Raw genomic sequence first — 57,671 nt, 5'->3', positions numbered from 1 at the left:
TTGAGGAAAAGCAAGGTCGCGTTCGCAAAAAACGCTGGGGTCCAAGAATAATTGATATTGATATTCTTTATTATGAAAAGCGAGTTATTCAATCAAAAAAGCTTATTATTCCTCATCCATACATCCAACTTAGAGATTTTGTGTTAATCCCCTTAAAAGAAATTAATCCCAAGCTTATATAAAGCTCTAACTTACATGAGTTTTCGATAAGGATTATATAAGGCATTAATTCTTTTCATGCCAATTTTTTCAATTTATGAAATAAATTAAGTAATTATAGTGTAGAATCAACTACAATTTACAATAACAGTTCATTTGTGAGGCTATCATGTATAAAAATATTTTATTTGCTACGGATTTGCTTAAAGAACATAATCATCTCACAGCAAAAGCAATCACTATTGCACAACAATTTAATGCCAAGCTCTTTTTATTACATGTCATTGAGTTACCCGCTAGCTTTCAACTTGCTCAAAGTCTTGGATTTACCGAACTGGCAAATCCTGCTAAAGATGATGCACAGACTGTTTTAGCTTTAATAGGTGAAAATTTTAATATCCCCAGTGAACAACAATTTGTTGAAGTAGGTTCAGTTAAAGAACATATTTTTAATAAAGTAAAAGAACTAAACTGTCAACTCATTATTCTAGGTAGTCATTCTTCTACACTCCACACTTTTTTAGGGAGTACAGCACATGCTACTGTAAATCATGCCCCATGTGATGTACTCACTTTACGGCTATAACGTTAAAGCATAAAGAAATGAGATTGTTATAAAAGAAATTTTTTCTTAGTAATCCTTTAATACACTCCAAAATACAACACTTATTTACTATCGCTTGTGCCTTTTCTAACTTAGAAACGCAATGAAGCGATAGGCTTAATCTAAAAATTTGATCCATTTGTATTAGCACACCAGGTGAACTAAACTTAATTTGATATGATTAAAAAACAAGCAGTTATTGTCTGCTAAGAAGAGCATAAAGTATTTCTCTTCTATTCAGAGAAGCCAAGAAGGCTACTCTATTAAGAGCATTATAGGTAGGACGTGGAACTAAAGTGGTGAAGCATCTTGAATATTCTTGATGCAAGAGATTAGAGGTATTTAAAGATAAAACGAGAACACATTATTGAATCATTGCTGAATCAATTTGCTGAAAACATAAAGAATTTACCTGATGCAACATTACAGGATGTTGAGTCTGGTAAACTGGTAATCAGCTTAACTCCTGCTGTGGGTAATGAAGCAGGTGGTGCTACTACATCAGCAGCAGCAGCAAAAAAAGCAGCAGAGCTTAAGCAAATTTCTGGAGTATCACAAGCTGTTTCTACTTACGTTAAGCAGACAAAACCAATATGATCACTTCTCCTTATTGTGTATTTTCCTTCATTGAACCAGATATGTGAGTATCCACCTGGTTCTTTTTGCAATTTAGTAAATGACTAACATATTGTTTTGTAGAATTCTTTTCGAAATAATATTAGGCAATTGCCCCCTTAGAACAACTCTGTAACTCAACCCGAAATAGCGTGGAAATTTTTTAAGAAATTCAAAGGAATTAATAAATCCTTAATAAATATGATCAATAATTAACTACAATTGACTAAATATTGATACTCTATGACTATTAGTAAACATGAAATCGAGCAATTAGCTCAAATTATTAACGAATCTGTTAATGAAAAAGCAAGACACAACAATAGGATGTCTGAAGAATTAATGAGAGATCTTGGTGACGATCCTGGTTATGAAATACCTGAAGTTGATAAGAAAAAAACTGAAATTTACAGGCATGGATTGTGTTGCGAAGCTTGTGATGCCGTGAAGGATTCTTTAAAAAAGAATGGAGTATCAATTGAATCGGTACATAAAATACGGCCAAATCCTGAGCATTTTTATTTAGCAGATGAAAATTCTGATTTGATTATAGACCCAACATATAAACAATTTTTTTATAGATTGTTGATAGATACGAATACTGGTGAACTCAAAGAAAACGTAACGCAAGAACAGGTGTTGATTATTGATAAAATGTTCTCCGTATTTATCGGTTCTCTCGTAGAGTTGAAATTAAAAATTTCTGAAACTCTAACCAAAATAGAAAAAAACTCAGAAGAAAATGATATTTTAAAAATATGGAATATTCCTGTTGAAAAGAAATTAACGACGGAAGAAAAAAAATTGCGATATGAACAAAATATTCAAGACATCATAGAACATAAAGATTCAATTTTTGAAGAAGTATCCTCAGATATTTTATCTGGTGATAAAAAATTGGCTACACAACTTCGCGCAGAAGAATTAGAAAATGAAGGTTATAGACCAAAATAATTATGGAGCTTATTTTTTATTATTGGATTTAAATTTTATATCTTACACACGTTGACGATAGCCAACATATAAGCGCGCACTTTAATCGCGAGTGCGGCGCCTTATTTTAAAAACTCAAATTAATTTTCTTTTATTGCAATATTATTTTTTCCTTCATTTTAACTAATGTTTTAATCATCACTTTGGTGCAAGAAAGAGGTACACCTAGAGATTGATTCGTTTGTATTAATTAGCTTGGTGAACTAAACTTAATTTGAATAAAGGTCATAAAATGATCAAAATGGATTTTTTTATTATATTGAGATTTGACTCTTAATAGAGAAAGGATTATGGAGGTTTTTTCTCTCTCTATTCGAAGAAACCAGAAGGAATTAACATGTTTTATGATCATTAGATTGATTAGAATTTACTAAAGTTGTTGGTATCTTGAAATTGTATTCTTGATGCAAAGAATTAGAGGTGTCTAAAGATGAAACGAGAACAGATTATTAAATCATTAGTGAATCAATTTGCTGAAAATATAAAAAATTTACCCGATGAAACGTTACAGGACGTTGAGTCTGGTAAATTGGTGATAAGTTTGACTCCCGCTGTTGGTAATGAAGCAGGCGGTGCAATTAAAGCATCAGTTTCAGCTCCAGTAAAGAGCGCAGTTGGGCACGCTACTGGTATACGCGAACCAAGAAAAGTCGCACCTGTAATAGAAAGAACAAAATATAAGTAGATCATAAAATTGTCTCTGAACCCGACGTGTGGGTACTCCACACGGGGTTTTGATATTACCCGAAAAACTCACGCAGTTTATAAAATATAAGAGCCATTGCACCTCGACTAGCCTGGGTTTCTGCGAGAGCATCCAGCATGAGAAAAGCATGGACAGTGGCTTCAAATCGTACTGACAAAACAGGAACTCCTGCTTCAATGAGCTTGTGGGCATAGGCTTCACATTCATCACGAGTTACATCACACTCAGTACTAATAATAAGTGTGGGAGGTAACCCTGATAGTTGTTCAAGAGTAGCCCGAAGTGGCGATGCAGTAGGCTGGTTTCGTACAACAATATCAGGACAATAGAAATTCCAAAGACATTGAATTGCCTCTAAAGAAAGAAAGTAACCATCTGCAAATTCCTGATAAGAGGGCTGATCGAATGATGCACTTGTAACAGGATAGAGAAGAAGCTGAAAACCAATTTTTGGACCCTTGCGCTCTTTTGCTAGAAGAGTTACAGCTGCAGCAATATTCCCTCCTGCACTTTCTCCGGCAATAGCTAGGCGTGAAGCATCAAGGTTAAGTTGACTCCCATTTTCCGCAATCCATTTGATCACCGCATAGACTTCTTCGATCGGAATCGGGTATTGTCCTTCTGGTGCTCTTTGAAATTCTACAAAAATAAGAGCTGCGCCGGTACCATTCGTCAACGCGCTGAGCAAACGTTCATACATTTTATAATCGCCTCGTACCCAACCACCTCCATGTACATAAACCAAAACTGGCAAAACTCCGAGAGTGCCGGGTGGGCGAAGAATACGTATACTCACCTTACCATTTGGACCCACAGGAAGCTCACGTTTTTCAGTATCAACCGGTTCTTTTTTAACAGAAACCAGTGTTTGTAGATGCTCAAAAGCATCCCGAGCCTGTTGGGGTGTAAGTTCATGAAATCTAGGCCCAGGTTGGCTGTTCACCTGGTCTAAGAACTTCTGAACGATAGGATCTATTATAGATTTGGATTTCATCTAATGAACTCAGGTATTGTCCTCCGGATAAACCGGAGGATCGCATTATGAACTTTATTTATTATGTTCATTAACAAATTTCATCAATTCGTCATTGCATTTTTCCCATTCATCATAAAATAAACCATGCCCACTATTTTCAAAACGGATAAGTTTGGAGCCCTTAATACCCTTATGCATTGCTTCACCCAAGCCAAAAGGACAAACTCTATCGGCAGGAGCGTGGAAAATAGCAGTTGGTACTTTAACTTTTTCTAGATTTTTACGTTGATCGGTATCCCTAAGGGCAATGATGCATTCCGCAGTTGCGTAGGGAGATGCTTCCATACCCATATTATGCATCCAACCCGCAAATTTAGGGCTGACAGAATCTTCTTTATGGAAAAAGAGTTTTCCAAAATTTTCCAATAGTTGAGGTCTATCAGAATAACATAAATTAAGTAACTCATTGCATTGATCAATAGTTAAACCATGAGGGTAATCTGAACGCTGAGTCCAAATAGGCGCTGCTGCACCTAAGAGTACCAATCCAGAAACTCGTTCGTTATGATGGCGTACACAATAGTTAATACATATCGCACCGCCCATTGAATGACCTACTAGTGTGACATTGTATAAATTAAGATGACGTAAAACTTTTAAAATATCATCTGCAAAAACATCATAATTGTACTCACCCCAAGGTTTATCCGATTTTCCATAGCCTCTCATATCGATGCCAATACAACGAAAACCATGTTTCGGTATCTGAGTAAATTGATATTCATAGCAGCGATGGTCAAAAGGCCAACCAGAAATAAAGACGATTGGTTTACCCGCACCCCAATCCTGTACAAAAACGCGAGTGCAAGCATCAACTTGTACATATCCCATATGCATCTCCTTGTTTAGCAAAATATTTAATTTTAAATCTTAAATAAACTAACTATTGTTAACTATAGATGTATTTTTTTGAAAATGGGAAAATCTAAGAGTCGATACCTCATTTTTTAGCAGAAAAACTGTTTCAATTTTCAGTTATTTGCAATTATGTTTTTAAATAATCCACTAAAGATTTGCTATCTTTAGATAATTTGTCATACACGTCGCCCCATCGAGCAGGTATCCGTGATACATAAAAGTGCTCCTCATCATCCAGATATTTAGTAGCATCAAAACCGATTTTGTCATTTAAACCGCGCTTGTCGCCAGATGGATCCAGTTTAGAACCTAAACCATGTTTAATAATTACTAGATCGCGAGTGGCTTGGAATCGAGTTGCTATCGCCCATTCTATTTGATTGCTGTCATTAATATTGATGTCTTCATCGACGATGGTTACCATTTTAATATCGTAGTGGCAACCAAAAGCACAAGCAATAACATTTTTTGCTTCACCATATTGTTTTTTAATCATTTTTACAACTAAATGATAACGCCCAAGACCTCCTGCAGTTAAGCGGACATCCAGTATATTAGGAAAATTAAGTTGCATGCGTTCCAAAATAGATGATTCTCGAGGTATTCCACCAATAATTACATTCTCAACACCTGATGGATGATTTACTCGATAAATAGGATTACGCCGATGAGTAATACACGTAATTTGAACATATGGAAGTAAATCTTGTCCTGTATAATATTTGGGAAACTCACCGAATGGACCTTCTAAAACTCGCTTATGAGGAATAATAAAGCCTTCAATAGCTATTTCAGCACCTGCAGGAATATGAACATCATTAGTATAAGATTTTACTACTTCAATAGGCTGTTGTTTAAGCGCACCAGCAAGCGTTAATTCACATATATCGCGGGGTGCGATCGCTTGCGAAGCTAATTCAATAACAGGATCATGACCAATAGTAATGGTAATTGGTAAAGGTTTATCCATTTTCTCGGCAATTTGATAATAAGCAAATAAATCTCGCGGCAGCAATAAAATACTCATTTTATCCGGCCCTTGCACCTGAAGACGATGTATAGAGAGATTTTGCTTACCTGTTTCTAAATTTAAACCATGCACAAGGCCACTAGTGATATAAGGCCCTCCATCGAGTTCATGACAAGTAATGATAGGTAGTAAGGCCTTTAAATCAATCTCTTTTTCATGGATAACTTCATGAACAGGCGCTTTATCTTGTTTAATGACTTGCCAATCTAAAGGTGATTTCAGCGCTCGCTGAAAGGTAGATAATATACTGTCTTCTGGTATATTGAGTAATTCAGCTACCCATTGACGCTGTCCTATTAATCCTCCAACAACAGGTATTTTATGCCCGCCAGGCTTGGGAAAAAAACAGGCATAATTTCCTTCAAAATGTTCAATATAGCGAAGGACTTCATACTCCAATGGAATATTGTCCTGCAAGCAAATGAGTCGATTATTATTATCTAAAAACTCTAACCAGTCACGAAGGTTATTTATTTTTATCATCCTGAATTTTTCCATGCAATTGTTGATGAATTAATAATGCAAGCAATCACTAAAATGATCGGCATTGATATCCTTATCTTTTTGTGTCATGGGATTTTGTGAAACTTCCGTAGTAAAACGAGTATCAATTCCCAAAAAAAGTCCATAGCCAGGTGTGTAGGAGATATCTACGTAAGAAGGATCCGGTACATTAACGTCTTTTGCTTTTAAAAAAGTGACAGGATCTTGAAGTAATTGATTGCGAACAGCTTCGTTTCGATTGGCTTCACTGATAATTGCTGCAATTTTTTCCGTCAATCCTTGCATGGAATCTTGTCCTCAAAAGTCCTAAATAATAGAAAAAGCTTACACAGGAATAAATGTCTTTACAAGTAATAACGCGGAATGAAGATTTTTAGTTTGATGCAATTGCTTGCAATCTCTTGTTACAAGCAATTTATATGAGTTATATTGACTGATAAAGAATTTTGATTTTTTGATATCTTTCGGTAGTCGGATTATTGTTTACAATCCGGTTGTTATCCAATCTAACAGATGGTTTGGGGTATGAGAAAAAAACGCATTATTATCGGAATAACCGGAGCATCTGGACTAATTTATGGTATACGCCTTCTCGAGTTATTGCGATATACAGACTATGAAACACACCTAATTGTCTCTAAAGCTGCTCAACAAACCCGAGTTTATGAATCGGAGCTTTCTGCCACTGATCTCAATAATCTTGCAGATAAACATTATTCAATCAATGATGTTGCAGCATGCATTTCAAGTGGATCTTATTCAACAGCAGGCATGATCGTTGCTCCTTGCTCAATGCGCACTTTGGCTGATATTGCTTGTGGCACTACATCCAATTTATTGACACGAGCAGCTGACGTCATTTTGAAAGAACGCAGGAGATTAATTTTAATGGTTCGTGAAACGCCCCTGCATTTGGGACATATTGAAAACATGAAACGGGTTACAGAAATCGGAGCAATCATTGCTCCTCCCATACCTGCTTTTTACAATAATCCAAAAACAATTGATGATATTGTTAATCATAGTGTAGGGCGCGTTCTTGATTTATTTGATATTGATATCAATATCGTCAAACGTTGGCAGCAAGAAACACAAGAAACATTAATCAATTGATTGCAGGAATTAGGTTTTGTCGTTATTCCACAGAAAAATAGAGCAATTTCCGTTTAGGATTGCTTACGGGTATTTACTGGTTAACCACAATAGAAGTTGAATGCACTGACTCATTTCAATGATTAGTATCTTATAGTAAGTTTATATACTGGCTTTGAAATTGAATATAGGTTAGCTTAATCTTAATAAAAATTTAGTTTAGGAAAAATTATGTATCTCAAACACTTAAAGGATTTAAGGGAGTATATTGACGCTTTAAAAGCTATTAATGAAATACAGGAAATTGATAAAGAAGTTGACTGGAATTTAGAAATAGGTGGAATTATCCGGCGCTCTTATGATTTAAGAGCTCCTGCGCCTTTATTTAATGCAATTAAAGGAATTAAAAAAGGTTTTCGCGTATTTGGAGCCCCTGCTGGCGCAAGTAGACAGGCCAACTTATTTCTAGCCCGAGTAGCCGTTTCATTAGGCCTCCCTCCTACAGCTAATGTTAATGAAATACTTAATGTACTTATTAGTGCTCGTACAGTTAAGCCTGTTAAGCCTACAACTATTAATACAGGCCCTTGTAAAGAAAATATTTTAATAGGTGACGATATTAATTTAGAGCGTTTTCCTGTGCCCTATATTCATGATGGTGATGGTGGTAGATATTTTAATACTTGGGGAACTATTGTCGTTAAATCACCCGATGGGAGCTGGGTGAATTGGGGTATATCGCGTTTTATGTTACTTAACGACAAATGCTTAATCTCAGGCGTGGTACCCGGCCAACACACTGATATGATTTATTCGATGTGGAAGAAAGATAAACAGCCTATGCCATTTGCCCTTTTTCAAGGTGGAGCACCTATTATTCCCTTTATATCCGGCTTAGCAATACCTAAAGGCATCAATGAAGAGGACATTATAGGGGGAATTCTTGGTCGACCATTAGAGCTTGTCAAATGTGAAACTGTAGATTTATATGTTCCCGCTAATGCTGAAATTGTAGTGGAAGGAACAATGTCTTTAGATGAACTAGTACATGAAGGTCCTATGGGAGAATTTTCAGGCAGTTTATGTACTGCGAGTGAAAATATAAAACCGGTCATGCACGTTAGCGCCATTACTTATCGCAATGATCCTATTCTGCCAGTTGTTGCTGCTGGTTATCCAATTGAAGAAAATCATACCTGTTGGTCACTTGGTATGTCGGCCAAAATTTTAGACGATTTACGATCTGCTAATTTTCCTGTAACGAGCTGCTTTATCCCATTTGAAACTGCTGTTCATTGGCTTGTTGTTACGGTAGACAGAAACTATATTTGGGATAAAAAAAATGCCGGTAATTATTCAGTTAATGAATTAATTACCAGATTGAAAGAGGTTTGTTTTAATATTAAACCAGCTATTTTTATTACTAAAATAATCCTGGTTGCAGATGATATTGACCCAAGTGATATTAATCAAGTTTGTTGGGCCTTTGCTACTCGTTGCCGCCCTAAGGATCATCTAATTTCTGAAAATGAATCTTTACCTATGCCGCTAGTTGGCTTCTTAACCGCACAAGAGAAAGCAAGTTTAAGATCAGACAAAATTATCTATAATTGCTTACGCCCTGAAGAGTGGACGCGTCAAGAAATACCCATACCTGCAACTTTCGAAGGAGTTTGGCCCAAAGAGGTGAAAGATAAAATTCTTAGTAATTGGGAAAGTTATGGGTATAAAGTTTAAATTTATTTTCTATATGTTTTGCTACCTATTTAAAAATTTTGTGTAGCAAAACAAGGCTTCGTTGCTTAACTAAAATTGCTAATCCAAAGCAAAAATTGGGGCTTCATCATCAAGTCTTTTGAGTTTTATTCTCAAAATCAGGAAATTGAAATTTGGCAAGCTCTGCAAAATATCCCTCAGTTTGAATTAATTGCTCAAAATTTCCTTCTTGTATAATCCGTCCTTCATGGATCACCAAAATTCGAGATGCACTTTTTAAAGTAGAGAGGCGATGAGCGATAACGATCTGTGTGATTTTTAATTTTGCCAAATACTCTTGAATTTTTGTTTGATTTTGATTATCAAGAGCACTAGTTGCTTCATCAAGAAATAAAACTTTTGGCTTTTTTATCAACGCACGTGCAAGAACAATTCGTTGTTGTTCTCCTCCTGACAAGGATTGCATCCCTTCATTAATAAAAGTATCCATTTCCATAGGTAACGCAGAGATCATTTGTTCCAGACCTAAGTGATAAACAATATTCCACGCATCATTTCTAGTGAGATGTTTGTCATTACCAATAATATTTTCAAGTATTGTTCCCGGTGTAAGCACTGACTTTTGAGTAACAACACCGATTTGTTGGCGTAGATTTGCTAAATTAATCATATCCATATTGATATCGTCATAAAAAATTTGGCCATCTAAAGGCTTTTCCAAGCCTAATAAAATTCGGAACAAAGTTGATTTACCACATCCAGAATTTCCTGTAATCCCAATAACTTCACCAGGATTAATTAATAAATTAATGTTTTTATAAATTAATGGCTGATTGTCCTCATAGCGAAAAGATAAATTCTTGATTTGAATTCTTCCCTCCAGCTTTATATGACTCCCCCCCATTTGCAGTGGTTCGACTTTTGCTTCAAAAATAATCAGTGATTGTTCAAAAAGAGGTACAATAATCAAAATTGAAGAAATAAACGTAGTAAGCGTAAGCAAAGCTGAAAAAAATTGCGAAAACGCTGCATTAAAAGCAATAAAAGTACCAATTTGCATCTGTTTATTAAAATAAAAATAAATACAGAAGAGAATAAGCGTCATAAACAGGAGTAAAGAGCCATGAATAATATGTATGCTAATCCTGATCTTATCTGCTTTGTATCTCGCGATTAAAAGATTTGAGAAATAATCCGACCAAATATTAAATGCTCGGTACTCACTCGCTGAAGCTTTGAATTTCATAATGCCACTAATTACTTGAAACACAAAACCAGATAGCTTGGTCAAATATTCGTAGACTTTACGCTGATGAATAAGCAAGCGATGGCTAATAAAAAGAATTATAGAACTAATTACAAAAACACATAATAAAGCCAAAACTGCAAGCATCAGATTGTAATAACACATTAAAATAAAAGATAAAATAGCAACGATCACACTAAAGAGAGATAAAATTGTTGATTGGGTAAGCATTTCTTGAATGGTTGATACAACCCCTGCACGATAAGCAATATCGCCAGCATTCAGTTGGCGAAAAAAGATTGGTGTCAATTTAAGAAGCCTATCCCAAATCGCTGGTTCAAGCCGCCTTTGTATTTTAAAACGAAGATTTAACATTAGAACCGTTTGATTGATTGATAGTAGGAGGAAAATTAATGTGTTAATAATTAATAAAATTGCTAAAAGTGTTATCTGTCCAGACTCTATAAATTGACTAAAATTGTTAAAAAAATAACTCATTAATATAGGTAAGCTCATCAAAATAAGACTTAATCCTAATTGTAAATACAAAATTGATTGCAATTCGTTTTTTAGAGTACTGAATGAAAATTTAAGAATATCGAAGAGTTTGGTTGCTGTTTTAGGAAGTGGTTTAATCAACGAAAAACCATAGGTGTTTATTTTATTTAATTGATTTGGAGATAAGTTAACAACCTCAGTTGGAGTAGAACATTGATAGCCGCCATTTTTTTTAGGTACTAAGACACATGGAGAATTGTCCATAAATCCAAGAAAAATACCAAGATCGTAAGTCCACCATTTGTCCTCAAGTGTCATTTTGTGTATTCGAATACCTGAGTGAATTGAAATTTTTTCCATTAAATCATCGAGATCATCACCAAGATCTCCACTAGGTATTTTAAGGCTAACATCTATCAACTCAGCTAAATGTAATAAAGCATCAATTAATAATTTTTTATTATCTGAGATAGGATGTGTTTTGGTGTCTTTATGACCCAATACTTGTTGGATTTTCAATAATCCCGGAGCAATATCTTCAAGTTCTGAATCATTCATAATAAGTAATCCCTTTCGATAAACCCCTTATATCGTCCATTGAGCTTCATTAATTGCTCATGATCTCCCCTTTCAATAACTCCTCCATCTTCAATAACAATAATTTCATCACAATATTTTATAGCGCTCAAACGATGAGTAACAATAAGAAAACTGCAATTCATTTTACGCAAATTTTCATAGATTTTTGCTTCACTTAGAGAATCGAGAGCTGAGGTTGCTTCATCAAGAAGAATCAATTCGGGTTTCTTTAACAAAGCCCGTGCTAATTCAATCCTTTGTGCCTGTCCAAGACTTATATTGCTTCCCCCTTCCTGAATGGGATAGTCAAGACCTCCTTTCAATTTAACTAAATCATAAATACAGGCGGCTTCTAGAGCCTCAATGATGGTTTCCTCATCAATACTTCTATCCCACATAGTAAGGTTATCTCGAATAGTCCCTTCAAATAGAAAAACATGTTGGTCAACATAAGAAATAATCTTAAACAATTCTTTGGGAGTATAATTTTTTATGCTTTTTCCTTTGAGATAAATTTGACCTGACCAAGGCTCAAAAAGTCCGCAAATCAAATTGAGGAGCGAAGATTTTCCACCGCCTGAAAGCCCTGTAATCGCAACTGTACCTCCCTTTTTCAAATGGATATTAATTTCTGACAAGATAGGTGCTTCTAGTTTTGAATAACCAAAATATAGATCTTTTATATCAACCAAGTTCTTCGATTTTATATCACTCACCTCCATTGTCCCATCATTTTTTTGTGCCAATAAAACATCATTAACTCGAATTAAATCTGCTTTAAGCTCATTAATTTTCAAAAAATTATCAACAATTTCTATGACTGGGCCAGAAAAAAGAAGCAATAAGGTATAAATTGCAATTAAACCTCCTACAGTCATTGTTCCTTGTATAATAAAATGAAGGCCGAAGATAACCAGAAAAACCAGATTAAAGAAATAAAGAGCGCTAGGGAGTAATGAAATAAGTGCCGTATAAAAATCAATTTTTTGTTCTGAGTCAATTAGTTTAGATTTATAACTTAACCAACGAGAAAAAAAACGATTTTCTCCATTCATAAATTTTAATGTCTCAATCATTTGTACACCACTATATTCAATACCATATATCTTTGCATGATCCTGTGAGTAACGACGCCCAAGATCAATTATTTTTCTCTTAGTAAGAATAATTGCTAAAAAATTTAATATGGTAATGAAAATCGTAATCAGTCCAATGGTTTGATTAATTAATAGAATAAGAGCTGAATAAATTAATATGCTTAAAACGCCAATGATTGACTCAGATAAAAAATCAGTGGTGCTCGCTGCTATTTCATCAAAAATATGCACCCTATTTGCAATATCACCAGTGGCTCTTTGCAGGTAATAGTTCATAGGTAAGTGCAGAAGTTTATTGAAAAATTCGGGGATTCTTTTGATTGAAAATTTTAATTTGTATCGTACTACATAATATTGCTGAATCCCCAGAAGTATTATCGTAATAATTAAGGTAATCGTCATGCCTATAATAAAACCAGGCATCCATTGCTTCTGATGTTTAATAATAATATTATCAACAAAAAATTCGATGAATAAAGCCAAAGAAGCTTGCGGAATTGATAGAAGTGCTGAGACCAGAATGATATAAATAATTTCTGTTGAGTCTCCCTTTAAATGCTCACGCAATAAATCAAGAACCGTTTTTTCTTTTTTGCCCCCAGCTTTAAACTCTTTACTTGGTGTAATACGCAAAATAACACCGGTAAAACCTTTATCAAACTCTTCAATAGAGATAATCCTAGGCCCTGTAGCAGGATCATTAATATATACTTTATTCTTTACAATCCCTTCGATTACCATAAAGTGCTCAAATTTCCAGAAAATGATGAATGGAGTTTGCATATAACGAAGGGTATCTATTTCCTGAATACGTTTACCTTCTGCATTCATGCCTAAATTTCTAGCAGCTTTGATAATATTAATTGCTTTTGAACCATCTCGGGTCACCCCACAAGCTTCTCGCATTTCCTCAGCAGAAATATAAAGACCATAGTAGGAAAGAATGATTGCAAGACAAACGGCCCCACATTCCATGGCATCCATTTGGAGAATAGTAGGTGTTTTAACTCGCTTATGTGGTGTATTTAATAAACCAGGATCAAGATCAAATTTAATCATTTTTATTCATTACCCAGTTTTTTGCCGATTTTAAAATTGGCAAAATTATAGAAAGAGGATGCTCTTTTTTAACGACAATCTCCACCTTCGTAACAGTACCAATTGAGAGCTTTTCTTTGGGGCCAGATGAGGTAGTCCAGCGATAGCCTGTTGGAGTATCCGGCGCATGGTTTAGCTCTATTTTTACTTTAAAAACAGGGCCATTTTGTTCAAATACATCGGCCATTTTTTGGTTTTCTAAAATACTTTCAAGACCTTCGGGACTTATAGGTAACTCGCTCACAAAAGTTACTTTACCAACTATCCCGCCATACTCAAGTACGTTGACATGTTTAGGAAAAACTTTAGATTGCATGCCAATAACAATTTTTTTGCCAACATCCGCATTGAAAAAGGCAATAACCTCCAAATCTTTATTGTGAGTAATGATATTAATGAGCGTTTGCTTTTCAGTTAAGAAATCACCGGGTTTTACATACTCATTCGAAACAATGCCATCTTCTGGGCTCAAAACAGTTTCAGTTAACCTAATGTTTTCCATAAGTTTTTTTAAATTAAACTGTGATTGTGCTAATTTTTCCTGTAAATCACGAATTTTTGTATTCCAAGACTCAATATAGTCATTTTTGTCTTGATTCAATTCGATAAGCGTATTTTCATTTTTAGTAATTTGTTCTTTCGAATCATAGTAAGCAACTTGTATATCCGTTAACTCCAAACGTGATAAAATTCCCTTTTTAAAAGCAGCTTCCTGAATTTTTAATAAAGTTTCAAGACGATTCTTTTTTTCTTGTAAACTGTCATTAATTGTTTGCGCGTGATTAATAGAATCTTGAATTTGTTTTAAACGAATATCGATTTCGGATTTTGCAGTTTTTGTCAACTCAGCCAATTTAATTTTCTGCTGTTCTATATAATTGCTTAACTCTTTAGCTTCGCTATTCATATTAGGATTCACTAGAGTAGCTAATAATTGCCCCTTTTTTACTTTAACTCCTGGGTCAACCCATAGTTGTTTTACATAGCCACCAGAAATAGGTGACATTACATTAATAATTTCCGCATTTTTTGCAAAAATTATCCCCTGTCCCTCAACTAAAGTAGAGATTTGACCAAAAATCAACCATAGCACACCCGCTATGATCAACATAAAAAAAATGATTAAATAAATCCATGACTTTGGTGTAATAATTCGAATGCTTTGCTGGAAATCTTCGCGCTCATAAAATGATTCTACTGCCTGTTTACGATAGAGATCTGACTCTTTCATTTTATTTTCTCATACATAATGCGGATTCTATGAGTCAGAACAGGGAGAAGTTGGAGGCCAATATCTGGATAGGCATGTATTTGAGTGGTAAAATCCCATTCTGAAATAAAAATACACTCTACCTTTTCTAATGCTTTCACAGAGGCAGTAGTCTTTAATTTATCAATTACAGAAATTTCTCCAATAATTTGTCCAGGTTCTAATTGAGTAATTACGAACTCACTCCCATCCTGTAACGTTTTGAAAACTTGAACTGTGCCTTTATAAACGACAAAGATACCAGTCGGATCACTATTTTCAGAGATAATTAATTCATTCGGTTCGAAATGACGAAGTATTGCCAAGTTCACAAGAGGCCATAAGGCGTTTTTACTTAGCATTTTAAATAAATCTAACTCTTTCATGAAATTATATAATTCCAAGTTTTCAGAGATTGGATTATCCATAAGCTTCTCCTTCCGAAGGCATGAAACTAAGTTCATTTACGGCTATCTAAAAAACATATGCCCTACTTTATTTAAGCTCTATAGATTTAATAAATAATAAATTTGTTATCTAATTCAAAGATTAGACTGGTTTAAGTTATTGAGCAAGGCTACTGAATGACCCAGTCTAACTAAATCGATATTGAACTGAAACAGATAGCTCTTTTCCAAGCAACCTATTTCTTTTTTTTGACGTTCTTTTTCACATGACTCATTAATCTTCTTTTTTTATTAACTTGTCGTTGTGATAGCTTATTTTTCTTATCAGCGAAGGGATTCATTCCCCCCTTAAACTCAAGTTTCAAAGGGGTTCCAACTAATCCAAGATGCCTAATAAACTCATTATTAAGATAACGTTTATAGCTATCAGGCAAGTCAGCCAATTGGTTTCCATGAATGACAATAACTGGTGGATTATGACCACCAAGATGGGCATAACGCAACTTAATCCTGCGCCCATTCACACATGGAGGAGTATGTTTTATACTGAGGTCTTGAAGTAAGCGGGTTAATTTTGGTGTAGAAAAAGATTGGATTGCAGAAGTATAAGCTTCATTAATATCTTTAAACAGATTCCCTACCCCACTACCATGTAAGGCTGAAATAAATCTGATTTTTGCAAAATTCGCAAAGTGTAATCTTCTCGATAAATCGCTTTTTATTTTTTCCTTATGCTCTTCGTCCAATCCATCCCATTTGTTCACAGCAATCACTAAAGCTTTGCCTGATTCAATAATAAAACCAAGCAAGTTCATGTCTTGATCGGTAATTCCTTCATTAGCATCCAATAGTTGTAAACATACATTTGACTCTTCAATTGCCTTTAGTGTTTTAATCACTGAAAATTTCTCTATTTTTTCATCTATTCGAGATTTTCTTCGTACTCCGGCAGTGTCAATTAAAACATACTTTTGATTATCTCTGGCAAAAGGAATGGCAATACTATCTCTGGTAGTTCCTGGCATATCATAAACAACGACTCGTTCCTCACCTAAAATTCGATTAATCAAAGTTGATTTTCCAACATTAGGGCGACCAGCAAAGGCAATTTTAATCGCATGCTCCTCTTCAACCTCATCACATTGTGAGATAAACGGCGATAAAATATCATCCAATAATGATCGTATACCACTACCATGAGATGAAGAAATGGAGTGTACGCTCGTAATACCTAAAGATTGAAAATCGGCACACGCAATGTCATCATCCAAACCTTCTGTTTTATTAACAACAAGATAGAGCTTTTTATTTAATTTTCGTAAATTGCTTGCGATTTTTTCATCAATACCTGTTAAACCAGCCCGTCCATCAACTAAAAACAATACAATATCAGCTTCATTCAATGCTATTTCAGATTGTTTTGACATTAAACCATCAACAGCAATATCATCGACACCGATACCGCCAGTGTCAACAACGATATAATGCTTATCATCATGTTGCGCTTGGCCATATTGTCTGTCCCGAGTTAAGCCAGGATAATCAGCGACAAGAGCATCTTGTGTTTTTGTCAATTTATTAAATAAAGTAGACTTACCAACATTAGGACGTCCAACAAGTGCAATCACAGGGATCATGTTTAACTCACAGATAATTGATTAAGCATTCCATTGTCCGTTAATACGTATAACTTACTTCCTATTACAGTTGGAGAAATACTTATTCCTCCCGAAATTTTTGCGCGAGCCAGTACTTCACCTGTTTGTGAGTCTAGAAAATGAAGATATCCCGTTTTATCACCTACAACAATATCATTATTAATTAAAGTGGGCTCAGTCAATATCCTTGCTTTTAAAGCAGTTTGCTTCCAATTTACTCGACCGCTATGTTTATCAAGTGACCATATTACATCATGGCTATCAGTAACATATAAAGTATTTCCACTTAAAACCATGTTTTTGTAAACAGAACCCGGTTTTTTCCAAATAAATTGTCCATCAGAAAGTGACAACGCACCAATAAAACCTTGATAAGTTGCTAAATAAACTACATTATTTTCAACTATTGGATCCGCATCTATATCTACCAAACGCTCAACATCGCTTGATCCAGCAGCATAAACGATACTTCGTTGCCAGATGACACGACCCGTATCTATATCAAGCGCATCTAATTTCCCATCAGAAAAACCAATTAACAGCAAATTTCCCATCACTATTGGAGATGAGCTTGCCTTTAGAATTAAACTGGGTGAACCATGTTCTGCTGTCCATAATTGTTTACCATCTGCAGCATTGAATGAATATATCTTGCCATCAATTGTTTTAACGATTACTTTCCGGTGCACAATAGTAGGTGGAGATAAAATTTCACCGGAAACCTTAGCCTGCCATAATTTTTTACCATTCTGATCTAATACAACAACTGAAGAGTTACTTGTACCTACAGCAATATATCCATTTGCAATTGTGGGACCACTCACTAAACCATGTTTAAGGGGTGTAGTCCATTTTATTTTACCGTTATTTTTGTTCACGGCCTGAACAATTCCACCAGCATCCGCAATGTATATAGTACGGCCTTGAACTACTGGCTTAAGTCTTAAGTATTCTTTATTTTTGGACACTTTCCCCACAGAAACAGTCCATGTCTTGCTTACTTTAACTTTATCTTGAATTTCTTTAAGCTCTTTAGGTTTTGGGGTGTTGTCTTTACCTAACATATAATCATCAAGCTTGGAGCACCCTTGTGCCAAAATAAGGATAAATAAAATAAAAAATTTAATTTTCATGAAAATAAAACCTCAATTTGTACTGCTCGAATTTATTAAATTCAATCGCTTAATTATGCCTAAATCTTTAATAATTCACCAAAAAGCCATATTAGTATATTTGGATGAAAATATCTTTTTAATATTATTTTCATCCAACCTGCTCTCAAACTCTCAAATCTGATTTTCTCCAAGTTTTTAATCTTGTAACCAGGACGAAGTTAAGTCAGGGAATCAAAGAAATTTTAGGATACCTCTTCCCATCAAATTACGAATTAGCAAAATAATACAGAATTTCTGATATTCCATTTTCAATGGCTCAACTATGCAGACTGTACTTTTTTATCTCCTGAAATCATTGAATGCGACTTACTTGCTATCTGATTTGTTTTCATTTCCAAAAACAGATTACCCATTCCATTTGTTTTTACTTCATCTAAAGCGAGTTTATAAGAGTTCATGGCTTCTTGATATTGACCTGTTGCCCCATAAATATCACCCTTCAATTCATTAATTACTGGTAAATAGGTATTATCATCAATGCTGCTAAGTTCTTTTAATGCATTGGTATAAGATTTTTCTGCTGCATAGATACGTGCTATACGAATTTTTGCTATTTGTTTTAATGCAAGCATTTGACTAGTAGAAGCAACGCTTTGTAATTCCTCTGTAGCCTTGTCTAATTTATTTTTGGATACATAAATCTTGGCGAGAGTCATATGAGCGACATCTGCGTAAACCGAGCCACTATGTTCATGGATTAATTCATTAGCATAAGATCTTACCGCTTTAATATTATGATTTGAAAGAGCTACCATCATATGCTCATATGCAACTGAAGCTTGTTGGATCAATTTATCTTGATGCCAATGCAAATACCGATATCCAGCAACACCAAAGAGTATTAGCGATACTACAATAGTAATCAGATTACCATATCGCTTCCACCATTTTTTTATTGATTCTAATTGTTCCTCTTCAGTCATATACACTGACATAGCACTCTCCCACACTCATTCTAAATAATCTTTTAAAGCTTGATGAAGCATATTTTGATTTACTGTAATTTGATCTGTTCCATTGCGTAAATTTTTAATGCCAATTTGTTCTTGGATCATTTCATCTTCACCCAAAATCAAAGCCAAGCGAGCACCACTTTTATCTGCTTTTTTAAATTGGCTTTTAAAGCTTCCCCCTGCAGTATTTACCAATACGTCAACGTTAGGATATACATTACGAATTGATTCAGCAATCTTAAGTCCACGAATCACAGCATGATCATTTGTAGCAATAATATATAAAGTATTTTTTTTCTCTTCTTGCTTTAATAGATTTAAAGTTTCCATAAGCAAATAAATTCTTTCTATACCTAATGCAAAACCAGCTGCGGGCGTTGGATTACCACCTAATTGTTCTACAAGTATATCGTAACGACCTCCAGCACAAACAGTTGCTTGGCTACCTAATTTATCTGTAACCCATTCGAAGACTGTATGCCCATAATAATCAAGTCCACGAACTAAAACTGGATTTACTTCATAAGAAATTTTTAATGCATCTAAGCCATCACAAAAAGACTGAAAATGTGCACAGCTATTTTCTCCCAAGACATCAATTAATTTTGGCGCATTAGCTAATAAAGGCTGCATCTCAGGGTTTTTACTGTCCAAAATCCGCAATGGATTTCGATCTAATCTTCGTTTACTGTCTTCATCCAATTGGTTTTTATGATCCGACAAATATTCTACCAAAACTTTCTTATAGTGATGTCTCTCGGATAATTCACCTAAAGTATTCACCTGCAATCGAACTAAATCATCAAAACCTAACTGCTCCCAAAACTTACGGCAAATAGAGATCAACTCCAATTCGATCATTGCCCCTGACATTCCAAATGCTTCAACACCAAGTTGATTAAACTGTCTATATCTGCCTTTCTGGGGTCGTTCATGACGAAACATAGGCCCCATATACCACAATTTTTGTTGTTGATTATGCAAAAGACCGTGCTCAAGACATGCACGGACACAACCTGCAGTTCCTTCTGGCCTAAGGGTAATGCTATCGCCATTTAGATCGTTGAAAGTGTACATTTCTTTTTCAACAATATCCGTGACCTCACCAATAGTACGTTTAAATAATTGCGTACTTTCAACAAGTGGAAAACGTATTTCTTGATAACCATAACGAGCAAGAACCTGAATAAACACTTGTTCTAAAACACGCCATAAAACAGTTGCATCAGGCAGTACATCATTCATACCACGGATTGCTTGAATTCGCTCAGTCACTTCTCTTCTCCATTGGAGACATTTCTGGTTTAGGATTGAGCAAAGATTGCATTTTAGATATATCAGTTAACTTAATCTCTAAATTTTTATTTACCGGTGTTTGTTGATTCAGCGATAAATCAGCAGGAGCAGCACTATTTGTCGAAAATACCTGTTGATTATCTCTATTTTTTTGCCACCAAATACCAACAGCAACAATAACCCCCAAAGCAAATAAGACAGTAAACCAACGAATGATATGTTCTGCTTTATGAGATTCGCGTTTACTCTGTTGCCATAAAGCTCGTTCAGGTTTTCTCTCAACAAGGTATTGTTTATTAAATATTGCTAAATAAGGCTCTGGAGAAGTACCTAATAACTTGGCGTAAGCACGCAAATATCCTTTAACAAAAACAGGTTCAGGCAACAAATGAAACTCGTTATTTTCAATTAATTCAATAATACGAGCTCTTAAATGAAGCTTATTAGCAACATATTCGATAGTATAACCTTTTTGTTCTCGTATAGAGGCAAGGTGCGCTCCTGGATTCTTATCATTTTCAAGCATATTTTCATCCAGAGTGGTTATTGTGTTCATTATTTACTCCACTGTTATCGATATGGGAATTCAAATTATTTATACTTTGCTCATATTCTGCAGCAATACGATGCTGCCCCACCTTCTCAGAAACCTCTTTAGCTAAAGATAACAATATTTTGTCATTTAAAACTAAATCAGGATGATTCTGCACTAAAGCAAAAGCATCTTGCTCTTTTCCCGTTTTAATTTCTAATTTCAGCAATTCATATAAGGATACCTTCCGTGAGGGATCTTGATTTAATGCTTTTGTGAAATAAAACATAGCCTGTTCATCATTAGAAACAGATAATGCGCATAATCCTGCATTTTCATAAGCCCCTGCAGTATGTATGTATTGTAAATCATTAACTGCTTTTAAAAAGTATTTTTCAGCTTTTTTATAATCACCTTGGCGACATAAAAAAGCACCATAATTATTAAGTTGAGCCCCTCCGCTTCCAGCTAGCGATATAGCTTTTAAATAGTATTTTTCAGCTTGCTCCAATTCTTTGGTTTGTTCAAAATAATAAGCTAATGCTGAATTAACATCAGGTGATACAGGCTCTTGCTCAAATGCAGTAAGCAATTTTTTTTTCGCTCGTGGCCTGTCCCCTTGTTTTAAATAACCTAACCCAAGCTGAACATTGTATGATGCAGCCTTACCAAGATCGGGCTTTTTTAAATTTTGTTTTTCACTTTCGTCATTATGGGTACAGGCCTGCATCAACAAGCAAACCATAATCAACAAGGAATAAAACCTTTTTAGCACAATATTCCAAATAAGATTATAAAATGATTGGGCATTATAACCGCTTACTGATAAATTAAAAATGATTTGTCATAAATAATAAGGGGTTTGTTGGCAATTCATTCGGCTTCTGAATTTCCTATATATCGCTGAATTTTATTCTCTCGTACGCTGTTCTTGATCAGACTTGGGTATAAAGTGTAATTTTTGCCATCTTTGAGAGCGACTTGTTCTGTCTTTTACCTCTCCCGCTAATTGACCACATGCAGCATCAATATCATCACCTCGCGTTTTACGAGTAATCGTGTTAATTCCATGAGCCATTAATTTTTCTCTAAATGCATCAATTGTCTCCTGCGAAGAGCGCTCATATTGTGTCATTGGAAATGGATTAAAAGGAATTAAGTTTACTTTTGCAGGAATATTACGTAATAACTTAATTAATTGACTTGCATGCTCAGGTTGATCATTTACACCTTTAAGCATCACATATTCAAAAGTCACTTTCCTTCTTGGTTCATTTTTAAAATAAATTTTGCACAAAGCCATTAATTGAGCTAATGGATATTTCTTATTAATTGGGACGAGTTCATTTCTCAATTCATCATTAGGTGCATGAAGAGAAACTGCTAGAGCTACAGGACTTACCTCTCTTAAACGCTCCAGATCGGGTAAAACCCCGGAAGTACTTAAAGTAACTCGTCGTTTTGATAATCCATATGCAAAATCATCCATCATAATATTCATTGCAGAAACAACATTATCAAAATTAAGTAAGGGTTCACCCATCCCCATCATCACCACATTGGTGACTCTTTTGTCATGATTCCCTTCACTTTGTGATAATTCACGTACTGCCAACCAAACCTGCCCAATAATTTCGGCTGTAGTTAGATTTCGGTTAAAACCTTGTTTTGCTGTGGAACAAAAAGAACAATTCAAAGCACATCCAACTTGAGAGGAGACACATAAAGTTCCGCGGTTAGTTTCAGGGATATATACAGTCTCAATACAATTTCCGCATCCAAGCTTTAATAACCACTTATGAGTTCCATCATTAGATTTTTGACAAGCAATTATTTCTGGTAATTCGATGTAAGATAATTGAGATAATTTTTCTCTTAGCGATTTGCCTAGGTTAGTCATTTTAGCGAAGTCCGTTAATCCTGCTTGATGAATCCACTGTATTATCTGTTGAGCGCGATAGGATTGTTCACCCCAACTACTTAATAGCTCACGCATTTGTTGATAATTATAATTCAATAGATTTACTTTTTGTGCAGTCAATTTTCGCTCCAAATTTAAATGACATTAAGCAAGAATGGGATTAAGGAATAATGTAGCCGGCATGCAAAAGAGCAAATCTCAGGACTTTAATCAAAATAACACCCCAGGGCTCCGCTTCGCTTTCCCTGGCTACACTCTAAACAATCACTTAATGCCTTTAAAATTTTTACCTTTCACAAATTTCATGTGGTTCAAAGAAGAACGCAATTTCACGAGCTGCATTTTCTAAACTATCCGAACCATGTACTGCATTTGCATCAATACTGTCAGCAAAATCAGCACGAATAGTTCCAGGAGCAGCTTCTTTAGGATTAGTTGCGCCCATAATTTCTCTATTTGTCAAAACAGCGTTTTCGCCTTGTAATACTTGAACCATTACTGGGCCTGAAATCATGAACTCAACTAAATCTTTGAAAAATGGTCGTGCACGATGAATATCATAAAAATTTTCTGCTTGCTCACGAGAAAGTTGCATCATTTTTGCTGCAATGATGTTTAGACCAGCATTTTCAAAACGTGTATAAATTTGACCAATTACAGATTTCGCTACTGCATCAGGTTTAATAATTGACAATGTGGATTCTTTTGTCATTATGCACTCCATAGGGTTTATGTTAAAGTGCAACATTATACACGAAATCCTTGCTCTATGGCTAATATAAATTCATTTTTAAGTCAATGATTGATTTATTTTTTTAAATTGGATTTGTTATTCTCTACTTGGCAGATCCTATACTTTTATCAAAATATAAAGGCTCTCTATTAATAGCGTCTTGTTCTGGATCAATCTTATAATCAGGCAAAAACTTGAGAAGATCAACGACACGAAGAATTGTATCGTAAAATTGATCTCGAAAAGAATTAGCTGATTCGAATATTTCTTCAGCCTTAACAATATACTCTCTTATTTGTGCATTAAAATCAGATTCAATTTTAAATATTTTTTCCAAATTAAAGACCATTCTTGCTTTGAGATCCTGACTTAACGATACCTTAAGAATTTCATTCATTTTTTCAATAAAATCAAACTTGTTTTCCTCCGTTTGATTATCCATTTTGTTACAATAAATCAAGGCGTGTCTAATTGCTTTACGAGTTTCACTTTTAGGTCCAGAAAAATCCGCAGTTTTTAATGGAGCTCTCAAAGCATTAATCGCTTTTTCCATTTCACTATTAAACAGGTGTGTTACTTTTATCAGGACTGATTGACTTTCAGCAATGAGATAATCATGTTGCCCATGTATTTTATGAAACTCGTCACCAAGGGATATTAATTGTTGTCGCTCCCTTTCTAAAGCTTCCCGAGTTACAGCGCCTTGGGCTTCTTCATCTTTAGCACTTTCACCAGATAACAAATAATCAATAAACAGTTTTTGAGCATAAACATGATAATCATTTGCTTGTTCCAAAATAATACCATTTAATACATTTCTTAATGGAACCTGCACTAAACGACGATAGAAGCTCGTCGGAGTTTTAATTGCTTCAACCAGTTCTGCATGTTCTAAATTAACTTGGTATTTCCCCAAGATACGTTCTGCCGTAATGACTCCATAAGTAGAAAACCAATGGCTTAATTCATTATTAACTTCTTCCCCGTTCATTTTTCATCCGATTTAATTTTTTCAAAGTATGTGATATAAGACAGCTTATTTTAATAAGTATAGTGTATCCATAGATGTTAAAACGATTAGATACTGATTTACAATCAGTAAATGATTTTCTGCAGATAAAAACACCTCAAGAATGGTTAGAGTACGCAGCAAAGCACGTTTCTTTACTATTAATTGATCATGCACATTGTGAACGTAAAGCAGCCGCGACTGCCATCAATTTCATCAGTAAGTATCCAGAAAAAAAGGAATTAGTCGAAGTGATGTCGCCTTTAGCACGCGAAGAGTTGCTTCATTTTGAAAAAGTGCTACAAATTATGATTCGAAAAGGCATTCAATTCAGTCCATTACAGCCTTCTGGATATGCAACTCAAATGCATAAGCAGGTTACGAGTAGAGACATGATTCAGCGTTTATGTGATCAACTTATAATCGGCGCTATCATTGAAGCTCGATCGTGTGAGCGTTTCCATGCCATTATTCCTTACCTTGAAGACCAAGATTTAGCAAAATTTTACAGTACATTAATTAAATCCGAAGCCCGACATTTTGAAGATTACTTAAGGTTAGCAAAATTATACGGTGGAGATATAGAAAACCGACTCCATATATTTTTATCTTTAGAGAATCGCTTTATTTTAACAACAGATACGGTATTTCGCTTTCATAGCGGAATACCGTATCAATAAAAACCTTATCTTCTCATTGAAGGAGAATGAGATGGTTCTTCTTCAAAAGTCAACTCAGCATTTGCTGGATTTTTTAGGAAGTCATCAAGAGTTGGTTTTAAGCTATTGAATGTATCTTCATCTAGATATTTACCAGTAGTGGGATTCATGTATTTATTTGGCTCGCCCGGCACTGGCTGGTAATTATTTTCTATTAACCACGCATCAACAAGAGCCTTAAATGCTTCATTTACAGGATGAGGGTCCGAACTAACCACTCTTATCGGCTGCCCTTTATCATCAAGTTTAGGTTTTCCTTTGGCATCTTTTTCATATACAGGTTTTCCGTCTTGATCTTTTTCATAAACTACTAAAGAACCGCCATCTTTACGCGTTAATGGAGCAACATTTAGCTTCCCGTCTTTAAATGTGACATTATGGTGAAGAGTAGGTAGATCAATGTCAGCATCACCTTTTAGTGTATCACGCATTTTACTCTTCAGAGCAAGCCATGCTTTACCAATTGGATCTTCATTTTTCTCATAGATATATTTGTTATAATATTCCCCAAAGGTTTGCTCCCTTGATACAGCAATTGCTTTGTTCATTTTGCCAAACATATTCAACAAAGACATCATTGCAGCACGATAGTCTTGATAAGAATTTTGTTCTGGTTTCATGGCTTCGTCAGCAAGGCGATTAACTTCATCCCAAAGAGTCGTTTCTTGCTGAGTCCCTTTATGGAGTATATGCTTATTTCTAAGCTCCTCCATTGCCTGGGCATATTCCATCCGCCGCTTAAGCATTTGCGCATTTTGGTAGTCTTGAGCTATTCTTTCATTTTCTTGTTTACGGAGCTCCTCTGCTGCTTTTACAGATTTCTCCTGTGCCTCGGCCATTTTCTTCGTATATTCATCATCTTTACTACTAGTCATACCTAGCCTCTCCACAAAAATTACATATGAGCAAAACAGAGCCCTTTTGTATTATCATAACACAACAATTGAGGTTTGTCATCCCAGTCACTTAATACATAACGTCTTAATTTTTCCACATTATTTTCGTAAATGGTTATACCCGGTTTATGAGTATGTCCATGAATTAATTGCGTTACCCTAGAGTACATCATATGCTTGATAATCACATCAGAAACCACTTCCATTTCTTCCATCGATCTATTTTGATTCATTTGACTTCGATAACGCACTTGATTCACCAAACGCTGACGCAATTTTAACGGTAACCTTAAAAAAAAGTAGGAAAATATCTTATTCCTCGTTAATCGTCTAAAACGTTGATGTGCTAAGTCTTTAGTACAATAACGGTCTCCATGCACTAAAAGTATTTTTTCTTGACCCAACTGAATGACTGTAGGTTCAGATAAAATCGTCCAACCTGCAAGTTGAGCAAAACCCTTGCCCAATAAAAAATCACGGTTACCATGCATATAAAAAATATTAATCCCTTGATTCCTCAGAGAATATAATTGAAGAGCGATGCCTCTACTCCACTCATCAATTGAATCATCTCCGGCCCAAGCATGAAAAAAATCTCCCAAAATATAAATGCTTTTAACGGAAACTTTTGCCCATTCAATAAATTGATTAAATCGCTCTTGAATTTTTTGATCCTCTGGATGCAAATGAAGATCTGAAATAAAAACAACATCTATCATAAGGGCTCAATGTGTATATGTTCATCTAATAAATAAATTTGACAAGGTTTATTACAAGGTTCTATTGCATCGCTTAAACGATAGAAACCTGCAATTGATACTAATTCTGCCTCAAGTGATTGACAAAAAATACGCGCCTCTTTATCTCCAGAAATACCAGCCAAAGCTCTTCCTCTTAAAGCACCATATACATGGATACACCCATCAGCTAATAATTCAGCGCCATGACTCACTGAAGAAGTAACGATAAGATCGGTTCCTTTTGCAACCACTTGTTGACCTGATCGAACAGGAGTAGTTAGTAATTTTGCCGTTGTTTTTATTGTTTCATGAGGTGAGTTTTCAATAGTTTCAACAATGGGCTTATCTTGAGTTGAAGAAGCATGCAACACGGCTAACCCCTGACATTGTGCTAAAGAATGATGCAATGCAGTTCCGCCTTGAATGGCGACAGGAATCATACCATGAGTTCGTGCAGCCTGAACTAAGGCTTGTAAATCAAATTCTAGATGTTGAACCGCAGACAAATCAAAAACCACTGGAATATGTTCAAATAATTTTGGTGCTTTGGTTATTGTATCATGGAGTTGTTGTGAAAAAAGATTAATGTTTGTATTTAATACATGTAATACAGTAAATGTATAAAGACGCCCTTTTAATTTAAACGCTTGTGTCTGTGTTGTATTTTCACTCATGAGTATGATATCCATAATCAATATTTTTGTTTATACTAACATGTGAAAACCAATAACAGAAGGATATTAAGGTGGATAAACGGTGGTTTGAACAATATCAAAAAGGAGTTCCTCATGAAATTGACCCAAGTCAATATTCTTCCCTTGTCGCTTTGTTTAAAGAATCATGTACTCGTTATGCTCATAAACCTTCATATACCAATATGGGACATAGTATTACATTTGCAGAATTAAATACATTAAGTCGTGATTTTGCTGCCTACCTACAACAACTTAACTTAAAAAAAGGGGCGCGAATTGCAATTATGCTCCCTAACGTTCTCCAATATCCTGTAGCTCTATTCGCTATTTTGCGAGCTGGCTATGTTGTTGTTAACACAAATCCGCTGTATACCACTGATGAACTCATTCACCAAATGAATGATTCTGGAGCCGAAGCAATTATAGTACTTGCTAATTTTGCAAAAACTGTTGAAAAAGGATTAAGCTCTATTCCTAATTTAAAGCATGTTCTTATCACTGAAATAGGCGATTTATTTCCTACGATAAAACGAATCATTGTCAATTCGGTAGTTAAATACGTAAAAAAAGCGATACCGCCGTATCACATCCCCCATGCAGTAACCTTTAATTATGCGTTATTGGAAGGAAAACAATCTCCATTACATCACGTTGACTTAACTCATGATGATATTGCATTTCTGCAATATACAGGGGGAACGACTGGCGTAGCCAAAGGAGCTATTTTAACACACGGTAATATGATCGCTAATATTTTGCAAGCTGATTCATGGATAAAACCTTTGGGCTTAAATGATAATGAAATCATTGTAACGGCGATTCCTCTATACCATGTTTTTTCCCTTACGGCTAATTGTTTAACCTTTTTAAAAGAAGGTGCAAAAAATGTGCTCATTACAAATCCTCGTGATATGGGAAATTTTATTAAAGAGATTAAAAATGTCCGTTTTACGGCAATTACTGGTGTAAATACCTTATTTAATGGTTTATTAAACCATCCACAATTTAAAGAGGTTGATTTTAGTAGATTAAAAATTGCCCTTTCTGGTGGAATGGCCTTACAAAAAAGTGTGGCTCTCAAGTGGTTTGAAGTGACTAAGACCCCTGTATTAGAAGCATATGGCTTAACAGAAACAAGTCCCGCAGCCATCATGAATCCAATGAATCGTACAGAATACACTGGCAGTATAGGAGTACCTATTTCCTCTACTGAAGTAGCTATTCTAGACGATAATGAGAATGAAGTTCCTATAGGAACAAGTGGAGAAATATGTATCAAAGGGCCTCAGGTAACTCCAGGTTATTGGAAACGCCCCGATGAAACGGCTTTAGTTTTTACTAAGAATGGCTATTTAAAAACTGGGGACATAGGAAAAATGAATGAAGAAGGTTTCATTTATTTGGTTGATCGAAAAAAAGACATGTTACTAGTCTCTGGATTTAATGTTTATCCTAATGAAATAGAGCAAGTTATAGGAATGCATCCTGGTGTTTTAGAAGTTGGTGTTGTTGGAATTTTTGATAAGGATTCTGGTGAGCGCGTTAAAGCGTGTATTGTAAAAAAAGATCCTAACTTAACTGCTGAACAAGTTATTTCTTATTGTCGCGAACATTTAACCGCATACAAAGTTCCTAAAGAAGTTGAGTTTTATAAGGAACTTCCCAAAACGAATGTGGGTAAGATCCTTCGTCGCGCACTTAAAGATGATTCGCAAGACAGCCCCTCTTCTCCAAGCCTGTCTAATAAAAAGCCTGCTGTTGCAGTATAAAAATAGTCTGGGGGCTTAATGAGGTGCGGCCGTTTTATTGACGCACCAATGCCTCCTGAGGAAACCTGTCCCTAACAAGATATACTGTTATTAAAGCTAAGCGATTACGATAAACCAAATATGAGCTTTTAGGTAAAAAATAGAGCACTGGATTTATTTTATTAATTGTTTCATTATCTTAGCTGTTGCACCCCAGACCCAATCCTTATTTGCCGTGAATTCGCAGGTTTTATACTGATGTCCATTACGTTCAATCATAAAAGTTCTATAATTTTTTGGATCTTGCACTAACGACATGGGAATAGAAATTATACGAACCACTTCCTGAGTATTTAAATAATAAGGATGTACTGAGCTGATGCTTGCTAACCAAGGATGAATAATGCTTCCTAAAAGTGTTTTTTGGATCTTTAATTCTCTTATTAGCGTTACACGATTAGCGCTAATACCTAGCTCTTCATTCAATTCTCTAAGTGCTGTAGTATAGTAATTTTCATCACCCTCTTCCCACACTCCACCAGGAAAGCAGATTTCACCTGGGTGAGTCCGAAGTTGATCGCTTCGTTTAGTTAGAATTAATGAATCAGATTCTTGTTCATATAGAACGATCACTGCTGAATTTGTAAAACCACTTCTTATTAATTCATTTGAGGCCATTCATAATTGCCGCCATTTTAATAAAACATTCACGATATTCATCTTCATAGTTTGAGTCAATAACAATGCCTCCGCCAGCAGCTAAATGCAAAAAATTATCTTTAGCTGTTATTGTACGAATTGCAATATTCGTATCAAAACGCCCATGCCGCGAAAAATAACCAATTGCACCACAGTAAACACCACGCGCATACAACTCTTGTTCATTAATAATACGCATTGATTCGATTTTTGGCGCTCCTGTAATAGAGCCACCTGGAAAGCAAGATAAAAATGCATCAAATGGTTGAACGGATGATAAGCACTGAGCCTCTATTGTGCTTACTAAATGATGAACTGAATTATAACTTTGGACCTCACATAAACCAGTTACTTGGACTGAGCCTGATTGAGCAATTTTGCCCAAGTCATTGCGTAAAAGATCAACGATCATTACATTTTCAGCCTTATTTTTTTCACAAGAGCCTAACTCGAGTTTTAAGTGTTCATCTTCTAGAGGATCAGTAGATCGTCGAATGGTTCCCTTAATAGGTGATGTAATTAATTGACCATTATCATAATACAAAAAACGCTCGGGAGAAAAACTTAAAATATCAGCGCCAGTTGTTCTTAGAAAAGCAGAGAAAGGCACTGGATTTTGTTTACTGATTTTTTTATATAAAGCCCAACTGTCTCCTTCATAAGCAGCAAGAAAAGGCTGGGTGAGATTGACTTGATAACTTCTACCCTCTTTTAGTGATTGATAAATCTCCATAAAAGCTTTGATATACTTTTCTTGGTTCATTAAAGGGGTAAAATCGCTTTGAAGAACGGCATTGTTACATTGTCTTTCTGAGGCATGCCATAAATCTAAAACTTCCTTGACTACTCCTTGTGTTGCCTGATGCAGGTTTGCGGCAAATAAAGTTACCGATTTTTGATAATGATCCGCAATAATAGCCCAATCATACAAACCAAGATTTAACAAGGGCATATCCTGCAATGTCGATTGTACGTTCGAATCGATTCCTAATTGTCTTGCTCCAAAATCATAAGAAATATAACCTATGGCCCCTCCTTGAAAAGGAAGATCGGCTACTGCCAATTGAGACGATAAGATATGATTTAATTGATTCACCAGCTGTGGTATATTATTTATATTTTGATCAATTTGAATAAAATCATAAGGATAGGCACTAACAATATCATAACGTCCTCTCAAATGATCACTACTTTCAAGTAATACAAAACCAGGAAGATGGCTAAGTTTTTGATACAATTCGGGTAGAGAAGGAGAGTAGTCTAAAGAATATAGTACAAATTGATTCAAAATATATCCTCATAAGTAATTCATTTAGCCTTTAATAGTCTAAATACAGTTGAGCAAAAAATTTAATTATCTCCGGATTCTGCAAGCAAATCGAGTACAAGGCATAAAGTTAAAGACCTAAATGCAGTATCTCCAAACCCGATAATTTTTAATGTAACATGACTATTTTCTTTAAAGCGAGTTGCTTTCACCATATCTAGTTCGGTTTTTATAGTGAACCACTTCGGTTTAAACTGAAAATCTCATATTAATATGCTATGTCCTCACTCCGCTAATAACCAGCCTTATAAGATAACCTTTGCTTGGTAAGCAAAATACAACTTTTCTATGTCTTTTCAATCAAACTCACATTACTTATCTCTGGTTTTTAAATTCATTTGTGAGTATGCTATGCACACGCTTTATTGACAAGGAGCCTACATGGCAACAGTTGCTCAATTTGACATTACTTATACTCAATTTTTGGATGAACATGGAAAATTAGCAGGCCAACTTCCTGATTTTGCCAAGGATCATACCGTATTAAAAGAACTTTATAAAATAATGGTTCTTACGCGCACCTTTGATAAAAAAGCAATTGCGTTACAAAGAACCGGAAAAATGGGAACTTATGCCCCTATTAATGGACAAGAAGCAATTTCTGCGGCAATAGGCCATGCGATGCGCCCTGAAGACGTATTTGTTCCCTATTACCGAGATTATGCTGCACAATTTCAACGCGGTGTAAAAATGTCTGAAATTCTTGCTTTTTGGGGAGGAGATGAACGTGGTAGTCAGTTTTCTTGTAATTCTGAGGACTTACCTATCTGCGTTCCCATTGCCTCGCAATGTTTGCATGCAACAGGCATCGCTTTTGCTTTCCAATACAGAAATCAACCTCGTGTAGCAGTGGTTTGTCTTGGTGAAGGTGGTACTTCTGAAGGTGATTTCTATGAAGCAATAAATATAGCAGGTACTTGGAAATTACCAGTAGTTTTTGTAGTAAATAATAATCAATGGGCTATTTCAGTTCCCAGAGAGAAGCAAACGGGGACACAAACTATTGCACAAAAAGCAATTGCTGCCGGTTTTTCTGGCATGCAAGTTGATGGCAATGACATCTTAGCAACAAGACAGATCATAGGAAATGCCATTGAAAAAGCGCGTCAAGGTGATGGGCCAACTTTAATTGAGGCATTATCTTACCGTTTATCCGATCATACAACTGCTGATGATGCAACTCGATACCAACCCAGTGATGATGTAGAAAAAGCAAAACCGAAAGAGCCTATTGCACGCTTTAAAGAGTTTCTCATGGAGCAAAAGATATGGAATGCGCAAGATGAGGAGAACTTGGTTATCAAGTGTTCAGAAGAAGTTGAGAAAGCAGTTAATGAATATCTGAACATGAAAACCCAACCCATTACTAGTATTTTTGATTATCATTATGCTGAACTACCTGAGTATTTGATTGAGCAACGTGCAATAGCTATGGAGGAAGCAACAAATGCCTGATATTACTTTAATTGAAGCAGTGACTCAGGCTTTAGCTTATGAGTTAGCTCACGATGAAAATGTAGTGGTTTTTGGAGAAGATGTAGGTAAAAACGGTGGGGTTTTTCGCGCAACAGTAGGATTACAAGAACGCTTCGGGGAAAAAAGAGTATTTGATACTCCTCTCGCAGAATCAATGATCGCAGGGCTAGCAATTGGAATGTCCATACAAGGCCTAAAGCCAGTTGCCGAATTTCAATTTATGGGTTTTATTTACCCTGCTATGAATCAAATTATCTCTCATGCGGCTCGTATGCGCAACAGGACTCGTGGGCGCCTACATTGCCCTCTCGTTTTTCGAGCTCCTTTTGGTGGAGGAATCAGAGCTCCAGAACATCACTCTGAAAGCACTGAGGCATTATTTGCTCATATTCCAGGGTTACAAGTTGTTATACCCTCTTCGCCTAAGCGTGCTTATGGTTTGCTCTTAGCGGCAATGCGTAATCCCGATCCAGTAATTTTTCTAGAACCAAAGCGTATTTATCGCCTTGTTAAACAACCTGTCGAGGATAATGGAGAGGCACTTCCCATTGGTAAGTGTTTCACCCTACAACAAGGTGATGATGTTACCTTAATAAGCTGGGGAGCCAGTTTGCATGAAACGCAACTTGCAGCGAAGCAATTAAGAGATGAAGGAATTTCTTGTGAAATAATTGATGTCGCTACAATTAAACCCCTAGATATAGAAACAATTTTGGCCTCAATAGAAAAAACTGGACGTTGTGTTATTGTGCATGAAGGAGCAAAAACTTGTGGTGTAGGCGCTGAAATTTCAGCCCTTATTATGGAAAATTCCATGGCTGATTTAATAGCCCCTGTTCAAAGGGTGACTGGATACGATACAGTAATGCCCTATTTCCAACTGGAAAAGCAATACATACCCAGTGTTACACGTATTAAAAACAGTGTTATGAGCATAATGGAGTAATAATGAATATTTTCAATCTACCTGATTTAGGTGAAGGCTTACCTGATGCTGAGATTCATGAGTGGTTTGTCAAAGAAGGAGATACTGTTGTTGTAGATCAACCCCTAGTTTCTATGGAAACAGCTAAGGCGGTAGTGGATGTTCCTTGCCCACAAACAGGAGTTATAAGTAAATTATACGGCAAACCAGGTGATATTATTAAAACAGGAGAACCATTGGTTGCCTTTGCATCGTCAGTTGCAAAAGCAGCCGATAAGGGAACAGTTGTTGGCAATCTAGAAGAGAGTAGTGAAATATCCGAAGATACTTTTACTATTGGGATACAACACACTGCTCAAAATCGCATAAAAACGACTCCTGTCGTAAAAATGCTTGCAAAAAAACTCGGTGTTGATTTATCTACAGTAAAAGGTACAGGAGAATTTGGGGTCATCACTCGAGATGATGTTCAAGCCCAAGCAGATAAAAACGCACAAGTTCCCGTAGGTTTTGAACCTCTGCGTGGAGTAAGACGTGCTATGCTCAATAGCATGACGCAGTCACACGCCGAAGTGGTTCCTGTAAGCATCTTTGATGAGGCAGATATAAGCGCCTGGAAATCTGGCACTGATATCACCGTTCGTCTCATTAGAGCGATAATTGAAGCCACTAAAAATGAACCTGCATTAAATGCATGGTTTGATACAAAACATGGCGCACGACAGTGTTTTAATGAGGTACATCTTGGCTTGGCGATGGACAATGAGGAGGGGTTATTTGTTCCTGTTATCCATGATGCAGGAAAACGCTCTGATACCGAATTACGCACTATGATTAATGAATTTAAACAGTTAGTGGGTAATCGTGAGATTACAGCAGACAAATTGAAAGGAGCTACGATTACACTGTCGAATTTTGGAAAGTTTGCTGGTCGCTTTGCAAGCCCTATTATTGTTCCACCCATGGTTGCAATCTTAGCTGTTGGCAAGCTTTATCAGGGGGTTGTTCCTGTCGAAGGAAAGATAGAAGTACATAATATTCTTCCCTTATCACTTAGTTTTGATCATAGAGCAGTTACAGGTGGTGAAGCAACTCGCTTCTTAGGCTCGGTAATACAATCCTTACAAATGGAATAAATAATAAAAGAGCCACTTCCCCCTTAGGAGTTGAATCCTCCTGGCATCTCTAAACGTATCTGCTCAGGGGGATGCTTGCCTCTAAAAACCCAGTCTAGCTCAACTTTCTCCGACGTTTCGTGGCTTACCACGGAATTCAGGAGGACTGTGCTAAAACATACCCCCCGCGGACAAGCCGCGGAGTGTACTCAGAGATAACTCAAGAAACAGTTTAAGGAAAAAAGAGTTATTTTTTATTGTTGTGGTTGTTGTTGGGATTGTGGCTGTTGCTGGGTTTGTGACTGTTGTTGCATTTTATCCTTCATTTTTTCAGCTAATGCCATCTTACATTGTTGTAATTGTTCTGGACTAAAATTTGTATTAGGTAATGTTTTAGTACCTGCTACTACTGGTATTACACAGTGTTTCATTAAATCTTTTCCTGAGCTTTCTCCACCCTTAAAATAACCATTTTGCATACAGGAGATTGCAATAGCCTTACAAGCTCCTGCTGACCAACCCCAAAAACTCATACTCATTAATAAAGTAAATATACTCATTCTTGCAAATAACTTATTCATATTTTTATTCCTTATATTTAGGATCTGCATCAGATTTATATTAACCCTTAAAATATAGCACATTATTTATTTTTTATTATTAGGGGCTGTTGACAACTTGATCTGCTTACAAACCATAGAACGTCGGAGAAAGTTGAGCTAGACTGAGTTTTTAAGAGATGTATCGAAGATTCAGTTTATGGGTGAGATCCAAGAATGTGAATCTATTTGAATCAGCATTAGGTTCTTGCAAAGCTGGATGTAGCCGTCCCTTGAAATCTAATGAAAATAGAGCGATTTTAATTATGTAAAATTTATCTCATTTATAATAACTAATATTGGAAAAGCTCCGATTTTTTTCTTCAGGTTCCTTAGGTGCTGATGCTTTAGATGTTTTTATCAAATCTTTACTCTCAAGAACATCTTCTTTTGTTTTACTCGATAACAGAATATTTCTTAAGCTTGTCGAATAGCTGCATTTTCCTTCATGCTGGTACTCTTTTGACAATTCGTGCTCATAGCAATCAAGTGCTTCTTCAAGTATCGTGTCCTCATGCTCTTTTGTACGCTCCTTGATGAGTTTTTTATCTTCCTTATTGGCATATTGCTCAACGCCCCATTTAATCAATCCAAATGATGCAAGCCCAATACCAAATCCAAATAAAATAGTACCTGCTAAAGGTGGCGCAGCAAATGCACTAATAAGCACCATTAATCCAATAACTGACAGAATCACCCCGACCCCACCTAGCGCAAAATTTGTATAGGATTTGGCAATAGTCTCATTGGCTAATAAGTTTTGTTGTTTCAATTTGTGCAATGGCTCAGTAATTTTTTCAATATCTTCATCAATTTGAGTGATCTCATGTTGGAGATTACTCACTAATTCAATGAGTTGTGAGTTTCCAACTGTTGTTCCTGTCATGTCCTCTTTTTCAATAATTTGTATCATTTTCTTTAAATATAACAGCATTTCATCACGCTCTTGATATAAACCTAAAAGTTTAGATGGAAGGCTATCATCAGAAAAAGGAAGTTGTTTCCAGCCTTTTTGAGCTCTAATCGTATTAATAAACTCCAGTTCCTCTTCCATTCGTTCACTAAATAGGGAGTTTGGCTTATTGAGTAAAAACTTTAGTTCTAAAGCACGAATCTCTAATCGCTCCCTGTAGGTATCATCTAACGCAGATAAATCTCGTTTTTCCATGAGGTCCATAAATATTTTTTTTTCTTTATATGCTTTTGCGGATTGATATTTTTCTATTATCGAGCTTAGTAATGAAATACCCTCAATAAGAGTACCAAGCGAAGCGAAAGCCAATCCAATCCCGGCAGATACTATTCCGCCTAGAACAAAAGCTGCAATACCAAAACCAGTTGTAACTAAAAGAAGCGTCGTAGCTAAAATTTTACTTCCAACAGAACTTTTTTTATCAGTCAATGTGGTTATTGCATTGGGAATTGCTGAAATCATTCGCATTACAAATCCAATGATAGGTAATTCTTTGCTGGAGGTAATGATTGATGTGACAAAATCAAGTATTTTTTGCACACCATCTAGAAAAAATTTTGACAAATTTCCCCTTTTATTGATTTTTTCGATAAATGATAATTTCTGCTGTTGTTGCAACTGAGTTATTCTGTTTTTTAACTCATTCATTTGCTCGGACAGAACGATATGTTTTTTGTGCGGATATGTCATAATTTCTTTTTTAACAATAATATATAGTTAAGTATAACAGTGCATTATATATACATTCAGTTAAAAAAAAGATTTATTGATCTATTATAATAAGATGGAACTTCCTTGCTTCCTATTTCTTTTAAATTTTAACAACTTATTGAATATCCCCTTGATGGTTCTTGTTCATTGGTTTTTATTGATACTTCAGATTTTGGATTTGAAAACAAAGTCCCGCTATGGATAGGAGGTTCCTCTGTGCGTGTTGGCGATTTATCTTGATGCCATTCAAGCATCAATAAATTACGTGGCCCTTCATTCATTAACTCATTATTTTCATTAGCACATACACATCCCTGAATTTTTTTTGCTGCATGGTGACAAAAATCCAATGCATAAAGCGGAGTATTAAGCAGTGCTAATGCTGCAGCTTTAGCTACGAAACTTAAACCTACGCCAGTAAGAACTAAACCGACGGTAATAACACCCACTAGCCCCACTAATATTGTAGCTCCAATAATTAAAGGCGATGCCGTAATTTGTATGGGTCTCAAAATAACAGAAAGCCATTTATTTCCTTCAACCTCATCTACAGGTTTCGTAATTGCATGGTATAAGGTAAGAGAAATTAATTTCAGTCGAATAAAATCATTAATAGAAGCCTGATTTTTAATGAACTGTTTATAATTGTTATTTATTTCATTTCTTAATGATTCAGTACATTGTTGCCTTATTTGCATCATCAAGGCATCTTTATTGGGTGTGAGGAGATTTATATGTTGTTGAAATAATTCTCGTAACCTAGTCTCCACTTCAGCATTAATAATCTGTGTAAATAAATCATCATCACTCATTGTCTGAATTTGCTCTGCTTCTTGCTCTTTTTGTTGTGCTATGAGTGACTCGACTGCCTGAATTCTATAGTTTTTTAAAAATAATGCTTTATATTCTTCAAAATGAGGCTCCAAATAATCATTTAACTCTTTGGTGTATTGATTATTTGTTAGTGAATTTAATGTAAAATGAATAAGCCCATTAGCAATTTCTAAAACAACCGTCGCAAGAATAAAACCAATTATACCAATGAAAACAGCTGCACCAATCAATATAGAAAGTATTCCATAAGCGCTCTTTGCTAAAAAACGAAAAGGTTGATAATAACGATCCAAAGACTCTTCCATAGGTTTCATTAAGTGATCGAAATACTCAATAAAACTACTAAAACCATCCTTTGGATTTTTAGCCGCATTGTTAAAGAGATACTTCTGATTAATCCGGTTTAAAATTTTAAATGGTTCTCCAGTAAGAGCTAATTCTTCCTGTTCCAAATAACGGTTTAGTCTAGAATCAATTGCAGAAAATTGCTTATCGGGATGCAAAAGAACGGAGAACGCTTTATATAAGGATGTTATATCTGCAGGAACGACATCCTGATAAGCCTCTTCGATATGTTTATTAAGGAGAGAGATCACTTCTTGTTTCGTTAAAGACTTTTCTCTTGGCGTATCCAATAAATCTTTGGCGATTTTTTCTGCTGTCGCGCGAGCAACTTCCTTAGGATTCTTACTCATTATAAATCTCACCTATAAGCGGTTATGGTATAAAATGAACGAATAGTACCATATAAATCAACATTTAGATATTAAAGACTATTTGATTAAAAATTGGTGTCATTTTAGTAACTCATCAAAAGTAGAATCAAACAATCAGAGTCACTTTTGATTTATGCTTTTGCCAATTTATTGAGTAATGCCGCTAATCTACAGCCTGCAAATACAACCTGCTTTTGTACTAACATTTGAGCATTTTCTTGATATTTAGTGCTTGGACTTTCTTTAGGGTTGAGTTGATACGCATTTTTTAAAGCGAGCTTATGAGACATCTTGGCCCATTTTTTAGGTTCTATTTGTGTACTAATACGTGAACATGGGAACTGTTGCTCTAAATCATGTGCTGTTTTTTTCACATTCTTTGCATTATATTGACCGAGAAAAAAACCCGCGCCATTATCCCAGTATTTATGCAAATTATTACCTACTGGATTCGCGCCTAAAAGAAATAAATTACCCCCTAAATCCCCCCTGGGAAATTCTTTGCTAACTCGGGTTACTGCGTGCAATGGTTGATGGATATCCCCCATAATATGGATTAACATGCGTAACGCAAGCCGTTTTTCTGCAGGTTTTGTTTTTTTAGATGAAAATACGTGCATTGCCTGCTTAATTGCCCACACTGCATTAGTACTCTCAACAGGAGCCAAATCGATCTCTTCTGTGCTAAAAGGAATATCAATATAATGCATTACATCATACCAATAAACCTCTCTGAACCTAATTTCATCCATCCAAGTTGAAGCGCTTACAAAACTTGAATTAGGAGTATTATGAGTACGCGAGCGAAGATATTTGTAACACATCACTTTTGCTTCAGGCGATAAATTATCATAAGCAATTTGAGCCACTACCTTGTGGCCTGCCGCATTCCAAGCGTAAGCTTGGAATGCCCAAAAACAAAAAATAAGTGCATAAATAATTCGAGTCATTCTTTAACCTAAATAGGGAGACCAAGCAGGCTCTTGTACATCTCCTTCGCGCGCAGGAAGCCTCATCCTTATTCTACCATCAAGAGACACAATACCCAGTACCCCTTTATCTTGATTATGTGTCGCATAAAGAATTAAACGACCATTTGGAGCAACAGATGGAGATTCATCTCGGCCAGAAGAAGTCAAACTAAGAATAGACCCGCCGGCAGCATTTTGTAATCCTATATTAAATTGCCTATCATCGCGATGTAACATCACGATATTTTTCATATCAGGTGTATAAGAAGCACGCGCATTATAATTGCCTTCAAAGGTTACGCGAGCTACCTCACCCGTTGCTAAAGATAAACGATAAATTTGCGGTGAGCCGCCTCTACCTGAAGTGAATAATATACTTTTTCCATCAGGAGAATAACGAGGTTCGGTATCAATAGCATCCCCAAAAGTTAATTGCTTCATAGTACCGCTATGGATGTCAACGCTGTATATTTTTGGTGTTCCACTTTTAGATAAAACAACAGCTAATTGATTTCCATCAGGCGACCAAGCAGGAGCTCCATTAATTCCTGGAAAACTTGTGATTAAACGTCTTTGCCCTGTCTCCACTGAAACTGTAAAGATTTGAGCCTTCTTTTTCTCAAAAGAAACATAAGAAATTGATTTGCCATCGGGAGACCAAGCAGGAGACATGATTGGATCCCCTGAAACCAATAAACTTTGAGGATTATACCCATCTGCATCAGCAACTTCGAGTGAATAACGTGTGAGCCTTGGGGTTCTTTGTACTGAGATATAAGCGATACGTGTAGAAAATATTCCTCGCTCTCCCGTTAATTTTTGATATACCTCATCACTAATATGATGTGCTAATGGTCTAAGCTGATTAGCACTAATTTGATAGGTTTTGGTCAGTAAAGTTGTGCCTTTGGCTACTGCATCTGTTAAAGTAAAACTTACTTCATAACGATTTCCTACTTGACTAACTCGGCCGGTTACCACACTATCAGCACCTAATTGTCGTAAAGTACTTACCGATGATTGTCCATTTGGCCCTTGAGGACCTGAAACTATTCTAAATTGTCCCGATAAATTTAAATCATTTTCAATGACTTGCCCAATTTCTTGCGCAGTACTATTCTCTCCAAAAGAATTAATAGCAATAGGTAAGGCTGAATTAACTCCTTGGGTTAACTCTAAATCAAGAGCAAAAACTTGCTGCATAAAAAGCAGAAGAAATAATTTAATAATTCGATTAATCACGAGTTTTACCCCCTAACTTGTTCAGGACGAACGGTTAAACTTATATCACGAAACAGATTGAATGTATCAGGATCTGTAGGTACAGGTAGTGGTGATGCTTTATAAATAGCTGTTTGCGCTGAACGATCAAGCAAAGGGTCACCGCTACTGCGTGTTAAAGAAACTTCTAATACCACTCCATCAGGCGCAAGGCGGATTCTAAATTGACTAGACAGGGTGCTATCAACATTTTCAGGTAATATCCAATTTCTGCCTATGGCATTTACAATAAGCGCTTTATATTTATCTACTTCTCCAGCTATACGTGCTTGTCTTTCAGCATTTTGTGCCGCTTGGGCTTGCTTTGCAGCAGCTTCCGCCTCCGCTTGCTTCTTTTTCTCCATTTCTGCTTTTGCACGCTCGGCTTTCTCTTTTTCAGCTAATTTCTTTTTATTGAGTTCAGCTAGTTTTTGCGCTTCCAATTGTTGTTGTTTTACTAACTCTTCTTTTTGTTTTTTTAATTCCTCGATACGTTTTGCTTCTAGTGCTTTTTGCTCAGCCATTTGTTTTAAACGCTTCTTTTCTTCCTCTGCTTGTTTTTTTCTTGCAATGGCGATTTTATTTGCTTCTTCTTTAAGTCGTGCCAATTGCTGTTGTTCTTTAATTCTTTGCTGTCGAGCCGCTTCAGCCTGACGCTTAAGTTCATTTTGTCTATTAAGTTCAGCTCTTTTTTGTTGTTCACGTTCTTGTTTTAAACGATTAACCGTTTCCATGACTTGTTTATTGTCAACGCTTACTGCTTTGACAACCTCATTTTGTGCCGTCGCCGCAATTGGCTGCTCTATACCAGGTGTATTTTTAGTTTCGGCTGTTAAGACAGGGCGTTGACTTGAATTATCGGTTAAAAGTATCACGATTAAAAAAAGATGTAAGCCAACTGCTGCAAAAAAGGCATTACGGTAACTGGAATTGCTTATCATGCTTGACCCTCTGATTTCTCTGACTCTGAATCAGTCAACAAGCCTACTTGCTCTGCTCCTGCCTGCTTAAGTAATGCCATTGCTTGAACAACTTTACCGTATGCAACCCCTTGATCTCCCTTAACTAAAACGTTAAGTTTCTGGTTTGATTGTTTTGCTAACTCTAATTCCGCAGCAACACGAACCACTAAAGCCTGGGCTTCTATAGGTTCTGCTGGTGTACTGCTAATATTAAGGAAATAAGACCCTTGTTGATTTACTGAAACAATAATGGGTTCTCTATCAGTAGGTGCTAGGTTTTGACTTGCTGCCTTTGGTAAATCAACTGTAACACCTTGACTCAACATTGGTGCCGTAATCATAAAAATAACCAGTAAAACCAACATTACATCAATATAAGGTACAACATTAATTTCTGATATGGGACGATCACGTTTCGTTTTTGCTTTGATCATTTCTACCCTCTTACAGTTTCATTACTTTGTTGTTCTATAAGCGATATCAATTCTTCCTGAAATAAATCAAATCGATTTAATAAATCATTAGCACGAGTTGTATAACGGTTATAGGCAATAACAGCAGGTATTGCTGTAAATAGACCTAAAGCTGTAGCTACAAGCGCTTCAGAAATCCCGGGAGCCACCATAGCAATAGTAGCTTGCTGGGCGTGGCCTAATGCCTGAAAGGAGGTCATTATACCCCAAACAGTACCAAATAGTCCCACATAAGGTGCAATAGAACCTACCGAAGCAAAAAAAGCTAAGTGCTTTTCTAGTTTTTCTGCCTCTTTGGCATGGGTAATTTGCATCACTCTTTGTATCGGTTCAATAACTACGCTTCCCTGTTTGCGGGCACGTATAAACTCTTTAAAACCAGAATGAAAAATAGCAGCCATCCCCTGACGCTCATCAGAATTACTATCAACATCAGCATAAAGCCTACTTAAATCACCACTTTCCCAGAATCTTTGATTAAAAGCATCTGTGAGTTGTTTTTTCTGGTTAAAAAACCATGCTCTTTGAAATATTAATGTCCATGAAGTAATGGAGGCAGCGGCCAGCAATAACATGACCGTCTTGACCACTAAACCTGCTTGCATAAAGTACATTAATACATTTGCTTGATTACCCATCTATCATCTCCAGTACCAAGATCATTTTACTTTTTGCTTCTATAAATTTCATCTCTTGGGAAAAAGTACGACCAATTCCAAGAATATACTTTGGAGTTATATTGTACTTTACCCAACCTAAAATATGATTTATGAAAACCCGTTTAATGCGGAATTCGTTTTGGTTTTAAATTACTATTCACACATACTACTTGGATTTTAGCCTCACAAATTATTTGTTCCTGTTGGTTTTGTATTACCTGATCAAATAAAAAACTGCAAACACCTAATTGCTGAACTTGAGTTTTAATCGTTAATAAATCATCCAGACGTGCCGGTGCCTTATAACGAATATGTACATCATATATAGCAAACAACGTATCTTGTTTTATTAAATCAGAAAGAACCATATTATTTTGTCTTAACATTTCTGTTCGAGCACGCTCAAAATAGCAAAGATAGTTCGCATGATAAACAATTCCCATATAGTCCACATCTTCAACGTAAACTCGAAAAGCATATTGATGCGTGGTTGTATCATCCATTTTACTAATCCTGCTCTATCGGTATACCAAAATGCATATATGCCCTTGGGGTAGCTATTCTACCTCTTGGCGTGCGCATAAGGAATCCTTGTTGTATTAAAAATGGTTCTAATACATCTTCTATTGTGCCCTTTTCTTCACCAATTGCAGCTGCGATGCTGTCAATTCCTACTGGGCCACCACTAAATTGCTCGATTACAGCCATAAGCAATTTTCTATCCATAAGATCAAAGCCAAGTTTATCTACATCTAACATTTCTAAAGCTTTTTGGGCAATCTCAATAGTGATAATGCCTCCACCTTTCACTTCAGCATAATCTCTCACACGACGAAGCAAACGATTAGCAATACGTGGAGTCCCTCTCGAACGTAATGCAATTTCTCGTGCTCCTTCAGGTTGCGTTTTTACATTCAGTAATTGTGCAGAACGAGCAACAATTTTAGTCAATGAATCTACGGAATAATACTCAAGACGCTGAACTATACCAAATCGATCCCTAAGAGGGGAAGTTAATAAACCAGCTCGCGTTGTTGCTCCAATCAATGTAAATGGAGGCAATTCAAGCTTTATAGAACGAGCAGCAGGCCCCTCTCCTATCATGATATCCAATTTATAGTCTTCCATCGCCGGATAGAGCACTTCCTCAATAACTGGGCTAAGCCTATGAATTTCATCAATAAATAGAATGTCATTTTCTTGTAAATTTGTGAGTATTGCCGCAATATCCCCTGCCCTTTCGATTACAGGTCCAGATGTTTGACGCAGATTGACCCCCATTTCATGTGCAATAATATTAGCCAAAGTTGTTTTTCCAAGACCTGGGGGGCCAAAAATCAACACATGATCCAAAGCATCACCCCGATTTTTAGCTGCATCAATAAAAATTTGCATCTGCGAGCTTACATTTTCTTGCCCAATATACTCATTAAGACTTAAGGGTCTGATTGCCCGATCAATGACTTCATCTGAAACATTACTTTGAGTGCTTATTAAGCGGTCACTTTCCAGCATAGGATTTTATTTTAGGGATTTTGATGGATGAAGGTATTTTATCATATGTTTTTTGAATCGCAGCGGATTTTAAAAAAATTAAAAATAGAGCTCTTCATAACCGCTCAAAGCTCAAAATCATAGATTCCAGCGATTAAATTAAATCTCAACCTCAAAAAGTAGTCATTACATTTTTGCATAACATATGCCTAATATGGATGTTCGTATAATATCCTGTTCAGTTCACTTTTATAAAATGATCTATAAGGACTAGCTCTTATAAGCATGGACATCATAATTTTTAACGATTAGAGATCCAATGATTAAGTTACTTGTTTTATTATCTACCTTAGCAACAAATCTTTCCAACCCAGTTTTTCCTGTTACCAACATCAAGCAAGAAGCAAATGCCCAGTCTGAGCAGCAATTAGAAATACAAAAACTTAGTCAATCAGCGCCAACATTAAATAAAGAAGTGATTAAGCTTGCATTAAGGGCCTATACTAAAGCTTATGAACAGGGAGAAGTGAAAAGACCCGTCTTAACTATTATCGATTATTCTATTCCATCCGATCAACCTCGCATGTGGATTTTTGATATGGATAAAGAATCTTTAGTATTTAAAACCTATGTGGCTCATGGCCGTAATTCAGGGGAAGGTAAAGTGCCTGATAGCTTTTCTAATAGCATGTCGAGCAAAAAATCTAGCCTTGGTACCTATATTACTGAAGATACATACATAGGACGTAAAGGCCTTTCCTTAAACCTTGAAGGATTAGAAAAAGGCCTAAACTCTAATGCCTACGATAGACGAGTAGTGGTTCATGGAGCGTGGTACGTTGAACCAAGTTTTATAAAAAAAGAAGGACGAGCCGGCTGCTCGTGGGGCTGTCCAGCTATTGCGGAAAGTTTAGCAAAACCCGTGATCAATACCATTAAAAATGGTTCTGTAGTATTCGCCTACTACCCCGATAGCTACTTTCTTAGTCATTCCAATTATATATCTGAACAGGAAATAGCCATGAATTAAAAGCCATTAGCCTTGCAAAGAGAGGTTTACTTCAGTCCAAAAAACGTCAATTCAGTTTTTCCAATAAAATAATATCTGTACCTCGTATATGCGATATTTTTTTTACTGTCACTGGTGTTTCCCGCAGTATTTTTTGTATATCAGAAAATAAATCCAAACCATGATGTTTTAATGGGCGTAATAAAAAATAAGCTTTACCTTTATTTGCAAGCGAATTTTCTAGCGCTCGAATAAAATTATGAAAAGAACTATCTAAATAAAATCTACAACGATTTTTAAATTGGGAAGGTGAAAGCATTCCATGACCTAGTTGAAAATACGGTGGATTACTGATAATCAAATCAAATTTGCCTTCCCATTTTTTTTCATGTAATTCATCATAATTTAAAGGATGCCAGCGAAATTGCAATTCAGGTCGATTAATGCTAGCCAGGTTTTGATAAAAATATTCCGTATAAATATGCTGGATCTCAATAAAATCAATCTGCCGGATTGCTTGAAGATGCCATGATAATTCCATCCCAATGACCCCACAGCCTGCGCAGAGATCTAATACTCGTAATGAACCAAGATCGGTGTGGGATTTCAATTGCGTTGCGACAAATCTCGCAAGGTGAATTGAATCAAGACTAAAATGATATTCGTCAGGTTGTTTGTAATTATAAGTAAAATGCATTGTTTAGTTAGTTCTGTGTTGCATCAATCATTTTGAAATGGACAAATCAAATATTATGATAAACATATAATTGGAATGCGACAAGTAACCGACTAAAAAGTTACTTCAGCAAACTAAAATTGCAAAATATGGAACTTTCGAACTTTAATAAGCGCCCATTGATTGCATTAATAATTTTCGGGCCCTAAATATTCGCGACCGTACGGTCCCAACAGGACAATCCATTTTTTTTGCAATATCTTCATAAGATCGCCCATCAATAATATGCATTCCATAACAAATACGTAACTCATCAGACAGAGTGGAAATAGCTAATTCTAATTGCTCTCCAAACTCAATATTAATTAATAAATATTCAGGTGATAATTGAACTGAGGAAGCATAATTATCAGCATATTCAGCTTCCAAATCCATACGTAAGTTAGCTGCTCGATAATGATTTTTAATCGTATTTTGCGTAATTCGATACAGCCAAGTAGAAAATTGGCTTTTCTCGTTAAAATGCTGTAAATAGCGATAGACCTTAATAAGTACTTCTTGTACTAAATCACTTACATTTGCTCGATCTTGAATGTGCAAGTTAATTATTTGCTGAATCTTGTTATTATATCGTGACAACAACAAATTATACGCACCCATATCTCCTTGTTGTGCCAAATTAACTAAGTCTTCATCGCTATAAGAAGTTTGTTTCTTCATTACGTTCTCTTTATTCCTTTAGGCGTATTATCAATAATTAATCATTATGTTTAATTATATACCAATACACTAATCTTGTGTTTTAAAATATAAGAAACGTAATTGCTTTGCTGTAAGTTGATCATGAAATAAAATGATTAATTTTTTTCGTCGCATGCTTGTCAATTGAATCAATGAAAAAAGGAAGTTATTGATAAGAATAATCGCTTGGAGGTAATTTTCCCTTTTACCATCATGAAATTCTAAAACCCATTGATTATCAATGAATTGAATCTTTTTAATTTCCACGCATGGCTTGCGATTGATCCAATCAAATCTCAACAAAACAGCAATGTATCCAATCAAAGCGAATTTAAGAAATAGATATATTGATGAATATGAAACTAATAAAACAGTGAATAAATAAACTATTAAAACCAATCGTAAATAAGTCTTTGATTTTTTTGGTTCAATTGCTAGATCGAATAATAGCGACAATTTTTTTTAACTCTTTCTCTTGTGGTTCATCATGTCCCATTAACCATGCAAATAACTCAGGATCAGTGCAACTTAATAAGTTGTTAAAAGCCTCAAGCTCATCGCTTGATATGAGATCGAGATGTTTTTCAAGAAATCGTTGTAAAATAAGATCTAATTCTAACATGCCACGGCGACAATGCCATGCAAGTCTTGCTTTTTCTTGATTATCCAACATTGAAAATCTCTTCGTGATTTAGGTAACTTATAAATGATACACTACTGCCTTTATAAACGAAATGCGTTATATGATGATGAGTACTACTTTTGAATATTCAATTAATGATAGGATACTAACTACATTTAAACCTATAGATGAAGAGTTAAAACTTCAACCCAAGAAAAACTATTTGTTTGATTTATCCTATCTTGCTGTTTTGGAAGTTGAAGGTGTTAAAGTATTGGATTTTCTTCAAGGGCAATTAACCTGTGATATCCACTCAATTTCTGACATTCAAATGCTCCAGGGTGCCCAATGTAATCTCAAAGGACGAATTTTATCTTTAATGGATATCGTCTCCTGGCAGGGAGTCAAGTTAGTGCTTCCCAAGGATTTAATGGAGCTCACTATAAATTCATTAAGTAAAACCGCGATGCTTTCTCGTATCGCTCTTAAAGCAAATAATCAGTTAAGTATTTTTGGATTTTATTTGCAAAATGATGAGGATATCGTTCCTAATACAAAATTTTTCCCCAGTACTTTTTATGCTCAGACATACAATAATTACTCTTGCTTTTATCATTTAGGGAATGGGTTTTATATTTTGTTAGTCCAATCTGATTTTGCTCATGATATAAAACAGCATTTTGCAGATAAAGAACAAATACTTGGCTCATTAACTTGGCATACTTTGAGATTAGTTCAACAACAAATTGAGATTTATCCTACATCTCGAGGTTTATTTCTTCCACACCGGCTTAATTTACATCAAACCCACTACATTAGTTTTAATAAGGGTTGTTACAAAGGGCAAGAAATAATCGCACGTATGCATTACAAAGCAACGTTAAAGCATCAATTAAAAATTTATGAAATTAAAACGGAACAAAAAATATATTCTGGACAAAAATTTTTTAGTGGGTCTCAATCATCAGAACTGGGTGAGTTGATTGACTTTTCTATATTGAGTCCTGGGCATTATTTGGTAGCACTGAGTATATTGGCAGGAGCAGAGCACTCAGTGCTATTTGAAGGACATGAGCAATTAGTAGAGTTAACAGACTTCTCTACTACCGCCCTTATTCCAAACTAAAAAAATAGGATTCCTCAAATCTTACTATCTCAATAGTGAAGAAGAGGTTCTTACAATGAAACACAACTACCCTTTTGTTTTTTGTAAAGCATTCTTCCAGCCTTGATAATCCTGTTCTACTTGATTTAAGGGTCTTTGCGGTTGAAACTCTTGCTCCAAGTCCCATGCTATGTGTAACTCATCCAAGGACTCAAAAACGCCACATCCTAATGCAGCCAAAATTGCAGCACCTCTGGCAGTTGTTTCAATATCTTTAGGTTTTTGGATTTTTAGTTGGCATTGATCTGCTAAAAACTGTAAAAACCATTGATTAACAGCCATACCCCCATCCACTCGTAACAGGGATAAGTCCATTTGGCTGTCTTCTTTCATGCAAAAACATACCTCTCGAGCCTGATAACATACTCCTTCAAGTGCTGCTCGAGCAAAATGAGCTCTATTACTATAAAGACTCAAGCCAACAATAGATGCCCCGGGTACTGATAACCAATGGGGAGCACCTAAACCCGTAAATGATGAAATTAAATACACACCCTCATTCCCCTCTAATGATTGGGCTAACATTTCCGTTTCATCCACATTATTGATTAATTTCATGGAATCACGTAGCCATTTTACGGTAGTACCAGCATGATAAATACTTCCCTCCAATCCATAAACCATCTGACCTCGAATTTTATAAGCCACTGTTGTTAAAAGCTTATGATGTGAAAACACTGGTTTATTGCCCGTATTAAGTAACAAAAAGGCACCTGTGCCAAAAGTTGCTTTTACCATTCCTGTTTTAAAACACCCTTGTCCAACTAATGCAGCCTGCTGATCTCCAGCTACTCCAGTAATAGGTAATTCAAAGCCAAGCCACTGCTTGCTAATAATCCCAAAATGACTATCACTTGCACAAACTTTAGGTAAAACAGATTCTGAAATGACGAAGTATTTCAGTAAATCATGATCCCATTGTTCTGTTTTGATATTAAATAACATTGTCCGTGATGCATTTGTGACATCAGTTAAATGCAAATGTTCTGTAGTGAGTCGCCAAATCAGAAAACTATCTATAGTTCCAAAAGCTAGCTCACCCTTTTTTGCGAGCTCATTAGCTTTAGCATTATTTTCTAAAAACCATTTCAATTTACTGGCTGAAAAATAAGGATCGGGGAGCAAGCCAGTTTTATCTTGAATCATTCTTTCATCAGCGATTAAATTTTTACAATAGTTTGAAGTTCTACGATCCTGCCAAACAATGGCTGGAGCAAGACAATCACCCGTTTTTTTATCCCAAATGACCGTAGTTTCTCTTTGATTAGTTATACCGCAAGATAAAATTTGTTTTGCAGGGACTCGCGACACTACATCTCTCATTGCGGTTAAAGTTTTTTTCCATATTTCCTCTGGGTCATGTTCAACCCAGCCAGCTTTAGGATAATATTGAGTGAGAGGATACTGACTTGTTGCAATTAATTCCCCCTGAGTAGTGTATATCATGGCGCGTGTACTACTTGTTCCCTGATCTATAGCAAGTAAATAACCCATTATTTGCATTGTTCCTTGTCCCAACTATTATATGTATATTGTTAGTGTATATCTTTTTTAGGGAGACCAAAATATGAGTGTAGTTTTTGATGTTGCAATTATTGGGGGCGGCATCAATGGCTCTGGTTGTGCTGCAGATGCAGCATTAAGAGGATTGTCTGTAGTACTTCTCGAACAAGATGATTTGGCCTCCAAAACCTCCTCAAGCAGTACTAAGCTTATTCATGGTGGATTAAGATATCTAGAACACTATGAGTTTAATCTGGTTAAAAAAGCACTCATTGAACGACAACGATTATTAGATTTGGCACCTCATTTGGTACACCCACAAGCATTAGTTTTACCTTATGAGCATCATATGCGCCCTGCTTGGTTTTTACGCTTGGGACTGTTTTTTTATGATCATTTAAGTCGTAAAAATCGCTTACCAAAATGCAAAACAATTCATAGAAAAAACAAAGGAAATTATTTTACTCCTTTAATCAATGAATTCGATAAAGGCTTTTTATTTTATGACGCCATAACTGATGATGCTCGATTAACGATCATCAATGCAATTCAAGCAAAAAATCATGGTGCAAGCATACGAACACACTCAGCAGTAATTCATACTGATATTGTAAACAATTTATGGCAACTAACCATTCAACCTAAAATAGGCTCAACTTATGTTCTTTATGCGCGCTCAATAATAAATGCCGCTGGCCCATGGGTTAAGTCTGTAGAACAACTTACGCAAGCTCCTGATCAACAACAAATTACTTTGGTTAAGGGTAGCCACATTATCGTGCCAAAAATCTATGAAGGTAAGCATGCTTATTTTTTACAACATCAAGATAAAAGAGTCGTTTTTGTTATCCCTTATCATGGATTTAGTATGATTGGTACTACTGATATCCCACTCCAGAGCAATCCAGATCATGTCACTATCAGTAATGATGAAATCCAGTACTTAATTAATTTGGTCAATTTCTATTTCAAAAGTAAATTATCTGAAACAGACATCATTTACACGTGGAGTGGCGTAAGAACATTATTAACTGATGAAAATAAAGAAGCAAAATCCCTGAGTCGTAATTATTCCTATAGAGTTTCTTTTAAACCAGCACCTATTATTACAATTTATGGTGGTAAAATTACCACTTATCGACAATTAGCAGAGGAAATCATTAATCAATTTATCCCAATCTTTCCTCACATGCGTCCATCAATGACAGCAACTACGCCTTTGCCAGGAGCCTCTTTTGAGCAAATGAATTTTGAACAGTATGTCATGTATGCTAAAGAAAAATATAAATGGATGGATCCAGATTTACTTAATCGCTACATATACACTTATGGAAGCTGTATGGAAAAATTTCTTGCCCCTTGCTCCAATATGGAGGATTTAGGTAAAAAATATTGTACTTATCTTTACCAAGTAGAAGTTGATTATTTAATTTTAGAAGAATGGGCTCAAAGTTGTGATGATATATTAAAACGACGAACCAAATTGGAGTTAGTCATCGATACAGAGGGTAGAGAAAATCTTGCGGAATATTTATCAAAAATTACCCTTTATCATCATCCTGCTGAAGCTCCTCTTGTATGGCACTAACATCAACCACTAATGCTTGTTGAGCTAACTCCTTTAAAGTAGATGCAGGAATACTTCCTGCATTAGAATAAACAATGATCCCTTTTTTAAAAACCATAAGATGGGGAATAGATCGTATTTCAAAAAAGTCACATAATTGCTGCTCTGCTTCAATATTTACTTTTGCAAATTTAATATTAGGAAATTGCTCTGCCACTTGTTCGTATGCATTGGAAAATTGTTTGCATGGAGCACACCAATCGGCCCAAAAATCAATAAATACAATTTCATTATCATTGATTAAAGATTCAAAGTCCGCACTGGTGATACTTAAAGAAGTCATATTTCTTCCTTCGCTTCAATAGAGTTTATAATCTTTCGAAATACATCATCAACATCTCCAGTACCGCAAATACTATGGAATTCAGGAGCGCCATGGCCGTCGTTTTCAGCCCAAGCCTTATAATAATTGATTAAAGGAGCAGTTTGATTGTGATAGACTTCTAAGCGTTTTCTGACTGTTTCTTCTTTATCATCTTCGCGTTGGATTAAAGGATCACCCGTAACATCATCAATACCTTCCTGTTTAGGAGGATGATTTTGGATATGATAAACTCGACCTGATGGTTGATGAATACGTCGACCACTGATTCGTTTAATAATTTCCTCATCATCTACTGCAATTTCGATGACGTGGTCTAAGTAAATGCCGGCTTGTTTTAAAGCATCTGCTTGAATAATCGTTCTAGGAAAACCATCAAATAAAAAACCATTAGCACAATCATTTTTCTTTAAACGCTCTTTAACCAAACCGATGATAATATCATCTGATACTAAACCACCAGTTTCCATAATTTTTTTCGCACTTAATCCTAATTGAGTCCCTTGTGCGATAGCTGCACGTAGCATATCACCTGTCGAAATTTGTGGAATTTTATAACGTTCAATCAAACGCAAAGCCTGAGTTCCCTTTCCTGCACCAGGACCACCTAAAAGCATCAATCGCATTAAAACTCCTTAATGATATCTATACCCGTTTCATTTTTAAGTAGTATTATATACTATTAGTTTAAAATTTTATAAATTAAATGTAGTCTGTATGCATCATTTACCATTACATTCCATTTTTTAGTATCGTGAATACTCACTTTGGTCGCCTTTTAATCTAAATACCTTCGTATTATAGCTCAATCTGTTCATAATACAGTCCTTTCTGAGTTTAGAACCATGAACGAGACTCAAAAGATCTTTTGCACGAGTTAAGTTGCATTGCATAAAGCTGAGATCGCGCTTGAACTTTCCTTGCTACAGGAATCAACCATGATTTTTTTAAATAGGTTTTACGTTGATAACCACCAATCCCTTCATGATATGCTAAATAAAGTGAATACGCGTCTGTTCGTGCGATTCTAGCTCTGATGTATGCTTGATTTGCATACCATCCAATAAAATCAACACCATCGCCAAAATCATCACGTGAAGCAAACAATCCTCCGTTGCTTCGCTTATAATGCTTCCATGTATCATGCAATGCCTGTGTATAGCCATAAGCTGAGGAAGGCCTTTTCCAAGGAATTATATATAATAATTTTGTTCGTGGTGGTCGTGCTCGAGCATTAAATTTTGACTCTTGATGAATAATAGCCATTTGTACTGGAACTGGCACCTTCCAACGCCGTTCAACGTCCTTGGCATCGGTATACCATTTAGGATATTGTCTAAATATATTACAAAGATTATTTACATCAGCTGGAGGAGGGCTAACACAGGCTGTTAGCAATACAGCAATTAATAAAACGGCTATTCTTAACTTCTTAAAAAATAATAATAAAGAGCCCATGAGTAACCAAACACAAAAAAATTTATTCTAACAAATTTGATTATTACAATCTACGCTTTGCAATTTTTATCGAATATAACAAGGGTCTATTTCCCTGCTTTACCACATGTTAGTATATCGATTAATTTAAAACAAAATAAAGTGTATCTAATGACCATATTTGTATTTGATATAGAAACCATTCCTGATATTGAATCTGGACGAAATTTGTATGATTTACATGGACTAAGCGATGAGGATACAGCTCAAGCTATGTTTGCATTACGTCGTGCTAAAGTAGGTAACGATTTTTTACCCCATTATTTACAAAAGATTTGTGCTATTTCTTTAGTAATGAGTCATGGCACCCAAATTAAAGTTTGGTCTTTAGGTGATGAGATCTCGCAAGAAAAAGAATTAATCACTCGTTTTTTTGCTGGAATAGATAAACATACTCCAACTTTAGTCAGCTGGAATGGGAGTGGGTTTGACTTACCTGTTTTACATTATCGTGCTCTATTACATGGCATCCCAGCCCCCACTTATTGGGAAATTGGTGAAAACCAACAGCATTTTCGCTGGAACAATTACTTAAGCCGATTTCACTATCGTCATCTTGACCTCATGGATGTAATTGCCGGGTACCAAAATAAAGCATTTGCCCCATTGGATGAAATTTCCAGTATGCTGGGTTTTCCAGGAAAAATGGGAATGAGTGGCTCTAAAGTTTGGGACCAGTATTTATCGGGTCAAATAAAAAATATTCGTGATTATTGTGAAACCGACGTACTGAATACCTATTGCGTCTTTTTACGATTTGAATTGATGCGTGGAGTGATTAACTATGAAGAATACGAGTACTCAATAACGTTACTTAAAACCTATCTAGGCTCTGAAAAAGAAAAAAAACACTTACAAGAATTTTTAAGCCATATGATGTGAACAATTAGATCCCTAAAGTTTTTAAACTCATCAGCGTTAATGCATAAAACTTTAGGGACCTAAGAAAAAACTTTATAGATAACCTCACAATTTTTAAAAAGGCCTTTGTCCGGAAAATGTAGGCATCAACCGCTCTTTATCAATCACTGCCAATGCATTTTTATACTCATCACTCTGTAAATGCATTAGCGTTTTTTGATAGCGCTCTAAACCTAATTGGACATAAGCATCCGGATCCACGGATTTTGCTTTATTGGCTAGTTGGGTCCATGACCAAAGAGTTATCCACCATTCAACAACAGGCTTATAAGCTGTATACCAGGCAAGTACCGAATCTGTAAGCATCTCTTTGCCAAAATATGCAGTTAAGTAAGTTAGCTCTTGCTCTTTATCAAGTTTGGCCTCAATAGCAAAATAGGCGAGATCCCAAAGAAAATCATTATTACTTGAGTATTCCCAATCAATTTGGTAGAACGATTCTTTTTTATCTTTTTCTTGGGTCATCATATAATTTAGAGGTGTTGAATCATTGTGGCACGGACATGTTTCAATCTTATAAGTAGAAAATAATCGATGCAAAGCAGCCATCTCCTCTTCAATAGACCCTATTTCACCAGGAAAATTAAAGTTTTTTACTTTTAATGCTTCGAGTAATCCCTCATTGCGCTCAAAAACAGCAGTATCATTTGCAAAACGATCTGAAGAATGTAACTGCTTTGCCATGACCGCTAGAGTTTGCAATATATCAGCCCGCTCTAATGTTTTTTTGTCCAAAATCTTAACTTTTTCAATAAATTTTGTTAACTGCAATCCATTCGGGTCAAAATACTCTATAGGGACATTAAGTCCTAAAGCTGAGGCTTGACGCGCATTCTTTGCTTCATGCTCGCGTGATACTGAAAATGATGACACTTCACCGGGAATACGCAGTACCCATCGATTTGCTTTATGGCGATCAACAATAGATGGATCTACACCAGGAGTTCTTGCAAGCCATTTAGCAATATCAGGGCCAATTTGCACTCTGTATGTGGTATTTGTCATACCACCTGCCATTAATTTTAATCTTAAAACATCAAGACCAAGCGTAGAAAGCATAGGAATTTTTTGAATCGTTGGCAGCAATGCCATATATTTACGAGTTAAATCAACTAACTCTTTCCATTTATGATTCACTAACGAGGCGTTGAACTGCGAAGACGGATCAAGTAGACTTAGAATGTAGAGCATTAAATGCTCACTTATTTTGGGTTTGTCACCATTTTCGCCAAAAAAATGCCATTTCATAAGATTGTTTCCCAAAAAAAATATCAGAAGAGTATATAAAATTTAACCATAGAATTACAAGGAAGAACAACTTGAAGAAAAAAAAATATCAGAGTTATTGCTATGACTGAACCTCTTATTCTTATCACTAAAAAACATGCGCTAACCTTCGCTTGTTTTTTTGTAATGTATGAGTTTCTGACGTATATAGCCAACGATATGATTATGCCTGGCATGATTCATGTTGTGCACTCATTTAATGCAGCTGAAACAACGATAGCAACTTCTCTAACTGTTTACATACTTGGTGGAGCAAGTCTACAAGTTATTTTAGGTCCTATATCAGACAGTTATGGTCGAAGACCAATGATGCTTCTTGGTGCATTTTTGTTTTTTATTTTCACTTTATTTATTGCCTGCTCCAATTCAATGAGTCAATTTTTAATTGCGCGCTTTTTTCAAGGGATGGGGCTATGTTTCATAGGTGTTATTGGTTATGCCACAATCCAAGAAATTTTTGAGGAAATGGATGCTATTCGTATCATTTCAATTATGGCGAATGTAGCAATTCTGGCCCCTTTATTAGGACCACTTATGGGCGCTATAGTGATTCACTATACTTCTTGGCGCTATATTTTTGTAACCATAGCTCTAGGTGCACTTATTGCTTTATGGGGTTTATGGCGATACATGCCTGAACCTATAGGCCAGATTAAAAGAAATGGAGAATTAACGCCCAAGACTAAGTTCTCCGCAAAAAAAGTTTTTGAAAACTATAAGACCTTATTTTCTAATAAAATTTTTTGTTTTGCGACCTTGGCAGCAGGTACAGTTGGTATTCCTTGTCTTGCTTGGATTGCATTATCACCCCTTATTTTAATTGTTGAAGCAAAACTCACGATAATTCAATATGCACTTTGGCAAATTCCGGTCTTTGGAGCAACCATATTAGGTAATTGGTTTTTACATCACTTAACTTATAGATATCAAATCAGGCAAATCATCCTATTAGGTTGTATCATTATGGTTATTGGCGCAATTCTAACCTCACTCCTTCCTTATCTGTTTGGGAATGCCTATTATTATCTGTTGCCAGGAACAATCATTTATTTCTTTGCACTCAGCATTATTAATGCACCATTAAACAGATATTGCCTTTTCGTCACCCCAGTCAGCAAAGGCACCGCATCTGCTGTAATCAGCTTAGGCGTTATGGTTATTGGAGCAATAGGAACAGAAACTGGAAATTTATTTTACGAGCATCATAATAATCTTCATTTTGGACTCTATTGTAATATCACAGAATTAATATTTTTTATATGTACAGGATTAATCTTTTTAATGGATAAAGACATGGCTGTTGGCGAACATAAAACCATTTGCTAAGTTAAAATATTTGTAAAATTATAATTGAACAATTATATGCTGATTTTTTTATCAATTATCTTCTTCTGGCTACTCGTTCAGAAATATTCAGCATGTGTTGCTCAAAACGTGGCAAAAAATTTCCGACAAAAATCATCGGTACAGTACAATTCTATTAATTTATCCACTTCAGACCTCTTGTTTTTGTGCACTGTTTCGCAAAAACACACATAAGATCAC

General features: G+C 35.7%; 59 protein-coding genes (1 of these 59 cut by a window edge). 17 read left to right on the top strand and 42 right to left on the bottom strand.

Annotation, left to right across the window (positions count from 1 at the left end):
* The 5 genes from folK to Lsan_RS16990 all read left to right on the top strand — a co-directional run.
* A protein-coding gene (folK, locus tag Lsan_RS17010) for a 2-amino-4-hydroxy-6-hydroxymethyldihydropteridine diphosphokinase (RefSeq protein WP_058515309.1) crosses the window boundary here: on the top strand, window positions 1-182 show its end. It extends 229 nt beyond the left edge of the window; only the last 182 of its 411 coding nucleotides appear in the window; its start codon lies off the left edge, out of view; the stop codon is at window positions 180-182.
* A 146-nt stretch (window positions 183-328) separates the two neighbouring features.
* Entirely contained in the window at window positions 329-745 is a 417-nt protein-coding gene (locus Lsan_RS17005) for a universal stress protein (RefSeq protein ID WP_058515308.1), read from the top strand.
* A gap of 393 nt (window positions 746-1,138) precedes the next feature.
* Window positions 1,139-1,360 carry a hypothetical protein gene (locus Lsan_RS17000; protein WP_133134225.1) on the top strand — a complete coding sequence of 74 codons (222 nt, stop codon included), beginning with the start codon at window positions 1,139-1,141 and terminating at the stop codon, window positions 1,358-1,360.
* A 261-nt stretch (window positions 1,361-1,621) separates the two neighbouring features.
* On the top strand, window positions 1,622-2,332 hold the full coding sequence (locus tag Lsan_RS16995; protein ID WP_058515306.1) for a hypothetical protein: 711 nt from the start codon (window positions 1,622-1,624) through the stop codon (window positions 2,330-2,332).
* 469 nt (window positions 2,333-2,801) lie between these two features.
* A complete protein-coding gene (locus Lsan_RS16990) occupies window positions 2,802-3,056 on the top strand; it encodes a hypothetical protein (RefSeq protein WP_058515305.1) in 255 nt (84 codons plus the stop codon).
* A gap of 55 nt (window positions 3,057-3,111) precedes the next feature.
* On the opposite strand, the gene Lsan_RS16985 is transcribed toward Lsan_RS16990, so the two are convergent.
* From Lsan_RS16985 to Lsan_RS16970, 4 genes are all read right to left on the bottom strand, one after another.
* Window positions 3,112-4,071, bottom strand: coding sequence for an alpha/beta hydrolase (locus tag Lsan_RS16985; protein WP_058515304.1), 960 nt, complete (start codon window positions 4,069-4,071; stop codon window positions 3,112-3,114).
* Window positions 4,072-4,125: 54 nt separating this feature from the next.
* Window positions 4,126-4,944 (bottom strand): alpha/beta fold hydrolase, encoded by an 819-nt coding sequence (locus Lsan_RS16980; RefSeq protein WP_058515303.1) that lies wholly within the window; start codon window positions 4,942-4,944, stop codon window positions 4,126-4,128.
* 154 nt (window positions 4,945-5,098) lie between these two features.
* On the bottom strand, window positions 5,099-6,484 hold the full coding sequence (locus Lsan_RS16975) for a UbiD family decarboxylase (protein ID WP_237762179.1): 1,386 nt from the start codon (window positions 6,482-6,484) through the stop codon (window positions 5,099-5,101).
* A gap of 30 nt (window positions 6,485-6,514) precedes the next feature.
* Window positions 6,515-6,790 carry a hypothetical protein gene (locus Lsan_RS16970; RefSeq protein ID WP_058515302.1) on the bottom strand — a complete coding sequence of 92 codons (276 nt, stop codon included), beginning with the start codon at window positions 6,788-6,790 and terminating at the stop codon, window positions 6,515-6,517.
* Between the two features lie 240 nt (window positions 6,791-7,030).
* On the opposite strand from Lsan_RS16970, the gene Lsan_RS16965 reads away from it, so the two are divergent.
* Both Lsan_RS16965 and Lsan_RS16960 read left to right on the top strand, forming a co-directional pair.
* The gene (locus Lsan_RS16965; protein WP_058515301.1) at window positions 7,031-7,618 is read left to right on the top strand and encodes a UbiX family flavin prenyltransferase; all 588 of its coding nucleotides are present in this window, start codon (window positions 7,031-7,033) and stop codon (window positions 7,616-7,618) included.
* Between the two features lie 210 nt (window positions 7,619-7,828).
* Complete coding sequence (locus Lsan_RS16960) at window positions 7,829-9,334, top strand: UbiD family decarboxylase (RefSeq protein ID WP_058515300.1); 1,506 nt, start codon at window positions 7,829-7,831, stop codon at window positions 9,332-9,334.
* A gap of 109 nt (window positions 9,335-9,443) precedes the next feature.
* On the opposite strand, the gene Lsan_RS16955 is transcribed toward Lsan_RS16960, so the two are convergent.
* The 13 genes from Lsan_RS16955 to Lsan_RS16895 all read right to left on the bottom strand — a co-directional run bounded on the left by Lsan_RS16955 (window position 9,444) and on the right by Lsan_RS16895 (window position 24,746).
* Window positions 9,444-11,615 (bottom strand): ATP-binding cassette domain-containing protein, encoded by a 2,172-nt coding sequence (locus Lsan_RS16955; RefSeq protein ID WP_058515299.1) that lies wholly within the window; start codon window positions 11,613-11,615, stop codon window positions 9,444-9,446.
* Window positions 11,612-13,792 (bottom strand): cysteine peptidase family C39 domain-containing protein, encoded by a 2,181-nt coding sequence (locus tag Lsan_RS16950; RefSeq protein ID WP_058515298.1) that lies wholly within the window; start codon window positions 13,790-13,792, stop codon window positions 11,612-11,614. Before Lsan_RS16950 ends, Lsan_RS16955 begins: the two co-directional genes overlap by 4 nt.
* Window positions 13,785-15,062: an NHLP bacteriocin system secretion protein gene (locus Lsan_RS16945; protein ID WP_058515297.1), complete on the bottom strand. Its 1,278-nt coding sequence runs from the start codon at window positions 15,060-15,062 to the stop codon at window positions 13,785-13,787. The genes Lsan_RS16950 and Lsan_RS16945 overlap by 8 nt, the downstream gene beginning before the upstream one ends.
* Window positions 15,059-15,508 carry a Crp/Fnr family transcriptional regulator gene (locus Lsan_RS16940; protein ID WP_058515296.1) on the bottom strand — a complete coding sequence of 150 codons (450 nt, stop codon included), beginning with the start codon at window positions 15,506-15,508 and terminating at the stop codon, window positions 15,059-15,061. The genes Lsan_RS16945 and Lsan_RS16940 overlap by 4 nt, the downstream gene beginning before the upstream one ends.
* Before the next feature lie 215 nt (window positions 15,509-15,723).
* Window positions 15,724-17,124, bottom strand: a complete 1,401-nt coding sequence (der, locus tag Lsan_RS16935) for a ribosome biogenesis GTPase Der (RefSeq protein WP_058515295.1) — start codon at window positions 17,122-17,124, stop codon at window positions 15,724-15,726.
* Between the two features lie 2 nt (window positions 17,125-17,126).
* Window positions 17,127-18,278: an outer membrane protein assembly factor BamB gene (gene bamB / locus Lsan_RS16930; RefSeq protein WP_058515294.1), complete on the bottom strand. Its 1,152-nt coding sequence runs from the start codon at window positions 18,276-18,278 to the stop codon at window positions 17,127-17,129.
* A gap of 302 nt (window positions 18,279-18,580) precedes the next feature.
* Entirely contained in the window at window positions 18,581-19,255 is a 675-nt protein-coding gene (locus tag Lsan_RS16925) for a YfgM family protein (RefSeq protein ID WP_058515293.1), read from the bottom strand.
* Between the two features lie 15 nt (window positions 19,256-19,270).
* Window positions 19,271-20,548: a histidine--tRNA ligase gene (gene hisS / locus Lsan_RS16920; RefSeq protein WP_058515292.1), complete on the bottom strand. Its 1,278-nt coding sequence runs from the start codon at window positions 20,546-20,548 to the stop codon at window positions 19,271-19,273.
* Window positions 20,541-21,125, bottom strand: coding sequence for a helix-turn-helix domain-containing protein (locus Lsan_RS16915; RefSeq protein ID WP_058515291.1), 585 nt, complete (start codon window positions 21,123-21,125; stop codon window positions 20,541-20,543). The genes hisS and Lsan_RS16915 overlap by 8 nt, the downstream gene beginning before the upstream one ends.
* The gene (gene pilW / locus Lsan_RS16910; RefSeq protein ID WP_058515290.1) at window positions 21,100-21,876 is read right to left on the bottom strand and encodes a type IV pilus biogenesis/stability protein PilW; all 777 of its coding nucleotides are present in this window, start codon (window positions 21,874-21,876) and stop codon (window positions 21,100-21,102) included. The genes Lsan_RS16915 and pilW overlap by 26 nt, the downstream gene beginning before the upstream one ends.
* Window positions 21,877-22,011: 135 nt before the next feature.
* The gene (gene rlmN, locus Lsan_RS16905; protein WP_058515289.1) at window positions 22,012-23,142 is read right to left on the bottom strand and encodes a dual-specificity RNA methyltransferase RlmN; all 1,131 of its coding nucleotides are present in this window, start codon (window positions 23,140-23,142) and stop codon (window positions 22,012-22,014) included.
* A gap of 166 nt (window positions 23,143-23,308) precedes the next feature.
* Window positions 23,309-23,734, bottom strand: a complete 426-nt coding sequence (gene ndk / locus Lsan_RS16900; RefSeq protein WP_058515288.1) for a nucleoside-diphosphate kinase — start codon at window positions 23,732-23,734, stop codon at window positions 23,309-23,311.
* A gap of 124 nt (window positions 23,735-23,858) precedes the next feature.
* Window positions 23,859-24,746: a hypothetical protein gene (locus Lsan_RS16895; protein ID WP_058515287.1), complete on the bottom strand. Its 888-nt coding sequence runs from the start codon at window positions 24,744-24,746 to the stop codon at window positions 23,859-23,861.
* A 74-nt stretch (window positions 24,747-24,820) separates the two neighbouring features.
* Here Lsan_RS16895 and Lsan_RS16890 point away from each other — a divergent pair, with 74 nt between their 5' ends.
* Entirely contained in the window at window positions 24,821-25,444 is a 624-nt protein-coding gene (locus Lsan_RS16890; RefSeq protein ID WP_058515286.1) for a MiaE family protein, read from the top strand.
* 5 nt (window positions 25,445-25,449) lie between these two features.
* On the opposite strand, the gene Lsan_RS16885 is transcribed toward Lsan_RS16890, so the two are convergent.
* Genes Lsan_RS16885 through minC form a run of 3 tightly spaced genes read right to left on the bottom strand, consistent with a single transcriptional unit; the run spans window position 25,450 to window position 27,793 of the window.
* Window positions 25,450-26,358, bottom strand: a complete 909-nt coding sequence (locus Lsan_RS16885) for a hypothetical protein (RefSeq protein ID WP_058515285.1) — start codon at window positions 26,356-26,358, stop codon at window positions 25,450-25,452.
* A 20-nt stretch (window positions 26,359-26,378) separates the two neighbouring features.
* A complete protein-coding gene (locus tag Lsan_RS16880) occupies window positions 26,379-27,098 on the bottom strand; it encodes a UDP-2,3-diacylglucosamine diphosphatase (protein WP_058515284.1) in 720 nt (239 codons plus the stop codon).
* Window positions 27,095-27,793 carry a septum site-determining protein MinC gene (minC, locus tag Lsan_RS16875; RefSeq protein ID WP_058515283.1) on the bottom strand — a complete coding sequence of 233 codons (699 nt, stop codon included), beginning with the start codon at window positions 27,791-27,793 and terminating at the stop codon, window positions 27,095-27,097. Before minC ends, Lsan_RS16880 begins: the two co-directional genes overlap by 4 nt.
* Before the next feature lie 71 nt (window positions 27,794-27,864).
* Here minC and Lsan_RS16870 point away from each other — a divergent pair, with 71 nt between their 5' ends.
* The gene (locus Lsan_RS16870; protein WP_058515282.1) at window positions 27,865-29,583 is read left to right on the top strand and encodes an AMP-binding protein; all 1,719 of its coding nucleotides are present in this window, start codon (window positions 27,865-27,867) and stop codon (window positions 29,581-29,583) included.
* Between the two features lie 153 nt (window positions 29,584-29,736).
* Here Lsan_RS16870 and Lsan_RS16865 read toward each other — a convergent pair whose 3' ends face one another.
* The 3 genes from Lsan_RS16865 to Lsan_RS23390 form a co-directional block, all read right to left on the bottom strand.
* Window positions 29,737-30,240, bottom strand: coding sequence for an NUDIX hydrolase (locus Lsan_RS16865; RefSeq protein ID WP_058515281.1), 504 nt, complete (start codon window positions 30,238-30,240; stop codon window positions 29,737-29,739).
* Window positions 30,227-31,549 (bottom strand): aminodeoxychorismate synthase component I, encoded by a 1,323-nt coding sequence (gene pabB / locus Lsan_RS16860; protein ID WP_058515280.1) that lies wholly within the window; start codon window positions 31,547-31,549, stop codon window positions 30,227-30,229. The genes Lsan_RS16865 and pabB overlap by 14 nt, the downstream gene beginning before the upstream one ends.
* A gap of 62 nt (window positions 31,550-31,611) precedes the next feature.
* Entirely contained in the window at window positions 31,612-31,743 is a 132-nt protein-coding gene (locus Lsan_RS23390; protein WP_272947158.1) for a hypothetical protein, read from the bottom strand.
* 226 nt (window positions 31,744-31,969) lie between these two features.
* Between Lsan_RS23390 and pdhA the strand changes: the two genes are divergently transcribed.
* From pdhA to Lsan_RS16845, 3 genes are read left to right on the top strand one after another with little or no spacing between them, the layout of a single operon-like run.
* On the top strand, window positions 31,970-33,043 hold the full coding sequence (pdhA, locus tag Lsan_RS16855) for a pyruvate dehydrogenase (acetyl-transferring) E1 component subunit alpha (RefSeq protein WP_058515279.1): 1,074 nt from the start codon (window positions 31,970-31,972) through the stop codon (window positions 33,041-33,043).
* On the top strand, window positions 33,036-34,010 hold the full coding sequence (locus Lsan_RS16850) for an alpha-ketoacid dehydrogenase subunit beta (protein ID WP_058515278.1): 975 nt from the start codon (window positions 33,036-33,038) through the stop codon (window positions 34,008-34,010). Before pdhA ends, Lsan_RS16850 begins: the two co-directional genes overlap by 8 nt.
* A 2-nt stretch (window positions 34,011-34,012) precedes the next feature.
* Window positions 34,013-35,125 carry a dihydrolipoamide acetyltransferase family protein gene (locus Lsan_RS16845; protein ID WP_058515277.1) on the top strand — a complete coding sequence of 371 codons (1,113 nt, stop codon included), beginning with the start codon at window positions 34,013-34,015 and terminating at the stop codon, window positions 35,123-35,125.
* A gap of 233 nt (window positions 35,126-35,358) precedes the next feature.
* Here the strand turns inward: Lsan_RS16845 and Lsan_RS16840 are convergent, their stop codons facing one another.
* The 10 genes from Lsan_RS16840 to ruvB form a co-directional block, all read right to left on the bottom strand.
* The gene (locus Lsan_RS16840; protein ID WP_058515276.1) at window positions 35,359-35,685 is read right to left on the bottom strand and encodes a hypothetical protein; all 327 of its coding nucleotides are present in this window, start codon (window positions 35,683-35,685) and stop codon (window positions 35,359-35,361) included.
* A gap of 298 nt (window positions 35,686-35,983) precedes the next feature.
* Window positions 35,984-37,366 (bottom strand): T4SS effector SidA family protein, encoded by a 1,383-nt coding sequence (locus Lsan_RS16835; RefSeq protein WP_058515275.1) that lies wholly within the window; start codon window positions 37,364-37,366, stop codon window positions 35,984-35,986.
* Between the two features lie 128 nt (window positions 37,367-37,494).
* On the bottom strand, window positions 37,495-38,916 hold the full coding sequence (locus Lsan_RS16830; RefSeq protein WP_058515274.1) for a hypothetical protein: 1,422 nt from the start codon (window positions 38,914-38,916) through the stop codon (window positions 37,495-37,497).
* Window positions 38,917-39,068: 152 nt separating this feature from the next.
* Window positions 39,069-39,887 carry a S1/P1 nuclease gene (locus Lsan_RS16825; protein WP_058515273.1) on the bottom strand — a complete coding sequence of 273 codons (819 nt, stop codon included), beginning with the start codon at window positions 39,885-39,887 and terminating at the stop codon, window positions 39,069-39,071.
* Between the two features lie 3 nt (window positions 39,888-39,890).
* Complete coding sequence (gene tolB / locus Lsan_RS16820; RefSeq protein ID WP_058515272.1) at window positions 39,891-41,150, bottom strand: Tol-Pal system beta propeller repeat protein TolB; 1,260 nt, start codon at window positions 41,148-41,150, stop codon at window positions 39,891-39,893.
* 5 nt (window positions 41,151-41,155) lie between these two features.
* Entirely contained in the window at window positions 41,156-42,109 is a 954-nt protein-coding gene (gene tolA, locus Lsan_RS16815) for a cell envelope integrity protein TolA (protein WP_058515271.1), read from the bottom strand.
* Window positions 42,106-42,564 carry a protein TolR gene (gene tolR / locus Lsan_RS16810; RefSeq protein WP_058515270.1) on the bottom strand — a complete coding sequence of 153 codons (459 nt, stop codon included), beginning with the start codon at window positions 42,562-42,564 and terminating at the stop codon, window positions 42,106-42,108. The genes tolA and tolR overlap by 4 nt, the downstream gene beginning before the upstream one ends.
* A 2-nt stretch (window positions 42,565-42,566) precedes the next feature.
* The gene (gene tolQ / locus Lsan_RS16805) at window positions 42,567-43,241 is read right to left on the bottom strand and encodes a protein TolQ (RefSeq protein ID WP_058515269.1); all 675 of its coding nucleotides are present in this window, start codon (window positions 43,239-43,241) and stop codon (window positions 42,567-42,569) included.
* 143 nt (window positions 43,242-43,384) lie between these two features.
* Window positions 43,385-43,765 (bottom strand): YbgC/FadM family acyl-CoA thioesterase, encoded by a 381-nt coding sequence (locus tag Lsan_RS16800; protein ID WP_058515268.1) that lies wholly within the window; start codon window positions 43,763-43,765, stop codon window positions 43,385-43,387.
* A 4-nt stretch (window positions 43,766-43,769) separates the two neighbouring features.
* Entirely contained in the window at window positions 43,770-44,777 is a 1,008-nt protein-coding gene (ruvB, locus tag Lsan_RS16795) for a Holliday junction branch migration DNA helicase RuvB (protein ID WP_058515267.1), read from the bottom strand.
* A gap of 298 nt (window positions 44,778-45,075) precedes the next feature.
* On the opposite strand from ruvB, the gene Lsan_RS16790 reads away from it, so the two are divergent.
* Window positions 45,076-45,786, top strand: a complete 711-nt coding sequence (locus Lsan_RS16790; RefSeq protein ID WP_058515266.1) for a murein L,D-transpeptidase catalytic domain family protein — start codon at window positions 45,076-45,078, stop codon at window positions 45,784-45,786.
* Between the two features lie 46 nt (window positions 45,787-45,832).
* Here the strand turns inward: Lsan_RS16790 and Lsan_RS16785 are convergent, their stop codons facing one another.
* The 4 genes from Lsan_RS16785 to Lsan_RS16770 all read right to left on the bottom strand — a co-directional run bounded on the left by Lsan_RS16785 (window position 45,833) and on the right by Lsan_RS16770 (window position 47,852).
* Complete coding sequence (locus tag Lsan_RS16785) at window positions 45,833-46,462, bottom strand: methyltransferase (RefSeq protein ID WP_058515265.1); 630 nt, start codon at window positions 46,460-46,462, stop codon at window positions 45,833-45,835.
* Window positions 46,463-46,606: 144 nt separating this feature from the next.
* Window positions 46,607-47,161: a sigma-70 family RNA polymerase sigma factor gene (locus Lsan_RS16780; RefSeq protein ID WP_058515264.1), complete on the bottom strand. Its 555-nt coding sequence runs from the start codon at window positions 47,159-47,161 to the stop codon at window positions 46,607-46,609.
* A 69-nt stretch (window positions 47,162-47,230) separates the two neighbouring features.
* Window positions 47,231-47,449 carry a hypothetical protein gene (locus Lsan_RS23180; RefSeq protein WP_237762178.1) on the bottom strand — a complete coding sequence of 73 codons (219 nt, stop codon included), beginning with the start codon at window positions 47,447-47,449 and terminating at the stop codon, window positions 47,231-47,233.
* Window positions 47,450-47,609: 160 nt separating this feature from the next.
* Window positions 47,610-47,852, bottom strand: coding sequence for an FAD assembly factor SdhE (locus Lsan_RS16770; protein WP_193392750.1), 243 nt, complete (start codon window positions 47,850-47,852; stop codon window positions 47,610-47,612).
* A gap of 79 nt (window positions 47,853-47,931) precedes the next feature.
* Here Lsan_RS16770 and ygfZ point away from each other — a divergent pair, with 79 nt between their 5' ends.
* Window positions 47,932-48,930: a CAF17-like 4Fe-4S cluster assembly/insertion protein YgfZ gene (ygfZ, locus tag Lsan_RS16765; RefSeq protein WP_058515373.1), complete on the top strand. Its 999-nt coding sequence runs from the start codon at window positions 47,932-47,934 to the stop codon at window positions 48,928-48,930.
* A gap of 66 nt (window positions 48,931-48,996) precedes the next feature.
* On the opposite strand, the gene glpK is transcribed toward ygfZ, so the two are convergent.
* Window positions 48,997-50,463, bottom strand: a complete 1,467-nt coding sequence (gene glpK / locus Lsan_RS16760) for a glycerol kinase GlpK (protein WP_058515261.1) — start codon at window positions 50,461-50,463, stop codon at window positions 48,997-48,999.
* A gap of 73 nt (window positions 50,464-50,536) precedes the next feature.
* On the opposite strand from glpK, the gene glpD reads away from it, so the two are divergent.
* Window positions 50,537-52,060 carry a glycerol-3-phosphate dehydrogenase gene (glpD, locus tag Lsan_RS16755; RefSeq protein ID WP_058515260.1) on the top strand — a complete coding sequence of 508 codons (1,524 nt, stop codon included), beginning with the start codon at window positions 50,537-50,539 and terminating at the stop codon, window positions 52,058-52,060.
* Here glpD and Lsan_RS16750 read toward each other — a convergent pair.
* From Lsan_RS16750 to Lsan_RS16740, 3 genes are all read right to left on the bottom strand, one after another.
* Window positions 52,014-52,382, bottom strand: a complete 369-nt coding sequence (locus Lsan_RS16750; protein ID WP_058515259.1) for a thioredoxin family protein — start codon at window positions 52,380-52,382, stop codon at window positions 52,014-52,016. The two genes, glpD and Lsan_RS16750, sit on opposite strands and share 47 nt — an antisense overlap.
* The gene (gene adk, locus Lsan_RS16745) at window positions 52,379-53,047 is read right to left on the bottom strand and encodes an adenylate kinase (RefSeq protein ID WP_058515258.1); all 669 of its coding nucleotides are present in this window, start codon (window positions 53,045-53,047) and stop codon (window positions 52,379-52,381) included. The genes Lsan_RS16750 and adk overlap by 4 nt, the downstream gene beginning before the upstream one ends.
* A 211-nt stretch (window positions 53,048-53,258) precedes the next feature.
* On the bottom strand, window positions 53,259-53,879 hold the full coding sequence (locus Lsan_RS16740) for a transglycosylase SLT domain-containing protein (RefSeq protein WP_058515257.1): 621 nt from the start codon (window positions 53,877-53,879) through the stop codon (window positions 53,259-53,261).
* A 150-nt stretch (window positions 53,880-54,029) separates the two neighbouring features.
* Between Lsan_RS16740 and Lsan_RS16735 the strand changes: the two genes are divergently transcribed.
* A complete protein-coding gene (locus Lsan_RS16735; protein WP_058515256.1) occupies window positions 54,030-54,800 on the top strand; it encodes a 3'-5' exonuclease in 771 nt (256 codons plus the stop codon).
* Window positions 54,801-54,893: 93 nt separating this feature from the next.
* On the opposite strand, the gene Lsan_RS16730 is transcribed toward Lsan_RS16735, so the two are convergent.
* On the bottom strand, window positions 54,894-56,087 hold the full coding sequence (locus Lsan_RS16730) for a phosphotransferase (protein ID WP_058515255.1): 1,194 nt from the start codon (window positions 56,085-56,087) through the stop codon (window positions 54,894-54,896).
* Window positions 56,088-56,189: 102 nt separating this feature from the next.
* On the opposite strand from Lsan_RS16730, the gene Lsan_RS16725 reads away from it, so the two are divergent.
* On the top strand, window positions 56,190-57,452 hold the full coding sequence (locus Lsan_RS16725) for an MFS transporter (RefSeq protein WP_058515254.1): 1,263 nt from the start codon (window positions 56,190-56,192) through the stop codon (window positions 57,450-57,452).
* The last annotated feature ends 219 nt before the right edge of the window (window positions 57,453-57,671 follow it).

Origin of the sequence: Legionella santicrucis, assembly GCF_001468135.1 — a bacterium.
GTDB classification, from domain to species: Bacteria; Pseudomonadota; Gammaproteobacteria; order Legionellales; family Legionellaceae; genus Legionella; species Legionella santicrucis.
Note: the sequence above shows the minus strand (reverse complement) of the source record. Positions and strands in the feature narration are given on the sequence as shown.

Coding starts and splice junctions, on each gene's coding strand:
- Lsan_RS16965 (WP_058515301.1), top strand. CDS start 7,031: ATGAGAAAAAAACGCATTATTATCGGAATAACCGGAGCATCTGGACTA.
- bamB (WP_058515294.1), bottom strand. CDS start 18,278: ATGAAAATTAAATTTTTTATTTTATTTATCCTTATTTTGGCACAAGGG.
- Lsan_RS16790 (WP_058515266.1), top strand. CDS start 45,076: ATGATTAAGTTACTTGTTTTATTATCTACCTTAGCAACAAATCTTTCC.
- Lsan_RS16835 (WP_058515275.1), bottom strand. CDS start 37,366: ATGACATATCCGCACAAAAAACATATCGTTCTGTCCGAGCAAATGAAT.
- Lsan_RS16915 (WP_058515291.1), bottom strand. CDS start 21,125: ATGAACACAATAACCACTCTGGATGAAAATATGCTTGAAAATGATAAG.
- Lsan_RS16850 (WP_058515278.1), top strand. CDS start 33,036: ATGCCTGATATTACTTTAATTGAAGCAGTGACTCAGGCTTTAGCTTAT.
- Lsan_RS17005 (WP_058515308.1), top strand. CDS start 329: ATGTATAAAAATATTTTATTTGCTACGGATTTGCTTAAAGAACATAAT.
- Lsan_RS16995 (WP_058515306.1), top strand. CDS start 1,622: ATGACTATTAGTAAACATGAAATCGAGCAATTAGCTCAAATTATTAAC.
- pdhA (WP_058515279.1), top strand. CDS start 31,970: ATGGCAACAGTTGCTCAATTTGACATTACTTATACTCAATTTTTGGAT.
- Lsan_RS16750 (WP_058515259.1), bottom strand. CDS start 52,382: ATGACTTCTTTAAGTATCACCAGTGCGGACTTTGAATCTTTAATCAAT.
- Lsan_RS16800 (WP_058515268.1), bottom strand. CDS start 43,765: ATGGATGATACAACCACGCATCAATATGCTTTTCGAGTTTACGTTGAA.
- Lsan_RS16825 (WP_058515273.1), bottom strand. CDS start 39,887: ATGACTCGAATTATTTATGCACTTATTTTTTGTTTTTGGGCATTCCAA.
- Lsan_RS16985 (WP_058515304.1), bottom strand. CDS start 4,071: ATGAAATCCAAATCTATAATAGATCCTATCGTTCAGAAGTTCTTAGAC.
- Lsan_RS16880 (WP_058515284.1), bottom strand. CDS start 27,098: ATGATAGATGTTGTTTTTATTTCAGATCTTCATTTGCATCCAGAGGAT.
- Lsan_RS16895 (WP_058515287.1), bottom strand. CDS start 24,746: ATGAACGGGGAAGAAGTTAATAATGAATTAAGCCATTGGTTTTCTACT.
- tolR (WP_058515270.1), bottom strand. CDS start 42,564: ATGATCAAAGCAAAAACGAAACGTGATCGTCCCATATCAGAAATTAAT.
- ndk (WP_058515288.1), bottom strand. CDS start 23,734: ATGACAAAAGAATCCACATTGTCAATTATTAAACCTGATGCAGTAGCG.
- Lsan_RS16740 (WP_058515257.1), bottom strand. CDS start 53,879: ATGGGCTCTTTATTATTATTTTTTAAGAAGTTAAGAATAGCCGTTTTA.
- Lsan_RS16940 (WP_058515296.1), bottom strand. CDS start 15,508: ATGGATAATCCAATCTCTGAAAACTTGGAATTATATAATTTCATGAAA.
- Lsan_RS16945 (WP_058515297.1), bottom strand. CDS start 15,062: ATGAAAGAGTCAGATCTCTATCGTAAACAGGCAGTAGAATCATTTTAT.
- Lsan_RS16955 (WP_058515299.1), bottom strand. CDS start 11,615: ATGAATGATTCAGAACTTGAAGATATTGCTCCGGGATTATTGAAAATC.
- Lsan_RS16980 (WP_058515303.1), bottom strand. CDS start 4,944: ATGGGATATGTACAAGTTGATGCTTGCACTCGCGTTTTTGTACAGGAT.
- Lsan_RS23390 (WP_272947158.1), bottom strand. CDS start 31,743: ATGGTGAAAGCAACTCGCTTTAAAGAAAATAGTCATGTTACATTAAAA.
- Lsan_RS16730 (WP_058515255.1), bottom strand. CDS start 56,087: ATGAAATGGCATTTTTTTGGCGAAAATGGTGACAAACCCAAAATAAGT.
- Lsan_RS16925 (WP_058515293.1), bottom strand. CDS start 19,255: ATGTCAGTGTATATGACTGAAGAGGAACAATTAGAATCAATAAAAAAA.
- der (WP_058515295.1), bottom strand. CDS start 17,124: ATGATCCCTGTGATTGCACTTGTTGGACGTCCTAATGTTGGTAAGTCT.
- glpK (WP_058515261.1), bottom strand. CDS start 50,463: ATGGGTTATTTACTTGCTATAGATCAGGGAACAAGTAGTACACGCGCC.
- Lsan_RS16845 (WP_058515277.1), top strand. CDS start 34,013: ATGAATATTTTCAATCTACCTGATTTAGGTGAAGGCTTACCTGATGCT.
- Lsan_RS16735 (WP_058515256.1), top strand. CDS start 54,030: ATGACCATATTTGTATTTGATATAGAAACCATTCCTGATATTGAATCT.
- Lsan_RS16780 (WP_058515264.1), bottom strand. CDS start 47,161: ATGAAGAAACAAACTTCTTATAGCGATGAAGACTTAGTTAATTTGGCA.
- glpD (WP_058515260.1), top strand. CDS start 50,537: ATGAGTGTAGTTTTTGATGTTGCAATTATTGGGGGCGGCATCAATGGC.
- Lsan_RS16865 (WP_058515281.1), bottom strand. CDS start 30,240: ATGGCCTCAAATGAATTAATAAGAAGTGGTTTTACAAATTCAGCAGTG.
- Lsan_RS16990 (WP_058515305.1), top strand. CDS start 2,802: ATGAAACGAGAACAGATTATTAAATCATTAGTGAATCAATTTGCTGAA.
- Lsan_RS16725 (WP_058515254.1), top strand. CDS start 56,190: ATGACTGAACCTCTTATTCTTATCACTAAAAAACATGCGCTAACCTTC.
- adk (WP_058515258.1), bottom strand. CDS start 53,047: ATGCGATTGATGCTTTTAGGTGGTCCTGGTGCAGGAAAGGGAACTCAG.
- ruvB (WP_058515267.1), bottom strand. CDS start 44,777: ATGCTGGAAAGTGACCGCTTAATAAGCACTCAAAGTAATGTTTCAGAT.
- Lsan_RS16970 (WP_058515302.1), bottom strand. CDS start 6,790: ATGCAAGGATTGACGGAAAAAATTGCAGCAATTATCAGTGAAGCCAAT.
- minC (WP_058515283.1), bottom strand. CDS start 27,793: ATGAGTGAAAATACAACACAGACACAAGCGTTTAAATTAAAAGGGCGT.
- tolA (WP_058515271.1), bottom strand. CDS start 42,109: ATGATAAGCAATTCCAGTTACCGTAATGCCTTTTTTGCAGCAGTTGGC.
- Lsan_RS16885 (WP_058515285.1), bottom strand. CDS start 26,358: ATGACTAGTAGTAAAGATGATGAATATACGAAGAAAATGGCCGAGGCA.
- Lsan_RS16830 (WP_058515274.1), bottom strand. CDS start 38,916: ATGAGTAAGAATCCTAAGGAAGTTGCTCGCGCGACAGCAGAAAAAATC.
- Lsan_RS16950 (WP_058515298.1), bottom strand. CDS start 13,792: ATGATTAAATTTGATCTTGATCCTGGTTTATTAAATACACCACATAAG.
- Lsan_RS16840 (WP_058515276.1), bottom strand. CDS start 35,685: ATGAATAAGTTATTTGCAAGAATGAGTATATTTACTTTATTAATGAGT.
- Lsan_RS16785 (WP_058515265.1), bottom strand. CDS start 46,462: ATGCATTTTACTTATAATTACAAACAACCTGACGAATATCATTTTAGT.
- Lsan_RS16960 (WP_058515300.1), top strand. CDS start 7,829: ATGTATCTCAAACACTTAAAGGATTTAAGGGAGTATATTGACGCTTTA.
- Lsan_RS16890 (WP_058515286.1), top strand. CDS start 24,821: ATGTTAAAACGATTAGATACTGATTTACAATCAGTAAATGATTTTCTG.
- Lsan_RS16975 (WP_237762179.1), bottom strand. CDS start 6,484: ATGATAAAAATAAATAACCTTCGTGACTGGTTAGAGTTTTTAGATAAT.
- ygfZ (WP_058515373.1), top strand. CDS start 47,932: ATGAGTACTACTTTTGAATATTCAATTAATGATAGGATACTAACTACA.
- tolQ (WP_058515269.1), bottom strand. CDS start 43,241: ATGGGTAATCAAGCAAATGTATTAATGTACTTTATGCAAGCAGGTTTA.